The 57,671-nt window shown below is 56.1% G+C and carries 49 protein-coding genes (2 of these 49 only partly in view); 28 read left to right on the top strand and 21 right to left on the bottom strand.

Translation table 11 applies throughout. From position 1 onward, the window contains the following. From MED193_RS01690 to MED193_RS01635, 12 genes are all read left to right on the top strand, one after another. On the top strand, window positions 1-77 hold the end of the coding sequence (locus MED193_RS01690; RefSeq protein ID WP_009807895.1) for a glutamine synthetase family protein. 1,294 nt of this gene lie to the left of the window's left edge; 77 of the gene's 1,371 nt are visible here — the last part of the coding sequence; the start codon falls outside the window, past its left edge; the stop codon is at window positions 75-77. Between the two features lie 47 nt (window positions 78-124). After that, window positions 125-1,519 (top strand): aldehyde dehydrogenase family protein, encoded by a 1,395-nt coding sequence (locus tag MED193_RS01685; protein WP_009807894.1) that lies wholly within the window; start codon window positions 125-127, stop codon window positions 1,517-1,519. A gap of 227 nt (window positions 1,520-1,746) precedes the next feature. Then, window positions 1,747-2,721, top strand: a complete 975-nt coding sequence (locus tag MED193_RS01680; RefSeq protein WP_009807893.1) for a helix-turn-helix domain-containing protein — start codon at window positions 1,747-1,749, stop codon at window positions 2,719-2,721. Window positions 2,722-2,831: 110 nt separating this feature from the next. Continuing rightward, window positions 2,832-3,932: a class II histone deacetylase gene (locus MED193_RS01675; protein WP_009807892.1), complete on the top strand. Its 1,101-nt coding sequence runs from the start codon at window positions 2,832-2,834 to the stop codon at window positions 3,930-3,932. 26 nt (window positions 3,933-3,958) lie between these two features. Next, complete coding sequence (locus MED193_RS01670; protein WP_009807891.1) at window positions 3,959-5,563, top strand: ABC transporter substrate-binding protein; 1,605 nt, start codon at window positions 3,959-3,961, stop codon at window positions 5,561-5,563. Between the two features lie 3 nt (window positions 5,564-5,566). Then, window positions 5,567-6,520 carry an ABC transporter permease gene (locus tag MED193_RS01665; protein WP_009807890.1) on the top strand — a complete coding sequence of 318 codons (954 nt, stop codon included), beginning with the start codon at window positions 5,567-5,569 and terminating at the stop codon, window positions 6,518-6,520. 4 nt (window positions 6,521-6,524) lie between these two features. Then, window positions 6,525-7,385 carry an ABC transporter permease gene (locus tag MED193_RS01660; protein WP_009807889.1) on the top strand — a complete coding sequence of 287 codons (861 nt, stop codon included), beginning with the start codon at window positions 6,525-6,527 and terminating at the stop codon, window positions 7,383-7,385. A gap of 4 nt (window positions 7,386-7,389) precedes the next feature. Further along, the gene (locus tag MED193_RS01655; protein ID WP_009807888.1) at window positions 7,390-8,355 is read left to right on the top strand and encodes an ABC transporter ATP-binding protein; all 966 of its coding nucleotides are present in this window, start codon (window positions 7,390-7,392) and stop codon (window positions 8,353-8,355) included. Then, complete coding sequence (locus tag MED193_RS01650; RefSeq protein ID WP_009807887.1) at window positions 8,352-9,293, top strand: ABC transporter ATP-binding protein; 942 nt, start codon at window positions 8,352-8,354, stop codon at window positions 9,291-9,293. Before MED193_RS01655 ends, MED193_RS01650 begins: the two co-directional genes overlap by 4 nt. A 116-nt stretch (window positions 9,294-9,409) precedes the next feature. After that, complete coding sequence (locus MED193_RS01645; RefSeq protein ID WP_009807886.1) at window positions 9,410-9,736, top strand: hypothetical protein; 327 nt, start codon at window positions 9,410-9,412, stop codon at window positions 9,734-9,736. An 11-nt stretch (window positions 9,737-9,747) separates the two neighbouring features. Then, on the top strand, window positions 9,748-11,976 hold the full coding sequence (locus MED193_RS01640) for a N,N-dimethylformamidase beta subunit family domain-containing protein (protein WP_009807885.1): 2,229 nt from the start codon (window positions 9,748-9,750) through the stop codon (window positions 11,974-11,976). 59 nt (window positions 11,977-12,035) lie between these two features. Next, a complete protein-coding gene (locus MED193_RS01635; RefSeq protein WP_009807884.1) occupies window positions 12,036-12,926 on the top strand; it encodes a GntR family transcriptional regulator in 891 nt (296 codons plus the stop codon). Between the two features lie 508 nt (window positions 12,927-13,434). Here the strand turns inward: MED193_RS01635 and MED193_RS01630 are convergent. From MED193_RS01630 to MED193_RS22825, 8 genes are all read right to left on the bottom strand, one after another. Further along, window positions 13,435-15,348 (bottom strand): type IV secretory system conjugative DNA transfer family protein, encoded by a 1,914-nt coding sequence (locus tag MED193_RS01630; RefSeq protein ID WP_009807883.1) that lies wholly within the window; start codon window positions 15,346-15,348, stop codon window positions 13,435-13,437. Window positions 15,349-15,363: 15 nt separating this feature from the next. Beyond that, on the bottom strand, window positions 15,364-17,292 hold the full coding sequence (locus MED193_RS01625) for a relaxase/mobilization nuclease domain-containing protein (protein WP_009807882.1): 1,929 nt from the start codon (window positions 17,290-17,292) through the stop codon (window positions 15,364-15,366). Then, window positions 17,285-18,007: a helix-turn-helix domain-containing protein gene (locus tag MED193_RS01620; RefSeq protein ID WP_009807881.1), complete on the bottom strand. Its 723-nt coding sequence runs from the start codon at window positions 18,005-18,007 to the stop codon at window positions 17,285-17,287. The genes MED193_RS01625 and MED193_RS01620 overlap by 8 nt, the downstream gene beginning before the upstream one ends. 511 nt (window positions 18,008-18,518) lie before the next feature. After that, window positions 18,519-18,695 carry a hypothetical protein gene (locus MED193_RS23030; RefSeq protein WP_198133842.1) on the bottom strand — a complete coding sequence of 59 codons (177 nt, stop codon included), beginning with the start codon at window positions 18,693-18,695 and terminating at the stop codon, window positions 18,519-18,521. 375 nt (window positions 18,696-19,070) lie between these two features. After that, entirely contained in the window at window positions 19,071-20,111 is a 1,041-nt protein-coding gene (locus MED193_RS01610; protein WP_009807878.1) for a nucleotidyl transferase AbiEii/AbiGii toxin family protein, read from the bottom strand. Further along, window positions 20,111-20,773, bottom strand: a complete 663-nt coding sequence (locus MED193_RS01605; RefSeq protein WP_009807877.1) for a DUF6088 family protein — start codon at window positions 20,771-20,773, stop codon at window positions 20,111-20,113. Before MED193_RS01605 ends, MED193_RS01610 begins: the two co-directional genes overlap by 1 nt. 139 nt (window positions 20,774-20,912) lie before the next feature. Further along, window positions 20,913-21,251 carry a DUF736 family protein gene (locus MED193_RS01600; RefSeq protein WP_009807876.1) on the bottom strand — a complete coding sequence of 113 codons (339 nt, stop codon included), beginning with the start codon at window positions 21,249-21,251 and terminating at the stop codon, window positions 20,913-20,915. 472 nt (window positions 21,252-21,723) lie between these two features. Next, window positions 21,724-21,870: a hypothetical protein gene (locus tag MED193_RS22825; protein ID WP_009807875.1), complete on the bottom strand. Its 147-nt coding sequence runs from the start codon at window positions 21,868-21,870 to the stop codon at window positions 21,724-21,726. Between the two features lie 46 nt (window positions 21,871-21,916). On the opposite strand from MED193_RS22825, the gene MED193_RS01595 reads away from it, so the two are divergent. Continuing rightward, entirely contained in the window at window positions 21,917-22,897 is a 981-nt protein-coding gene (locus MED193_RS01595) for an HNH endonuclease (RefSeq protein WP_009807874.1), read from the top strand. Window positions 22,898-23,064: 167 nt separating this feature from the next. Beyond that, a complete protein-coding gene (locus tag MED193_RS22465) occupies window positions 23,065-23,913 on the top strand; it encodes a uracil-DNA glycosylase family protein (protein ID WP_083790416.1) in 849 nt (282 codons plus the stop codon). Between the two features lie 201 nt (window positions 23,914-24,114). Here MED193_RS22465 and MED193_RS01585 read toward each other — a convergent pair whose 3' ends face one another. Beyond that, entirely contained in the window at window positions 24,115-24,795 is a 681-nt protein-coding gene (locus MED193_RS01585) for a nucleotidyltransferase domain-containing protein (RefSeq protein WP_009807872.1), read from the bottom strand. Beyond that, a complete protein-coding gene (locus MED193_RS01580) occupies window positions 24,792-25,724 on the bottom strand; it encodes a YafY family protein (protein ID WP_009807871.1) in 933 nt (310 codons plus the stop codon). The genes MED193_RS01585 and MED193_RS01580 overlap by 4 nt, the downstream gene beginning before the upstream one ends. A 145-nt stretch (window positions 25,725-25,869) precedes the next feature. Between MED193_RS01580 and MED193_RS01575 the strand changes: the two genes are divergently transcribed. The 11 genes from MED193_RS01575 (at window position 25,870) to MED193_RS01525 (ending at window position 43,654) form a co-directional block, all read left to right on the top strand. Then, window positions 25,870-26,835, top strand: coding sequence for a CBASS oligonucleotide cyclase (locus tag MED193_RS01575; protein WP_009807870.1), 966 nt, complete (start codon window positions 25,870-25,872; stop codon window positions 26,833-26,835). 9 nt (window positions 26,836-26,844) lie between these two features. Continuing rightward, complete coding sequence (locus tag MED193_RS01570) at window positions 26,845-27,363, top strand: hypothetical protein (RefSeq protein ID WP_009807869.1); 519 nt, start codon at window positions 26,845-26,847, stop codon at window positions 27,361-27,363. Further along, a complete protein-coding gene (locus tag MED193_RS01565; protein WP_009807868.1) occupies window positions 27,360-28,298 on the top strand; it encodes an AAA family ATPase in 939 nt (312 codons plus the stop codon). The genes MED193_RS01570 and MED193_RS01565 overlap by 4 nt, the downstream gene beginning before the upstream one ends. Window positions 28,299-28,369: 71 nt before the next feature. After that, a complete protein-coding gene (locus MED193_RS01560) occupies window positions 28,370-29,095 on the top strand; it encodes a DUF6602 domain-containing protein (RefSeq protein ID WP_009807867.1) in 726 nt (241 codons plus the stop codon). Window positions 29,096-29,587: 492 nt separating this feature from the next. Then, complete coding sequence (locus MED193_RS01555; protein WP_198133841.1) at window positions 29,588-31,720, top strand: PD-(D/E)XK nuclease family protein; 2,133 nt, start codon at window positions 29,588-29,590, stop codon at window positions 31,718-31,720. Next, window positions 31,720-34,872 (top strand): exodeoxyribonuclease V subunit beta, encoded by a 3,153-nt coding sequence (locus MED193_RS01550; protein WP_009807865.1) that lies wholly within the window; start codon window positions 31,720-31,722, stop codon window positions 34,870-34,872. The genes MED193_RS01555 and MED193_RS01550 overlap by 1 nt, the downstream gene beginning before the upstream one ends. Beyond that, entirely contained in the window at window positions 34,872-36,038 is a 1,167-nt protein-coding gene (locus MED193_RS01545) for a DUF6361 family protein (RefSeq protein ID WP_009807864.1), read from the top strand. Before MED193_RS01550 ends, MED193_RS01545 begins: the two co-directional genes overlap by 1 nt. Continuing rightward, window positions 36,028-37,875 carry a phospholipase D family protein gene (locus MED193_RS01540; protein ID WP_009807863.1) on the top strand — a complete coding sequence of 616 codons (1,848 nt, stop codon included), beginning with the start codon at window positions 36,028-36,030 and terminating at the stop codon, window positions 37,873-37,875. Before MED193_RS01545 ends, MED193_RS01540 begins: the two co-directional genes overlap by 11 nt. After that, the gene (locus MED193_RS01535) at window positions 37,868-41,053 is read left to right on the top strand and encodes a helicase-related protein (protein WP_009807862.1); all 3,186 of its coding nucleotides are present in this window, start codon (window positions 37,868-37,870) and stop codon (window positions 41,051-41,053) included. The genes MED193_RS01540 and MED193_RS01535 overlap by 8 nt, the downstream gene beginning before the upstream one ends. Before the next feature lie 348 nt (window positions 41,054-41,401). Next, window positions 41,402-42,040, top strand: coding sequence for a hypothetical protein (locus tag MED193_RS01530; RefSeq protein ID WP_009807861.1), 639 nt, complete (start codon window positions 41,402-41,404; stop codon window positions 42,038-42,040). Window positions 42,041-42,358: 318 nt separating this feature from the next. Further along, on the top strand, window positions 42,359-43,654 hold the full coding sequence (locus tag MED193_RS01525; RefSeq protein ID WP_254655412.1) for a hypothetical protein: 1,296 nt from the start codon (window positions 42,359-42,361) through the stop codon (window positions 43,652-43,654). Here the strand turns inward: MED193_RS01525 and MED193_RS01520 are convergent. From MED193_RS01520 to MED193_RS01500, 5 genes are all read right to left on the bottom strand, one after another. After that, on the bottom strand, window positions 43,651-44,247 hold the full coding sequence (locus tag MED193_RS01520) for an SMC-Scp complex subunit ScpB (RefSeq protein ID WP_009807859.1): 597 nt from the start codon (window positions 44,245-44,247) through the stop codon (window positions 43,651-43,653). The genes MED193_RS01525 and MED193_RS01520 overlap by 4 nt on opposite strands. 2 nt (window positions 44,248-44,249) lie before the next feature. Then, complete coding sequence (locus MED193_RS01515) at window positions 44,250-45,134, bottom strand: DUF1403 family protein (RefSeq protein ID WP_009807858.1); 885 nt, start codon at window positions 45,132-45,134, stop codon at window positions 44,250-44,252. A gap of 74 nt (window positions 45,135-45,208) precedes the next feature. Beyond that, the gene (locus MED193_RS01510) at window positions 45,209-46,336 is read right to left on the bottom strand and encodes a TniQ family protein (protein WP_009807857.1); all 1,128 of its coding nucleotides are present in this window, start codon (window positions 46,334-46,336) and stop codon (window positions 45,209-45,211) included. Then, the gene (locus MED193_RS01505) at window positions 46,333-47,271 is read right to left on the bottom strand and encodes a TniB family NTP-binding protein (protein WP_009807856.1); all 939 of its coding nucleotides are present in this window, start codon (window positions 47,269-47,271) and stop codon (window positions 46,333-46,335) included. The genes MED193_RS01510 and MED193_RS01505 overlap by 4 nt, the downstream gene beginning before the upstream one ends. Further along, complete coding sequence (locus tag MED193_RS01500) at window positions 47,262-48,908, bottom strand: Mu transposase C-terminal domain-containing protein (RefSeq protein WP_009807855.1); 1,647 nt, start codon at window positions 48,906-48,908, stop codon at window positions 47,262-47,264. Before MED193_RS01500 ends, MED193_RS01505 begins: the two co-directional genes overlap by 10 nt. 104 nt (window positions 48,909-49,012) lie before the next feature. Here MED193_RS01500 and MED193_RS01495 point away from each other — a divergent pair, with 104 nt between their 5' ends. Next, entirely contained in the window at window positions 49,013-50,143 is a 1,131-nt protein-coding gene (locus MED193_RS01495; protein ID WP_009807854.1) for a tyrosine-type recombinase/integrase, read from the top strand. A gap of 114 nt (window positions 50,144-50,257) precedes the next feature. On the opposite strand, the gene repC is transcribed toward MED193_RS01495, so the two are convergent. The 4 genes from repC to MED193_RS01475 form a co-directional block, all read right to left on the bottom strand. After that, the gene (gene repC, locus MED193_RS01490) at window positions 50,258-51,538 is read right to left on the bottom strand and encodes a plasmid replication protein RepC (protein WP_009807853.1); all 1,281 of its coding nucleotides are present in this window, start codon (window positions 51,536-51,538) and stop codon (window positions 50,258-50,260) included. Between the two features lie 226 nt (window positions 51,539-51,764). Then, a complete protein-coding gene (locus MED193_RS01485; RefSeq protein WP_009807852.1) occupies window positions 51,765-52,787 on the bottom strand; it encodes a ParB N-terminal domain-containing protein in 1,023 nt (340 codons plus the stop codon). Then, window positions 52,784-54,139, bottom strand: a complete 1,356-nt coding sequence (locus MED193_RS01480) for a ParA family protein (RefSeq protein ID WP_009807851.1) — start codon at window positions 54,137-54,139, stop codon at window positions 52,784-52,786. The genes MED193_RS01485 and MED193_RS01480 overlap by 4 nt, the downstream gene beginning before the upstream one ends. 208 nt (window positions 54,140-54,347) lie before the next feature. Next, complete coding sequence (locus MED193_RS01475) at window positions 54,348-54,686, bottom strand: DUF736 family protein (protein WP_009807850.1); 339 nt, start codon at window positions 54,684-54,686, stop codon at window positions 54,348-54,350. Window positions 54,687-55,323: 637 nt separating this feature from the next. Here MED193_RS01475 and MED193_RS01470 point away from each other — a divergent pair. Together MED193_RS01470 and MED193_RS01465 are read left to right on the top strand one after the other, a co-directional pair. Further along, window positions 55,324-55,665, top strand: a complete 342-nt coding sequence (locus tag MED193_RS01470) for a type II toxin-antitoxin system RelE/ParE family toxin (RefSeq protein ID WP_039965720.1) — start codon at window positions 55,324-55,326, stop codon at window positions 55,663-55,665. After that, entirely contained in the window at window positions 55,662-55,955 is a 294-nt protein-coding gene (locus MED193_RS01465) for a DNA-binding transcriptional regulator (protein ID WP_009807848.1), read from the top strand. Before MED193_RS01470 ends, MED193_RS01465 begins: the two co-directional genes overlap by 4 nt. Window positions 55,956-55,963: 8 nt before the next feature. On the opposite strand, the gene MED193_RS01460 is transcribed toward MED193_RS01465, so the two are convergent. Beyond that, on the bottom strand, window positions 55,964-56,875 hold the full coding sequence (locus tag MED193_RS01460) for a DUF2493 domain-containing protein (protein WP_009807847.1): 912 nt from the start codon (window positions 56,873-56,875) through the stop codon (window positions 55,964-55,966). A 311-nt stretch (window positions 56,876-57,186) separates the two neighbouring features. Beyond that, window positions 57,187-57,671, bottom strand: partial view of a toprim domain-containing protein gene (locus MED193_RS01455; protein WP_009807846.1) — the final stretch only. 562 nt of this gene lie beyond the right edge of the window; 485 of the gene's 1,047 nt are visible here — the last part of the coding sequence; the start codon falls outside the window, past its right edge; the stop codon is at window positions 57,187-57,189.

Genomic DNA, 57,671 nt, shown 5'->3' with positions numbered 1-57,671 from the left:
CGCGGATCTTTGAGGCCCGTGAGTTTGGCCGCGCCGTCACCGATTGGGAACTCAGACGCTATTTCGAAGTGCTCTGACCCAGACAGAGTACCGAAAACCACTCAGGCACCTTCAGGAGATTGTCATGTCCAATGCGATCAAATGCATTTCACCGGTTGATGGCAGCGTCTACGCAGAGCGTCCGGCGACTTCGGTTACGCAGGCGCGCAGCGTATTTGCCGCCGCCAAACAGGCGCAAGCAAAATGGTCTGCCTTGTCCCTGGAGGACCGCTGCGCCTTGCTGCATCGGGCGGTTGATCATTTCGTCTCGCATGCCTCCGACATCGCCATTGAAATCTCTTGGCAAATGGGGCGTCCGGTGTCGCAAGCGGCGGGTGAAATCGGCGGGCTCGAAGAGCGGGCGCGATACATGATCGACATCGCGCCAGAAGCGCTCCACCAAGACGCATTGCCGCAAAGCGGGCTGGCCTTGCGCACCATCCGGCGTGAAGCTTTGGGCACGGTTTTTGTGATCGCGCCTTGGAATTTTCCTTTTCTGACTGCAACAAACGCGGTTTTTCCGGCCCTTGCGGCGGGCAATTCCGTTGTACTGAAACACTCGGCGCAGACGCTGGTGTGTGGCGAACGATTTGCCCAGGCTTTCGCGGCGGCGGGACTGCCCGAGGGGGTGTTTCAGCAGATCATGCCGACTAACGCCGACACCACAACCCTCATTGAAGAAGGCCATCACGATCATATCGTCTTTACTGGCTCTGTCGGGGTCGGACGGTATCTGCAACAGGTCAACGCAGTGAATTTTTCCGGCATTGACCTGGAATTGGGCGGCAAGGATCCGGCCTATGTGCGCTCGGATGCCAATATCGGCTTTGCCGCCGAATCCCTTGTCGACGGCGCGTTTTTCAATTCAGGCCAGTCCTGTTGCGGCATCGAACGTATTTACGTTCACAAGGATGTTTTTCAGTCGTTTGTCGACAAGGTCGTTGAACATGTGAACGCCTACCGTCTGGGCAACCCGACGCTGCCCGAGACCACGCTTGGGCCCGTGGTCAACACCACCGCTGCCGACTTTGTACGTGGGCAGGTGGCAGAGGCAGTGGCCTCTGGTGCGCGCATGTTGATTGACCCGACACACTTTCCGACTGACCAGCCCGGCAGCCCCTATTTGGCACCCCAGGTTTTGGTCGATGTGACCCACGATATGCGGGTGATGACCGAAGAGAGCTTTGGTCCGGTGGTTGGCATCATAGCGGTCGAGGATGACGCGCAGGCGATCGCGTTGATGAACGACAGCGATTTTGGACTGACAACATCCATCTGGACATCGGATTTGGACGCGGCCGAGGCGCTGTCTGCGCAATTGGCAACCGGCACATGTTTTGCCAACCGGTGCGATTATCTCGATCCCGGCCTGGCATGGACAGGGGTGAAAGACACCGGGCGCGGCTGTTCGCTTTCGTCGCATGCGTACGGCCACCTTACACGGCTGAAATCCTATCACTTTCGCGCACAGCCCCAATGAGCGCTGGTTTGGATGCCTTGAGCGCATTTAGTTTTGAATTCGGCAACGCAAGCGCAAAATCCAGAAAACGCTTGGCGAAATACCAAAGATGATGTATTTAAGCGTATAAGAAAAACAATAATGGACGATTGCACACTTGAACCATCGTCACAGTATCGAGCTGTTTCGCAAACCATGAGGCGGAACCGCTCAACCGGAGTGACGAATTCGACCATAGGGGGCTGCTTATGGGAGCGATGCCAATTCATGCAGATCTGATCTATTGCACGTCCGAGTTCTCGAAGGCGTCGCGCCTTGAAGAATGGCGCGCCTCGATGTCAGATGCTTACTATGCGCTGGATATTGTTGAGGACGACCGACACGCGCTGGATGCAAAGATCGAGATCGTAACGCTGTCAAACGTCTGCATCTCGAAATTTCGCAGCACTACAGCGAAGGGGTTTCGCACCCGCAAAAGCATTGCGCACGACACCACGGAACACTTTGTGTTTGTCTTCGTTACGGAAGGCGAGATGTTTTTCAATCAGTTGGCGCGCTGGGGAACCTTGTCAGCGGGGCAATACGTCATGCTGCGCTCGGGCGAACCTTACGAGCTTTCCTGTCTCAGTCCGAGCAACGCGATCACCCTGCACCTGCCGGTTTCGGATGTCGAAGATCGTTACAAGCTGGCCCATTTGCATTGTGCCAAAGCCATTGAATCCGACGCGGTCCTATTTCCTATGGCGGCCTCGGTCATGCAGTCTGTGGGATCGGTTCCGGTTTCCGCCAGAAAAGCGATGAGCCATGATCTGCGCAGGCAGGTGATTGATACCATCCTGTTGTTGTTGCGCGCCGAGCGGATACAGGCCAATGTTGATGGCAATGACGGCCATTTGGGGCGGCTGATCGACTATATCGAACAGAATTATGCCAACACAGACTTGTCTGCGCGGACGGCGGCACAAGACATGGGAATGTCGGTCTCGCACGTGCACCGCGCCTTTGGCAGTTTCAATCTGACATTCGGAAGCACCTTGCGCGACACGCGCCTCGCGCAATCTTACGAACTGCTAAGGTCCTCAGAGGGGCAAAACTCGAATATTGGCGAGATTGCTTTCAAGGTCGGATTTCTGGATCATTCGCATTTCTCAAAATCCTTTAGAACCGCGTTCGGGATTAGCCCGACAGAGGTTCAGCAAGGGGCCAGTCGCCCCGGGAAGTAGCGAGCGGACCGCGATGAGACTCCAGAACCAGACTTAAGAGATTCTGATCATAACGCCTGTGTTTCGCGGCCCCTAAGCTTTTTAGATATCCGGCGAAATGGGAGGGCCAGATGGCAACGGGTTTGGTTTATCACGAGATTTGTATGTGGCACGATGCAGGGAATGTCAGTTCCTTCGTGCCGGCCGGGCTTGACGTACAGCCAGACCGGCATGCCGAAGAGCCTGAAACCAAACGGCGTATCCGCAACCTGTTGGATGTCAGCGGTCTCTTGGACCAACTAATTCTGATCAAGCCTGAGCCTGCCGAGATTTCGCAGATCGCGCGCGTCCATCCTGACAGCTACATTTCAGGCATCGAAGAGGCCAGCAAATCGGGCGGCGCGGAAGTCGGTCTGAATACCTTCATAGGAAATGAGGGATTTGACATCGCCCGAGTCTCGACCGGTGGCAGCATCGCGATCATGGATGGCGTTCTGAATGGCCAGATGAAAAACGGCTATGCCCTGGTGCGTCCTCCAGGGCACCATGCGCGCCCGACCGAGGCCATGGGGTTTTGTATCTTTGCCAATGCATCAATCGCCATTCGCGAAATGCAGGAGAAATACCAACTGGATCGTGTCGCCATCGTGGATTGGGACGCGCACCACGGCAATGGTGCGGAAGAGATTTTCTATGAAGACCCTTCGGTCCTGACCATTTCGTTGCATCAGGACAATCTCTTTCCTCTCGATAGCGGTGCAATGTCGTCGATCGGCGAAGGTCGCGGCGAAGGCAATAACATAAATGTCCCGCTGCCTCCGGGATCCGGGCGGGGTGCCTATCAGGCCGCGTTCGACCGTGTCGTCATTCCGGCGCTGCAGGCCTACAAACCGCAGCTGATTGTCGTGTGCTCCGGATTTGATGCCTGCGGGCTTGATCCGCTGGCGCGGCTGATGTTGCACAGCAGCGTTTACGCCAACCTGACCAAACAGTTGATGGAGTGTGCCGACGATCTTTGCCAGGGGCGCATCGCGATGCTGCACGAGGGTGGTTATTCCCGCGCATTGGCACCCTATTGCGGTCTGGCTGTGATGGAAACGCTGTCCGGTATCAAAACGAACATCACCGATCCCTTCGATGAATATGTGTCGGCGTTTGGTGGGCAGGATCTGCAACCGCATCAAGAGGCCGTGGTGAACGAAGCGCGCGGCCTCGTGGACAATCTGAGATAACATTAAAATGCCAAAGGGAGGCACCTATGACCAATGAACACCATTCCGCTGATCTGAGCGCTGAAGACCTCAGGTCTGCCCTGACCAGACGCAGCTTTCTGCGCACTGCAGCCATGACCGGTCTTGCGGCGGCCTCGGCGACGGGCGTTCCTGGCGCTCTTTATGCGCAAGGCGCCTCGACCATGACATGGGCCAAGCCGCTGGAAACCACGATGCTTGATCCGCACACGGCGATCCTTGGTTCTTCCTGGCAGATGCTGCATCTGGTCTATGACAGCCTGATCGATGTTGATGAAGAGCTCAATCCGATCCCGGCCATCGCCGAAAGCTGGGAACAGGAAAGCCCGACCAGCTATCTCTTTACCATCCGGTCCGGGGTGAAGTTCTCCAACGGTGCCGATCTGACGATTGCCGACGTTGTTGGCAGCCTCAAGCGGGTTCAGGATCCGGCGACCGGGTCGTGGTGGGTGCGCCCGATGGGCATGATCGATGATGTTGTTGCGGTTGGCGACAACCAAGTGCGCGTTACCCTTCAGGAACCGCACACGCCACTGATTGCGGCGCTGGCGGCGACCATGTGTTCGATCCTGCCGATGTCGTTGGTGGAAAGCGGCGAGCTTGATGTGTCCAAGGATATGCTAGGCAGCGGGCCGTACAAAATTGTGTCGCATGAACAGGACGACAACTGGGTTCTGGAACGCAACCCACATTACTATCAGCAGGGGCTTCCGAAAATCGACCGGATCGTTGTCAAGATCGTGCCCAGTGATAACACCCGGATTGCGCAATTGCGCGACGGCTCGATTGATATTGCCAGCTTCGAGGCCAGCCCCGACGCAGGGCTTTTGTTGCGCGGCGTCGCCAATGTCGAGGTGAATGTCGAAGACGTTACAAACTACTACATCCTTGGCCTGAACGCGGTCGCGGAGGATTCGCCTTTCAAAGATATCAAACTGCGTCAGGCCGTTGCTCTGACGCTGGACCGCGAACTAATCGCCAATATCGCGCTTGGTGGTGGCGGACAGCCAACCGCCGTCATGGCCCCGGCGCACAAGGCCTGTGATACGTCAAAGCTGCCTCTCTTTGGGCAGGATCTGGACCGCGCGCGCCAGCTGCTTGCCGAAAGCGGCAATGAAGACCTGAGCTTTGAGCTGTTGGTGCGCAACATCCCGGCAGATATCCAGATGGCACAGGTCATCGCGCAAGGCGTCGCCAAAATCGGCCTGACCGCCAATATCGCGGTGGTTGATGAAGGCATCTGGGTGCAGCGCGCCTGGATCGACAATCCTAGTAAATTCGAGGCCATGATCACCTGGTATGCCGGTTACGCTGACCCCGCCATTTCAACCCTTTGGTGGAATCCGGGTGTGGCAGGTTTCACCGCCGGTCACGTTGAAAACAACGATGACATCAACGCGGCGATTGACGCGGCATATCAAACAGGCGGCGAGGCCCGTGGCGCAGTGTTGCAGAATCTTTGTGCCAAAATTGATGAATCGGCCAACGTGATACCTCTGGTCACGCGGCAGGACACCATTGCCTATCGCAGTGACAAGCTGAAAGCCAAGCTCGCGCATCTTGAGGGCTATGTGCACACGCTGCGCAACGTCGAAACCTTCGAGTTGATGTAAGCGATGACGCAGCTTCTCAAATTCATCGCTTTCAGGGTCGGCAGTGCGCTGCTGACCCTGATCGGCGTGTCGATCTTCATTTTTCTGGCAATCCACATGCTGCCAGGCAGTTTCGAAGACGTTCTTGCGCCGCGCGGACCAGAGGAGCTGCGCCAGCAAATCGCCGAGAAATTTGGTCTAAATCAACCGCTTCCGATCCAATACGCCAAATGGCTTGGGTCGGTTGCCACCGGCGATCTGGGGATTTCTCTGATCACGCAGGATCCAATTGTGGACAGTTTTGCAAGCCGTGTTCCGGTGACAATCGAGCTGGCTTTGCTGGCCACCTTTACCTCTGCGGTGATCGGAATTCCGTTGGGGTTGTGGTCCGGTCTGGCCCATCGCCGCGCGGGCGTATCCGGCATCGCCCGGGTGCTGGGAAGCTTTATCATGAGCGTCCCGGATTTTGTAATCGCCAGCGTGTTCCTGTTTGTTTTTTCGCGCTACTCGCTTGGCCTGACGGTGGGGCAATGGGTGCCGTTTCAGGAAGATTTCGGAGGGCATATCCGGTCGATCATCCTGCCAGCGGTGACCTTGTCGGCGGTCGGGATCGGGCTATTCATTACAACGACACGCAACGCGGTGATCGGGATTCTATCCAAAGACTACATCATGGCCGCTCTGGCGCGCGGAGAAGAACCCAGAGAAATCGTTCAAGGCCACGTTTTGCGCAACATCTCAAACCCACTGGTGACCACCCTGTCGATCTACCTTGGCTATCTGATCGGCGGCGCCATCATTGTCGAATACGTGTATTCGGTGCCGGGGATGGGCCGGTTTTTGGTCCAGGGGTTACTCAATCGCGACTACCCAATCGTTCAGGCGACCGTTCTTGTGATTGCCTGCGCCGTTGTCTTTATCAACATGACCGCCGACATCGCCTATGGGCTGATCGATCCGCGGCTTCGCAAAGGGTAACAATATGAATTTGCGCCCTTTGATCCATCACTGGCTGGAGTTCCACCGCGCCGACAGGCTGGCTGGGTTTGCCTCGCTGACCATGGCCACCCTGATCCTCGCCGCCCTGTTGGCGCCGTTGTTGCCCATAGATCCACCCGATCAGGTGGCCGCCTATCCACGGCTCTCGCCACCATCCGCCGACATTGTTTTCGGATCCGACAATCTGGGCCGCAATATGTTGTCGCGCGTCCTGCAGGGCATTCAGGTGACGATCTTGTTGGCTACAACGGCGGTGTTGTGTTCCGCACTGGCCGGGATCGTGATCGGCCTGATCGCCGCCTATTCCGGAAAGGTGCTGGACGAGATCATCAGCCGCCTGTCGGACATCGTGTTCTCGTTTCCAGCCGTGCTGATGGGCCTGTTGATCACCGCCATCATCGGCCCTGGCGAATTTGCCGCAATCTGCGCGATCATCTTGGTTACTCTTCCGCCCATGGTCCGGGTGGTGCGTGCGGCTGCGATGGATGTCACGGGCGCCGATTTCGTGACAATTTCAAAACTGTCCGGGGCGTCGCCTGCGCGGCAATTGCTAGTACATATTCTGCCCAATATCGCGGTGCCAGTCGTCACCCAGGTCGCCTATTCAATCTCGGTCGGGATGCTGGTTGAAAGCGCGCTGAGCTTTCTTGGTCTTGGTTCCCAACCACCTGCTGCATCACTGGGATCGCTGCTGCGCGAGGGCAGTCTCTATATCACATTTGCCCCTTGGCTGGTTTTTGCGCCCGCGCTGTTTCTGGTGCTGGCAATCTGGAGCGTCAATCTGATCGGTGAAGGCATGCGGGTGTTTTTCGACCCGGTGCGCGCCCGTAGCCTGGAGGATTGAGACAATGAGCGACCTTCTGACCGTTGAAAACCTGACCGTGTCCTATCACACCAAGACGCGTGAGGTGACCGCTCTGCTTGATGTCTCGCTGTCTTTGGCTCCGGGCGAAGTGTTTGGCATTGTCGGTGAAAGCGGCTGCGGCAAATCCACCTTCTCATCGGTGATTGGCCACCTGCTAGGGCCCGCCGGGCAGGTTGAATCCGGCTTGGTTGAGGTTGCCGGGCACAACGTGCTCGCGCTGTCTGGCAAAACACTGCGCGCCTATCGCTCCAACGATATCGCCTATGTCTTTCAGGACCCGATGAGCGTGCTTGATCCGACCAAGACATTGGGCAAACAGTATCGTCGGCTCTTAGGCTCATCCGACTGGAAGCAAAAGGCCATCGACGCCTTGAATCATGTCGGGCTAGGCGATCATCAGCGCGTGTTGTCGAGCTTTCCCCATCAACTTTCGGGCGGCATGGCGCAACGGGTTGTGATTGCGATGGCCCTGATGCGCATGCCAAAGCTTTTGATCGCGGATGAGCCAACCGCGGCACTGGATGCGTCCATCCGCAGCGGTGTTATGGAACTCTTGACCAAATGGTGCAGCGAAATCGGCGCGGCGATGCTAATCATCAGCCATGATATCCCGATCATCTCGCGGTTTTGCGACCGCATTGGTGTCATGTATGCCGGGCGTTTCGTAGAAATAGGGCCAGCGGCAGAGTTCATCACCTCACCATTGCATCCTTACCCGATTGCACTGCTGGCTTCCGAGCCGGGGCATGAAGGAGAAGATGGCGTGTTACAAAGCCTGGAAGGCGCGCCGCCGCTTTCGATTTCAAGGGACCGCGCCTGCGCTTTTGCAGACCGGTGTGCCCATCGTGACGATGTTTGCACCAGTGATTTTCCTGCCCCAGTCAAGGTTGGATCGTCCACCGTTTCCTGTTGTCGCATCGATGCCATTCACGCGGAGGCCACCCGATGAGCAGCGTCATATCAGTTCGCAATGCCGATGTTCAGTTTTCGTCGGGCCCGCCCTGGGCAAAGTCGGTTGTGCATGCCCTGCAGGATGTCAGTATCGATATTGAGCCCGGCCAGATCTTTGGTCTTGTCGGTGAATCCGGGTCCGGCAAGACAACGCTGGGCCGGGCCTGTCTGGGCCTTCAGGGCCTGACAAATGGGGAAATTGAATTTGCTGGCACGCCGTTCAACCAACTCGGCCGAAAGCAGCTCAAAGGGCAGCTTGCCGCCGTGCTGCAAAACCCGCGCAGTTCGCTGAACCCCGCGCTGAAAGTGGCAACTTCGGTTGAAGAGCCGCTCAAGATTAACCAGCACGCGCACGGCCCCGAGGCACGCAAGCAAGTCGATCGCATGTTAGAACGGGTCGGATTGGCCAGCGGCGTTGGTGATCGGTTTCCTAATGAGCTGTCCGGTGGGCAGAGACAGCGGGTGTCCATCGCAAGGGCACTGATTACTAAGCCCAGGTTCATCCTGTTTGACGAGGCCGTCAGCGCGCTTGATGTGTCGGTACAGGCGCAGATCCTGAACCTGATCAAGGAATTGCAGGCAAGCGTCGGTTTCGCGGCCCTGTTCATATCGCACGACCTAGCCGCGACTCGCTATGTCTGCGACCGGGTGGTCGTGCTCTATCATGGCCGGATCATGGAAGACTGTGGGCGGCGGCTGCTCTATGGACGGGCGCGTCATCCCTATACGCGCGGGCTTCAGGCCGCCAGTGGCCTGATTGATGATGATACCGTCCACCTTGAAGTGGACGACAAAGGCGCATCCCCGACAGGTTGCCCATTGGCCGGACGCTGCCCCGAGCGCATGGCAATGTGTGGCGAAACGCTGCCACAAGCCTATAGCGCCGGTGGCGGCAAGGTCTTTTGCCATCTTTATGATGAGGTATCGGAACGATGACCTGCCGCGAAGATTGCCAATGCCAGCCGTCACCCTCGTGGCTGCGAAATCAACAGAACCTCCCTGCAACTTGCCGGGGCAAAGCCATTGCCCCGGTCTTTTCCTAGGAGAACCGCATGGCGCGCTATCAGATTTCAGACAGTGACCATCCTTTTGCCCGCGAATTTCTGGCACAGCCGATCGGCTATCACAGCCCCGGGCTGCAGCGCGTGCTGAACCGGATGCGTGGGGCGGACTGGGCTTTCAAATACATTTTGGTGATCGAGGAGCGCCATTCAAAATGGCGACTGGGCAAGCTGCCCAAAGCTCGCGGATCCAAGGTCGAGATGGTCGAGGGCGTGGTCTATTTTGACTTGCTGGAGGCTGAGCGCGATATTTTCAAACGCCGCTGGATGGATCTGACGGGTCAGGACGTCGACGCCCTGTTGTCGCAGACCGGATAAGGGGAACTAGAATGCTGCCAATAGTTGGATATACAAACAAACTGACTGTAGAGCCAGGTGAGACCATTGACGTGATGGTCAGTTCGTTCGGGGCTAAATCCTACCGCCCCGATTTCCGCCAGATCATCCAAGGTGATACCAATCCCGACGGTCCAGGCTACAAAGACAAGCTGATCGACCTCGATCTCGGCGGCGCGCGTGATGCCATCGCCAAGCCCTTTCTGCCTGGCTCGTGCGTGCTGATTCCCGATTTGGACGCCCTTGGTCAGATCGACGAATTTACCCTCGCGGCGGTTGTGAAACCCTCTCTGCTTGATGGGCGCAGGCGTAGTATCATCGCCCTTCCGGGCCTTGCCGAGATTGGCATCGATGAAAAGGGCCGACTGACCGGCGTGGCGGGTGGGGCGTGTCTGACCAGCGCTACGCCACTTTCGACCGAACATTGGCATATCGTCTCTTTGAGCTATTCAAAAAGCGATGGTTTACTGTCGCTGGCCATGTCACAGGATCACGACGCGGCAAGCGAGCCGCCGCGCGCGGAAGTCATTTCAGCCCCGTTGGATCGAACAGGTGAAACCGCAAAGGAATGCATCATCGCAGCAACCCGTGGGCCAGACGGCGCCTTGACAGGCTTTCTGGACGGCCGCGTAGACCGCCCGGCCTTGTTCAACACCGTTGTTGCCCCCGAAACACTGCGAAACCTGCTTGGCGATTTCGCATTGCTGCGGCGGCAACGCTCTTTGCTCGGGGCATGGGATTTCTCACACAAGATGACAACGCAGACCATTTGCGACATCTCGCCCTATCAACTGCATGGCCAAATCCACAACGCCCCCACCCGCGCGATGACGGGTTGGCTCTGGAAGGGGCAAGAGCTGGATTGGAAACTGCGCCCGGATCTTTATTCGGCGATCCATTTCCATTCGACGGACATGTATGACGCCGGCTGGGACGTGGATTTCTCACTCACAATCCCCAAGGATTTGAAAAGTGGTGTCTATTCGGTACGGCTGGTGCCAGATGGCGATGAAGATAACGCCTATTATTGCGTCTTTGCCGTCCGTCCCCCACGCAACAAGCCATCGGGCAACAAGGTCGCCTTCCTTTTCCCCACCTGCAGCTATCTGGCCTATGCCAACCACCGGCTGGGCATGGATGTGCCGGGTACTGAAATCGGCATGGGCCGCGCGGTCGAGCTTGATCACCACCACATGTTCCTGCAGGACAACCCCGGCATCGGATTTTCAGTCTATGAGACCCATGATGACGAAATGGGGGTTTTCCACAGCTCACGTCTACGCCCCATTGTTGACCTGCAACCAAAGGTGAAATCATTCCTTGGTGGGTTTGGCTCCAATATCTGGCAGTTCAATGCCGACACGCATATTCTTGGCTGGCTGGATGCCATTGAACAGGACTATGACGTCATCACCGACGAAGACATGCACGAAGACGGCCTGAGGTTGTTGCAGCGCTATAACGTCATCCTGACCGGCACCCATCCCGAGTATTACACCCGCAACATGGTCGAGGCCCTGCAAGGTTTCACCGATCGCGGCGGTCGGTTGATGTATCTGGGTGGCAATGGCTTTTACTGGGTGGTCAGCTTCAACGAAGACATGCCCGGTATCATGGAATGCCGTCGCTCTGAGGCCGGGATCCGACCCTGGGAGCCCGGGCACGGCCAATTCTATCACGGCTTTACCGGTGAATACGGAGGATTGTGGCGGCGCAATGACCATCCGCCGAACCATTTGTGCGGCGTTGGCATGACCTCTCAGGGTTTCGATGTGTCGGAACCTTATGTGCTCAGCCCCGAGGCCACCAATCCGCGCGTGGCGTTCATTTTCGATGGGATCGAGGGACCAAAAATCGGCGATTTCGGACTTGCGGGTGGCGGGGCTGCAGGTCTTGAAGTCGACCGGGCAGATGCGGTGCAAGGCACACCCGGACACGCGCTGGTTCTGGCATCGTCCACCCGGCATACCGACATCTACCTGATGACCCCCGAAGACCTGTTGGATCCAACCCCGGACTGGAGTGGGACACAGGCGGACATCATCCGTGCCGATCTGACCTTTTTCGAAACCATCGGCGGCGGCGCTGTCTTTTCCACAGGCTCGATTGCCTGGGCAGGCGCCATGGCCTGGAACAGCTACGACAATGAAATCGCCAGAATGACGGCCAACGTGTTGCGGCGTTTCAATGATGAAACACCTTTCGATATGCTGCCGCAATAGGCCTTTTTCAATGGCGGGACATTGTGTTATCCCGCATGAGAAATGCAATTGGAAGCACCATGAACGCCAAGGCCTCAAAAAGCGATTTACAGGTCCGCCTTGCCCGGCAGTTATTGCAACTTGTGGCGGACGGCGAGATCAAACCGGGCCATCACCTGCGTGAGGTCGAACTTTCCGAACAGTTTGGAGTGTCCAGAACCCCAATACGTGCAACCCTGAACTTTCTTGTAGGTCTCGGCGCGGTCGAGAAGCTGGCAAACAGAGGTTTCTTTGTGGTTGCCCCTGCCTCAGTCGCTTTGAAGACGATCAAGCAGTTGCCAAAAGAGGACGATGAGAAGCTGAAAGAGCAGATTGCCAAGGACTGGTTCAATGGGAAAGTTCCCAAGGAAGTGTCCGAGGGTGAAATCAGAACCCGCTACGACCTTGGCAAGATGACTGCCTCGCGGGTGTTGGGCACGCTCGCTGAAGAGGGATTAGTTTCGCGCATGCCGGGTTACGGCTGGCAGTTCGAACCCACTTTGAATTCAGCATCCGCCCATGATGAAAGTTTTGATTTCCGGGCTATGGTCGAGCCCGCCGCGCTTCTGAGCCCGGAGTTCAGATATGACGCGGACCGGGCGGAAAGCCTGCGCACCCGCCATGAGAGAGTGCTGGGTGGGCGACGCCAACACAACTTGGCTGAAATCATCCGGCTGGATGAGGACTTCCACGAATTCCTTGCAAAATGCTCCAACAATCGTTTTGTCGTTCAGGCCGTCGCGCATCAGAACCGTTTGCGTCGCTTGATGGAGTACCAGTCGTTGATAGATGCCGGACGTCTGACAGACTCCTGTCTGGAGCATATCGGGATACTGGATAATCTTGATCGCAAGGATCTCGTCGGCGCGTCTGCGGCCTTGCGGGACCACCTAACCAGAGCGAAACAAGCGGGTCCGGAGTTTAACGACTAGGCTAACTTCGACCTGGTGATGCGGGCGTGATTTGTCTCGGGCCGCGCAATTGAATCGGCCGCATTCCCATTGCTGTAAATGCAGATTTGTCTTTGACAATTCTGATTTCGCATCCTGTTCAGTGTCAACTGGTTGAAAAACTCTGCGTCCCGGCCTTCGAAATCGGCCCCAGCAAATGGGCAAATTGAAATCTGTTGAGATCAGAACTGATTGATGATCAGCCTTGTGGATCTGCTGCGCGGCCGCAAACGCTCCGATTGAAAAGCGGCGGATTTCGGTGTGAGACATCGCAGTAGCTGCACAAGTCTGCTTTACCCATATGGATCTCGCTGCAAAACGTTCGAACGACCGATCTTCTGGCTGCGCTGCAGCGCCAAGTTCTTCCGCTGTGCTACAATTCTTTTCCTGCGAGCGCATGCAGCAGGTTTCTTACACTTCCGCATTGGGCTCAATTTGTGAATTCGCTATGGCTTGCTCCAACGTCCGCTGTTGGTCGCGACGGTAGGTTCTATTCCCCTAACATCTCCTCAATCATCTCTTCCCGCATATCTAGCGTTCGCTCCCAAGCCTTCGGTACATCCGCCTCGCGCTCCAACGTCTCCGGCGTAGGCTGCTGCTCCATCTCAACCCCTTCGGCCATGACCCGCATCCCCCGCGCCTCGCGCCGTTCCGCACGTTCTCGCGCCGGCGGATGGCCCGCGGTATCATTCGCCCCCTGCGCTCTGTCTTCGTCACTTCCGACACCCCATGGCCCAACACCTTCCACACTTGGCGGATAAGGAAACGGCATGTCCTTCTGTTTGGCGTCCATCGCCTTAAACACCGGATCATCGAAATACTTCACCCTTTGCGCTTTGATCGGATGCTGCGGTGAAGCGAGAATGATCACCTCATCAGGATCCATCAGACGCGCCTCAGTTTCTGACAACAACGGCCGCTCTTCCAATCGCGCCGATGTCGAGGTCGCACCCAATATCCCCTTGTTCCGCCCATACATCCGCGTCACAGCTTCCCGCGTTGTGCTCCCCACGGCAGCCGACACCTCCTTCACCGTCCGCTGATCCCGCGGCGTGATGTAAAGCTTCAGCCCTGCCCCGTTCTCCAAGCTCTCGCGACCTTCAGATCCATAAATCCGATCCAGCGACGCCAGGGACTGCGCGATCATCGCCACCCTGCCACCGTAGCTCGCCAACGAATGGATCGCGCGCTCCAGATATGGCATCGCGCCCATCTGCTGGAATTCATCAATCATCATCATAACGGGCCATGGCTCGTCTGGTCCCGGCTCTTTCAACCGGATTGACGCGATCAAGTCCGCGAACATTAGCCGCAACAGTGGTGCCAGCGTCGCGATATGATCCTCAGACACCGCAATATAGAGCGACTGCGGCGTCTTGCGGAACGTCGCAAAGTCAAAATCGCTGTCCTGCGTGGCTGAGCGTACCGCCGGATTGTCCCATTGCTTTAGACCCGCAGTCATCAGCGCCTGAATATTCGACGTCAGCAATCGCGATGACGCACTCGCCGCGTTGGTCCAAAGCTCCCGTAGAATGGCTTCCTCGGCCTCATCGGCATAGGTTTTGTATTGCGCATTCTTGTACTCACCGCCCGCAACGATCTTGTTCACTTCGCCAAGGTTTGCCGTCCCCCGCTGGATCGCCAGCAGACAGGCGGCCACAAAGATCGACTTGCCCGCTTCAGAGAACGTATCCAGCGTCTTGTTATCCTTATCGAGGAACAGATCGGCCAAGATGCTGACTTCGGTGAACCGCTGCGCAAAGGTTGGTGCTTTGGCGATGCGCGACAGCGGATTGTAGCGATGCGTGGCATTGGACCAATCAAAGGGGCTGAAGCGATAGACCTCATCTCCATTGAGCGCGCGCAAACGAGAGGTTTTCTCAAAGTTCTCGCCTTTGACATCGAGCACCACAACCGAGCCTGCGAAGGCCATCAAGTTCGGTATCACGAAGCCAACACCCTTACCGGCCCGCGTTGGGGCCACCATCATCACATGCGGAATGGCCGCGGAGGAAATGAACCCGCCCTTTGACCTTGGCAGTCCGAGCTTGCCGCAGACAAACCCCTCCCCTGGTTCGTGGAGCATGTCGTTTTTCATAAGCTCGGCTTTGGTTTGCCAATGGGCTGAACCATAGTCATCGCGTTCTTTCTTCCAGGTCCATGCAAGCGCAAGACCACCGAGCCCGAGGGATCCAAAGCCAACGGCACCGTAAGCCACCTTGAACGCTTCGGGGTGTGCCGCGCGCAATCCCGTGCTGGCATTCCAAACCGCCAACATGTCGAAATTCCCAAACCCCGTGCGCAGCGCCAAGGTTAGATAGAAGCTGGCAACGATTGTCCCGAGGATCGCGCCGCAGATTGCGCCAAAGGGCAGGGCAGCCCAAAGAGGAAATGCTTTGTTCATCTGTTCATCCTCGCTCTAGAATTCCATATCGTCGTCGAGACCACGATCGCGCCCGAGATCTTTGCCCAAGGCCTGAGCCTCTTGCTGCCCTTTGAGCTGCGCCACTTCGGTTGCCTTGTCCTGCTGCAGACTGGATGCGCGATCGGTGAACACTTGGTCGCCGGTTTCTTCGAAGGTCATTTCCAAGAATTCTTGCGTGACGGTGATCTGATCGATCTTGCTGGGCAACACGTCATCAAGGACTTCATAGTTCCCACGCCGCAGCTCGCCGAGGCCTTCCTCACCCAGCTCTTTGAACAACTCGGCCTGCAAGGTGCGCTCAACGGTTTCTTCTTGGGCTTCCGACAACTGCCCGTCGCGCAGCATATCCGCCAAATCCTGCAGATAGGTATTGGGGCTGCGATCATCCTCATCAATCAAAGGCAGGTCTGCCGCTTCTTCCTCTGCAAGGCCGAGTCCAATTGCGACGCCCAGTTCTTTGGCCCGCTCGGTCAGGGCTTCCATAACCCCGTCCACACGTTCCAAGGCCCTATCGAGTTGCTCATCACTGGCACTCTCGACCGTCAGCCCGTCTTTGCTCAGGACGGCATTCATATCACGCTCAACCCAGTCCTGCGCCATGCCATAATTCTTGGTGCCGCCAGCTGTGATGCGTGCGACCAACTCGTCACCATCCATGCCCGCCTCATCAGCCTGCGCGAGAACATCTTTCAAGCCATCGCCATTGCCCGATTGCAGTGCTGCGATCAGCACCTCGCTTCCTGCACCAGGCGGATAGGGCTCTTCAAGCTGCTTACCAAACCGGGTCCGCAATTCTGGGTCGGGCACCATCTGCGACAGATCTGCGATGACAGGAGCGGCCTTTGCCTCAAACGCTGCGCGTTCGGTTACATCCAATTCTTCGGCCTTCAGCCGCAACGCTTCAATCGTGCGCTCAGAATAGTCGATGGCATCACCGACGGTTTTGATGTCTTTCATATCGATCTCTCCTTCGGTGAACTTCCACGGGGTGACTGTGCCAAGGTTGTTGGCCATGCCACGCACGGCGCGGGCCAGATGGCGCTGATCCATGCGGTCCAGCAGGTCTGCAAACTCGGTGTAGTCTTTGGCAAAGCCCACGACTTGGGCTTGTGCGACGGCAGACTGCTCAGCCGTCATGATGATCTCGCGCGGCAGTCGTGCTTCTTCTTTGGCGCGGTAGATTTCAGCGAGGCCTGCGGGCTTCTCAAAGATGCCGCGCTCAAGCCGCGTGGTGGCATCGAGCATGACGCCGTAGCCTTCGGCGATCTCGGCCTGCTTTTCGCGCATCAGCTGCGGCGACATCACGCCTTCGGCCCAGCAAGAAAACCACGTGCCCTGATCGAGGCCGCGATTGTTCAGAATGATGTGAGCATGTTTGTGGGCGCGGTCGTCATGTACGGCGAGAACGTAATCCCACTGATCGCCATACTCACCGCTCTCAAAGAAATGCTCTGTCCAATCCACCGCAATATCGCGCACCTGATCGACGGTGACGTCCGTTGGAAACGACAGCAGCATATGCGAGGTGAAACCGAGCTTGGTCGATCCGCGCCATGTCTCGGACCAAGCCTCGATGATGTCGGCCTTCTGATCCTCAGACAGCACCGCGTCTTCGGTCAGGGCATTGGTCATGGTTGAATAGGTATAGACTGCCTTGTCATTGATATAGGCAAGCTGATTGCCAAGAGAGGCCTGCGTCTTGCAGCCCCCTGCCCTGATCCGCTTGAACACGGCCGCGCGGCTTTGACCACTGGCGGCCTTGGCGACGTTGCGCGCTGACATCGATCCCACGCGCCCAAAGCTGCGCCCCTGCCGCCGACCCGCGATGCGCGCATCAATCCGCGCCGCTGCTTTGCCCCGGATCCGCTCATCCTCCCAGAGCTTCCCCATGACAGAGCTGTAGAGGGCAAGCGGATCAGCCATTGGAGATGTTCCGATCAACAACGGCATCGCTTGCCTTCGACGCAACCCCTCCAGCTGGAGCCAAAGCTACCGACACCCGCGCCCCTTCGCGGCCGCCCTCTCCGGCCACCAAGCGCAGCCCGGATGCTGCCCGCGCAGGCTCTTCTGGATGCGCCCGCAGGGCAGCATCCCCTTCTTCCTTTAACGGCCAATCCTGCTTGCGCCTGACCTGCGCTGCATCCTTTATCTGGCCGAGCTCACGGCTCATGCTCTGCGCAAGATCAAGCAGGTCTACAAGCAATGCGCGGTCCTCAAGCGACACGGAAATCTTGCCGCGATGCACAGCCTTTGCGAGCGCCAAACCGGCATCACTGACATCCTTGGCTTGTCGCCAACTGGCACAGAATTCAGCAACCAAATCGCGCGGCACATCAAGGAGCCCACACCGCCCACGCAACACTGCATTGAGGGCTTGCGAGCGGTTGGCAAAACCACGTGTCTGCCACTCCGCATCAAAGGCTGCGAGCTCTGACGCTGAGGCGCGGAAACTGACCCGCTCAGAGGGATCACGCACAGCGAGACCTTCACCCTGCTCTTCCTTGGCAAGCCGCGTCACATGCCTGCGCGAGACGCCGTAGGCTTCGGCCAAGACCTTTGGGGTTTCACCTGCATGGTAGCGCCGCGCCAGTTCAATGCGCTGCTCCAGCTTGAGGCGTTTTGGTCTTCCTGTCTTCATCACAAGCGTACCTCGCTACATCCAAAATCAAACATCCGACGGCGCGTGCGAGGCAGCGTTTGCAAGCAAACGCGTTCGCGCGTGTTGGTGGATTCTTTCTTGCGTGGCACGCTCTCAGACCCCTCGGACAAATGTCGCAGACAAGTGGCATATCCTGCCAACGTCCTTCTCTTCTCCTTCCTTCATATATCAATAATACATATTGCGCAATTTATCTTTTTGCATGAATTCGATTTCTATGCGCTTCACGCCGCTTCCCAGAGGCCACACCAACTATCAGAAACATTCTGACTGACCCTGTTGGCAGCTCGCACAAAGCGAGCGCGGGCCTTCACCTACAAAACACCACTCATGGGTCTGCACCCTCAAGGCGCATCAAGTGATAAGCATGAAAACACCAAGAAAGCTGACGTCCGACCACGTCGGCATCAGCTTCTGCAATTGCCTATCAGGGCTTCCTACAGGAGGTCTCTGACCCCTGCGGATCACTCAATCCGCAGGGGTCTCTGGCTCAATGAGCCAGATCATGAGAGCGCAGATCTGCACAGCGATCTTGTGCGATCAGAGCCTCGGTTGCGAGGCTGTCGATGACTTCGGGATGGTCGCCTTCTTCAAAGGCTGAGAGGTAGGTTTCAAAGGCCATGTCAGCTTGCAGTTCTGCGAGGTCGAGGGATTGTTCGTATGTCATGTTGTGATCCTTTCCATTGATCGTCGTTGGACGGATCGTGGAAAAGACCGGAGGCATCAGAGTGGGCTGCACCCAACTAGGGGCGCAATGAAATGGAGCACGCGACGGGCGATGTTTGTTGTGCGCAAAGCGCAAGGCGTCAGCCGTCCAGAAACCTCGCCCAAGCGTTGCAGACCGCTCGCCTCCGGGCTAGCGATCTGATGGGCCAACAGGTCAATGGGAAGGGGCACAACGGGATGATAGATCGAACGTCGTCCACCAGTTTCCCTGCACTCGACAGAGGACCGTTTTACGCGCTCAAGCGCGAAGTCGCGGCAAACCACACACAAGCCAAACCGCCGCGCAACATTTGATCACAGCCTCAAAGCCGCCGGATCATGGTTGGTTCAACTGGTCCTCGAGAGACCCTATCGACGCCAAGATTGCATCGAAGGGTGGGGCTTCACCAAAGATCATAGCTTCGGTATTTTTGTAATCACCGATCAACCGCGTGGCCATGTCGTCAGACGGTAAGAGAGAAAATGTGCCAGGTTCGGCCGTGGCGAGGTTGAAATCAGGACGGTTAAAAAATGTCTTCGCGTGGGCCACACAGTCCGCGCCCAACTCAATGTCTGCAACAGCAGCTTTGCCCGTCTCGGTTTCCAACATGCAATGCAGATCGTAGTAGTGGCGCGAGATGCGCTGCCCGTCCTGCTTCAACTCCCCGCGCGTATCAAACCAATTCCGCAGCCCGTGCAAGATGACGACTTTATCCCAAAAGGTGCGCTCCGCATCGATGGTTCGCACGTCTGGGACGTCAAGATCGATGCCGTCCAAATCATCCGAGATGTAAGGACGGATCAGTTGCGGGCTGTTCGGGTCGAGGGCTGATTTCGCACCGGACTCGATTTTGACTGTCGCTTGAACATAACCCGTGTCGGAGCCGTCGACCCGTGGGTACCAGACAAGCAGCGTCTGTCCCGTTCCGTCGTCAGGATCGATTTCGATCCGCCCTTCACCAACCGTGTCCTCGGCGATCAGTTGGGATAACGCCTCAAGAAGCGGTCCCGTAATATAAGCTTGGCAATCGTTCTGGATCGCCTCAATGGCAGCTTTGCGTTTCTTCCCAGAGAGCGCGGCCAGCTCCTCGGGCGATGCCCCATGGCCAAGATCATCGCGAAAGACGGTCACATCGATGTCTTCGGAAAACCGATCAATCAAACCGTAGGCCTTTGAGACGGATGTCCCCCCTTTGAACAGGAGCCGTGGGCCACCAGCAGGAAGCCGATGGTAGAGCGCATTCAGCGTCCAGCAGACCCAGAAGTCTTTCTCGATATTGATCAGCGGCGCGCCAAGCCTATTGGCAGTAGTGAGAAACAGATCAGCACGATCTGCAGCACTGGCAGCAATGATCTTCTGAAAACCTGCGGTGCTCATCACTGATCTCCCTCTGCCGCATCAAACAGAGGCGCACGCAAAATATCCTGCATCCAGATCGGCATGGCCGACAGGCCTGCCTTCAGATCATCAGCAAGACCCGAACCCGATTTTTTATCGGCAAGCAGACGCCGGACAGTCTTGCGGACAACCGCCCCTTCGACATCATTCGACATAACGTCATGAAGCCAGTGCAAGGCCTGAACCAGATACATGCCCGGCCGCCCCGCCCAGTATAGCCGACTTGGGGCCGCATGTTTGAAGACGATCTTTTGATTGCCCAACGTGACCGGCTTGAGCCGTGCATCGACCAGCACCTCGATTTTGGCTGGCACAGCATTGGTAAGACCAAGCGTGTTCGCAGCCGTCATGCCATCGATCAGCCAGCGGACTTGATCACGGCGCGCGATCGCATCGATGACAGCGCGGTAGTCTGGTACAGTTGATTTTCCTGTCAGTGCATTCTGGGCTGGCTTGTCGTAGAGCCCACGCTCAATGCGACGCAGTTGGCCAGACGCCACCATGCGTTGCAGCGCTTTGTCGACGGCAGCGCGAGCGCCAATGTCAGCAAAATCGGCCGGCGTCCACACTTGGCGCGGCGCATCATTTATGCGCGCGCGCAAGAGATCTGGCAGTGTTTTGGGTTGCGCATCATCTGTCATGTCCGAAATATGCCACAAGTTTCGGACAAATGCGAGTCCGAAGATTACTACATATTTCGGACATACATACTTCACGCGAGGTCGAAATCTCACATCTGCACGCATTAAGCCAGACCGCCGAAGCGGTCTGGCTTGTTTGTTAAGCGGCCTCTTTGGGACCCCAGGGGATGATGGCCTGCAGGGACATGTCATCTTGGCTCGCGGCTTTGCCAAGGTTGGCGTTGAAGGCGTGATCGCGGACCGTCAGGGTGAAGTAGTCAGAGCCGGTGTCCTTGTTCTGCTTCTTCCAGATGCCACCGCATTCGACCAGTTTGCCGCGAGGGGAGCGGCCAAGGACGCGGTGCGTCGGTGCCATGGGGTTGCTGCTGGCGATGGGTTCGACTGTGATGTCGATGTCGAAGTTTAGGGTTGAAATGGACCCTACGCCTTTTGCTGTTTCGATATCGTCGCTTGTGAATTTGATGCAGTTCGTGGTCATTGCTTTTCTCCTTGTTTGCGTTGCAATGATGGTCACTTTGCAGCTGGCTAAGGCCCTTACACACCGAAGGCGAAGCGCAGCGGAGAGGGGCAGGCACCGCTCTTTTTGTCCCGCGAGGAATGGCCCACCTCTTGTCTTTGGTGGGACAGGGGAAAAAGATCGGTGACAACCTTTGTGGATGGGACGACAGCTGCGACCAGCATTATCGAGCAACTCAACACATATGGAGAAAGCCGGTGACTACGTCGCTGCAATCGCTCAAGCGATATTAACACCGCAATAAGGTTGGCGAAGTCTCGCACCCCAAGTCGATAAAAGCAAAGCATCCGAGCCATGCTACGGCCCAACCCAAGCACCGCAATCACTTTCCCAATTTCGGCCTCGTTGCAACTGTGCTGGCGGTTCGACCTGCTCAAGGACAAGAGGAACCCCCGCAGCAATAGCCAGCAAGTCACGGTCCATCTGCCGATGGCTATAACAAGCTTTTGAAGCCTTGCAGGTTATGAGGATCGGCAGCAGCTTCAGCAAATGACGTATACAAAAAGATCTGAGACATGCCCTTGAATTGCAGGGCTGGCAAAAACAGATAAAAACAATCCAATCCTACCAGTGCGATCACATTCGCTCCTGACAATCAATTTACCTAAAGAAAATCGAAACCAATTATGCAGAATGATATTGACCTCCATGCCTTCGAAATAGAAGCCTCATGTACCTATCGTGGCGAGGACTACTGCGTTCGAGACAATGGCGCTGTTCTGCGTCGCGCTCGGGCGGCCAAACGCAAGCGTCCCCTAGATGAAACCTGGACGTTCGGCACGCCGAGCCCAAGCGATGGCTATATGGCCGTCTCTGCGCACAAGGTCCACCGGATCGTCGCAACGGCGTTCAACGGTGAGCCACCAAGCAAGGGCCATGTTGTCGACCACATCGACACGAACCGGCGCAACAACCGCCCCAATAACCTCCGATGGGTCACTCGGCTCGAGAACATTCTCCTCAATCCGATCTCGGCAAAGCGTGTAGAATTTCTCTACGGCAGCATTGAGGAGTTCCTTGCTGATCCACGTAATCCAAAAAATGGCACGCTGACTAAGGATTTCGAATGGATGCGGGCTGTCTCACCCTCCGAAGCGGCGACCAGCCGCAAGCGTATGCTTGACTGGGCGCAATCTGACCGCCCGTCAGGCAGCGGCACGCTCGGCGACTGGATATTTGGGCGTGACGCCACTCCAGAAGAAGAACCCACTGAGCAACTCGTCACCTCAAAGACCCCTGGAGCCGTCCAGCGCAACTGGCGAGTGCCCGCAGAGTTTCCGCTATGTCCTGACACGACGGAGGAAATGCCGCTGGACACCTACTACCGCCGCTTGAAGGAAGGGTCGGTAGCTGTCGTTACCCCCTTCGATCAGACCATAGTTGGCAAAGCAGCCAAATCCGCCGATTGCACCGCGCTATTCATTCTTGGTGCGCATGGCGAGGGTGCTATCAAGCCTTGGTCTCTTGCGCAGGTGACATTCGAGGACAACACGTTCGTCCATGAGAGTCTTGGCACCTTTTTCACAAAGGAAGGGGCGGAGAAAGAATTCACCCTGGCGCAGGGCTTACCTTGGGAAGGCGGAGAAACATTTGATGACTTCTGTTAAACTGCAGTTCGATCAACCTTGGGCCACAAACAACATGAGCGGTTTAAGCACCAAGGCCAAAAACGCGGCTCAGAATCCATACTAAAAAATGATGCTTCTTAGGCCAGCAAAACTACCTGCTCTTAAGAAATTTTGGATCAAAAATCATTGGGCATCAGAAGTTGTGAATGAAAGCAAAGGGATATGGTAACTTGGCATTACTGAGGGTATTTTTAGCGGACCGCTTCACAGGTTGGCGCGACGATCTGCAACAGCAGTCTGACTGGCCTAGATTTCTAGAGGGCTGCCCTCCTCCAGGTGTCGCCCAGGTATCAGAAGCTTTAGAAATAGCGGAAGAAGCTTCTGTTTGGCCCGGTCGATTGGCTGCCCGCCACGCCAATGCACCTGAAGGTTCCCATGTTTGTCTGCCGTTTGAGCATATAGAACCTTCGGATGTCCGGGTCGTAGTGTTGGGTCAAGACCCCTATCCAACGATCGAAGCTGCAACCGGGCGTGCTTTTGAGGATGGAACGCCGGACGCAGCGGCTAGAGCACTCAGACCAGCCCTCCGCGTCCTTGGGCAGTCTGCGCTCGACGTCCAAGGTCAGGCCTTGCCTGAAGGCTTTTGTCACGGTTTAGCAGAGCGTGCCGAAACGATAAGAAGGTGCTTTGATCGGCTGGCAGAACAGGGCGTTCTTTGTTTGAATGCGTCTTGGACTTATACAGAGTCAGCTCACCTTAGCGCGCACCGTAGCTTTTGGAATCCCGTATCGTCATATCTCGTCCGGCAGCTAACCCGGAGGCCAGAGGGTTGCCCCGTGTTTCTATTGCTGGGGGGCGAAGCACAGCAATTTTTTGACCGTCTGCACCTTGAGGATGTCCCGCCGGAAGCTATCGTCAGAAACCGCCATCCGACAGAGCGCGACAACCTTTATTTCGCGGAGCCGAACCCGCTCAAAAGCGTGAATGAGGCCATTAGACGGGTAAACAACACAGAGCCGATTGAGTGGTGGTCCAGACCAGTTGATCGCTTCTGATTGAAGAAAGGCGGGTCTTTCAAAAGCTGCACTTCTAGCGATAGCGTCTGGAACGACCCGTAATTCTGATCCTTTAATTTCACATCAGAAAGATCGAATATTTGGCCGAGCTTCGAGGCGATATATTCTATATCCTTCAGCTCACCATCATTGAATTTGCTGAATACGAATGCGTCCCAAACAGCAAGGATAGAAGTACATTTAACTGTGGTAGGGTGGTCCGAGCAACCGCCCATTCAATATAGTCAACCCGACCTCATTTTCAGTGGCTTCAAAATGCGAGCGAAACCGGTCGATGGAATGTGGTGGGTGAATTGGTTCCCCTGAACCCAATGCCCCAAGAAACTTCTTGAGAAGCCTTCGAGCAGCGTCGTCAAAGGTTTTCCTGTCCTTTTGACGTACAAGAACTTCAATATCAGAGTATCCGAGTACCTCCGCAAGCGCAGACCCGGAGAAGGCGGGCTTCTGTATGGTAGCAGCATGAGCTATCGAAATTGTCCTGACGGCCCAAGCAAGCCATCGGTTTGCCTCCTTCGCCGACATCTCATCCCCTAAAAGTGAAATCAGCCAACCCACATCAGAGGCATGTGTGATTTGCTTTCGATAGTCGTCCTTGAACCTAAATTCCTGCCCTAGGGCACTCAAATTATCAGCAGGATCATAAATGGCGATGGCTTCAGTAACCAAGTGCCAAACGAAAAGATCCCCAGCTGAAGCCTTATCCCGAAGCCAGTCAAAGCTGTAATGAAACAGTGATGCGTCGGCACTACCTGAGACCGTTGGCTTCTTGTTGTCTGTGACAGCAAGAAGGTCAATGTCTGAGGAGGCAGAGTGATCACCCCTAGCTCTGCTCCCAAACAACAAAAGTGCATCAAGAATCATAAGTGACCTGATCCGCCGATGCGTTTGAGGGCATCCTTGGATAGTTTTCTTGCTACCTTACGTGTCTGTAAGACTTCATCTTTATTTTCCAACACGAGCTGCTGTTTAAGCGGGTCTAGGACCCCAGGCTCAACATCAAGATTATGTTCACTCATCAGATAAAAGCTCACTGAAAGACGACAATTCACCTCAATCCTGCCATTGCTCATTTCATACTCATACTCGACAGCGGCCTGCCGTTCTTTTGGGAGCTTCGGGTTGGGAACAATGATAAGATCAATCGTGTGGTGCCACTGAAAATCTAAGGCCCGATCAATCGATGCCGGGACACCAGCTTTTGCCCGCTCGATCCTGTTCAGATTGTAGTCCCTGAAGTCATTATGCTCGGCGGACCAAGCTCGCACATACCATCGGCCGGAATTATAGCTCAACGCGTGTGGCTCGATCAGCCGGTCGGACGCCGTAGATCCAGTCATTGAGCGATAGAACATCTCGAGACTCTTGTGCCCCCGTATAGCATCTAAAACGCTCATCAGCACTTGAGAGTCGACACGCTTTCTTGTCAGCGTTTTGATCTCCACAGGCTGTTCTTCTTCAAACCAAGTATCTTCAGCGTCCATCCATCCATTCTCGATAGCAACCAGTTGAAGCAGATACCGATGAGTCCAGGCACCTATCAGCTTTGGAGAGAACCTGTCCGTTCGAAGGTAGGTTTTTTGGGCCGAATCGTAGGCTAGATTTTGGGGCCCCATTTCTTCGTAGGTTGCGATGTCGGCGGATGCCTGCTGCGCCGAAATCCCAAAAGTATCGACCAAATCCTTTCGATTTAACTTTGCGTCCCAAAACAGGCGGAACTCTATGAATTCCAACCGCTTTTTGACGTTCCACTTCGCCTTCTTTAATGCCTTTGCACCGTCAATTTCGCCCACTTATCTTCCCCTTTAGTGAATAACCAGTCTAGTTTCTTGACTCATTATATCAAAATGACTAAATAACTTATGAAGAAGTTACGGACACCGGTCAAGCAAGAGCCGCCAGAGCACCCTGTTTTGGGCAGATATTAGGACAAAAGTGATGAGTAGAGACCATATTGGACACGCTGAGATTGCAAAGTTCGGAACAGACAAGATCAACCTGCCCAAAGACAAAGCGGATAAATTCCGAATGCAAGCGCGCAACTTACGCGATAAGCTGGAAGGCTATCTTAAAGATCACCCAGATTTTGCACTTCGCAAGATGCTGCTGTCGGGAAGTTTGGCCAAAGGCACTGGCCTCAGGACACTCAACGACATCGATGTTGGTTGCTACATCAGCGGGTCGGATGTTCCATCGGACATCGACGCATTAATGGAATATCTTGCGGAGCGGTTGCGCAAAGCGTTTCCAAATTTCAAACCCGAGCAGGTCCAGCCAAAGACTTACTGTGTTACTGTCTCGTTTCTTGGGAGCGGGCTAGATGTAGACATCGTGCCAATTTTGTATGACGGGGATCCAGATTGGTATGGCAACCTTGTAAACCAAGAAGATGGCTCCTTTTTGCGGACCTGCGTGCCAAGACACCTCGAGTTCATCCGGAAGCGGAAGACGCTGGCGGACAAGGATTTCGCTCAAGTCATTCGGTTGGTAAAATACTGGGTACGCAAGGAAAAGCGTGAAAAGGACGGCTTCCGCTTCAAATCGTTCATGGCAGAAATGGTCTTGTCCAAGATGCTGGATGAGGGCCAGGACTTTTCTGATTACCCTGAGGCCTTACAGGCATTCTTCAGTTACATTGCAAATTCCGGACTAAATGAGCGCATCATTTTCGACGACTATTATCCAAAGTCGACGGCAAAAGTCTTTGGAACCCCTGTAGAGATCATTGACCCTGTCAACGCAGAGAACAATGTCTCGCAGCTTTATACGCAAGCGCAAGCTGACGACATTGTTGATGCGGCGTTGGACGCCGGTGATGCAATTGAGACGGCTCTGCGATGCCCAACAAAACAAGACACGATCCGACATTGGCAGCGTGTCTTCGGCTCGGCTTTTCAGGGATAGGTATCAGATATGACCATGAGTTTTACACACACTGAGAGCCAAACGTTTACGATAACGCACGCTCGGCACATGGCGTCAAAAATGGCGACCGATCTTAAACGCATCCAGCGCTTCTATAACGACCCGAGTGATCGTGAGATTGATGACTACGAGGGCGAGCTGACGGCTTTGTTGAAAGCAGGCTATTTGCGGGAAGTAACATATGGGTTCCAGCGAAATGGTAATTGGATTGAGCCGACAGTGACATACACCGCACTGGATTTGAATGGTTGGAACGGTGTTGATGACGACCCCGGCAAGATTCGTCCTCGTGCGAATGTATCGGGCGCATCTTTTACAAGCTTTCTCACATATTCGTCTGCTTGGTCTCAATTGACAGAAAACCAAAAAACAGACTTCAAACGAGGGCTTCCGATCACAAGAGGCTACGGCGACGTCCCTGGCGTAAGCGGATACTTGGAGCAAGATCGCTCTTACAGCGCAGGTGGACGTGCCCTTAACAGATCATCAGTGAGGAGCTGGACATGAACGCTCAAGGTCAGAACATAGCGCTTTTCGAGCGCACCATGCTGCTCCCAGATCCGGAAGCGCAAGAGCGATTGTCCCGTCTTGTCGGGCTTGACGATCAAAAGCTACGGCTTTCAAAAATGTTGGGAACGTTAATCAATTCTGCGGGACTGGTGGCATGGGCGTCTCGCTTTCATCCCGGTGCAGAAGATTTTGTTTCTGACATCCTTCGGCGTCCACCGCTGGTCGTCCTGTCAGGGGATGTCGGGTCTGGCAAAACGGAGTTGGCAGAGACCATTGGGGACATGGTAGCGCGCCAGGAAGACATCGAGATTACTTTGTTACCTATGAGTCTTTCGACACGTGGGCAGGGTCGCGTTGGAGAGATGACCCAGATGGTCACAGCGGCATTTGATCACGCGGTACAAGAAGCTTCGAAATTGGTGAGTAGCCAAGGAAAAGCTCGAGGGGGCGTCATACTTCTGATTGATGAGGCAGATGCCTTGGCTCAGTCCCGTGAGTCATCTCAGATGCATCACGAAGATAAGGCAGGCGTGAACGCATTTATTAGAGGCATTGATCGATTGGCAAATGGATCACTTCCAGCGGCTGTAATTATGTGCACCAACAGGCTCTCAGCGCTTGACCCAGCTGTCAAACGGAGAGCTGCTGAAATCTTGGTTTTTGGACGGCCTGAATTAGAACAACGTAACCTTGTTTTGTCGAGCGCTTTAACGCCATTTGGCTTAACTGCTGTCGAAATCGAGGCATTGGTTGATGCGACTGGCGAAACCAATGAACGGAACCATGGGTTCGCGTTTTCTGATCTCACACAGCGCTTGATCCCGTCCATTATTTTGGATGCATATCCGTCGTCCAAAGTAACTGCTTCTCGCGCGCTAAAAATAGCGCGTCAAACAATCCCGACGCCACCGTTTCAAGATGGAGTGTCCTGACATGGCAATCGCTGGTTTGATTATGTTGGTTGGGTGCATATCGGCACCCATTTGCCGCGAAGGGTCAAGTCATGGCTGAGTGGAATTTGCCGGAGATGATGTCTTCGCTTCATAACGGTATTCAGAATGAGCTTCATACCGCACGAAAAGCATTGGCGCATCCCGGCACAAAAGGTGACGCGAGCGAACAAGTATGGTTGGAACTGCTGCAAACGTATCTACCAAAACGATATCAAGTTGAATCCGCGCATGTGGTCGACAGCGAGGGTAATTTCAGCGATCAGATGGATGTTGTCGTGTTTGACCGACAGTACTCACCATTTATCTTCAATTTTAAAGCCGCAAAGATAGTGCCCGCCGAAAGTGTTTACGCAGTTTTTGAAGCCAAGCAAACAATGGATGCTGGCCTGCTAAAGTATGCGAAAGACAAAATTAGCACCGTGCGTCAGCTGAAACGTACGAGTCTACCGATACCTCATGCAGGCGGGGAGTATTCTGCAAAGCCGCCGATACACATTCTCGGAGGAATGTTATCGCTCGAGTCTGAATGGAGCCCTCCATTAGGCGGTTCAATGGTCAAGAACCTAGGCGATCCGACAGCAATTGGGCATCTTGATCTCGGTTGCATAGCCAGCCACGGTTACTTTGGATTAGACCGCAAGAGCCAAGACTATGAAATTCACCCAGGAGCAAAACCTGCAACTGGTTTCCTTTTTCACCTGATTTCAGAACTACAGTTTTCAGGGACTGTCCCTATGATCGACATAAAAGCGTACGCTAGATGGTTGAACGTTTGATAATTAAAACATCGTAATTAGTAGAGGCCCATTATGCGTATTGATCCATTGCTTACCGCCTCTCCAGTTACAGATGCTGTCCGCCACTTAACAGATGATCTTCTAAAGGAGATATATCTTGCACCATTGGGTAAGCCCTTGGCACTGCAAGATCTTCTTACAGGGAACAATGCCCCTTGGTCAGAAAGCTTCAGTGCTGCCCCGGCGGAAACGATAGCCGCAGTCGAGGATGGGCTTCTCACCGTCATGCGAGCTACACGCACTCTGGATCCAAACGAGATTAATTTAAGCACCCTGCCCGAGGGTCGCGCCCGCACCCACCTAACTGCGCTTATTGATCTTTGGCATAAGCTTGATGGCCTTCCTGCACCATTTTCCACTTGGGCCCATGTATTGCGCAGCAATGCCAGTGATGCGCTCGAGGCTCTGCCAATACTTGATTATGTGCAATGTCCCTTTGCAGATCCTGCCGAAACTGCTCTGGCAGAAGCTTTGCAGGCGCATCACGGTACCGCCCCTTTGGAGGCCGCGTTGGCGTGGCGTAATTTGGCGGCCGCACATGACGCCTTTGCAAATGGTGCCTTAGGAGCCATTCAAGCAGGTCTTGGCAAAACGGCGTCCGAGGTTAGCCCAGACGAAACGATTGAGATTTTCGGCTTACGCGATCCTCGCGAGGAGGCAGAATTTGCTGCTGCTAGAGTTCAAAGCCTTCTGGATGCGGGAATTGTGGAGTCACCCGCTCAGGTAGGTCTCCTCGTTCCTGATGATGCCAGCTATCAGCGCGCTTTAGAAGAGGCGTTCGACCGTGTCGGATTGCCTCTTTCGGGGAAGCCTATAGAGCCCGCGTTGCGCGACACCGTCGGCGAGCTGATGATACTTCTACTCGCATTACTTGAGCGTCCGGCCCCTCGCACAGCGATTGCCTCCCTATACATCTCCCCCACTATGCCTTGGGCAAAAGAAACCGGGTTGCGCATGGCGCGTGAGCAGATGGATTACGGTTGGTCGAGAACCGCAGCGGGGCTCGATGGGCCTGCGCGCGAATTGCTCGACGCCTTGCGTCCCTGCTCGACGCCCGAACAGCTTTTTGGCCGCCTCACGGCTATCGCTAAAGCCGCACCAGAAGCCGGTCTTTGGCCAAAGCTGCAAGCAATAAGAACCGCAGTAGTGGATCAGATCGATTGGCCACTCTTGCGCAGTATCGCATTACCTAGACCTAGCGAGCCTTCGGGTCACAATCGGTTCGTCGAAGGCGTTTCGCTGTTTGCTGAGACTGCCTTGCCTTGGCGACCTGTCCGACAGTTAATCGTTCTTGGACTTGCAGGCAGGACATGGCCACGTCCACCAGCCAGTAACCCGTTCTTTACTGAGAGCGAAATTGTCTTGATCCGAGAGAAAACGGGACTCTACCTTGCCGGACGCCAGCAAAAAATGGCGCGCGGTGTTGAGCTTTTCAGGCGTCAACTTTGCGCAGCTTCAGAAGCCGCAACTTTTCTCGTGCCTTCCTGCACCCTCGGCGGCGAAAAGCTGGCATCTTCCACTGGGTTGTCTCTTATCACGCATATGATGGGCTTTGAGTCTTCTGAAAAGGCCATCCGGGACATTCACGCTGAAGATCAAAGTCTGTGGCCCGTCGCAGCGGAGGCTCCTTTGCCTATTGCGTCTGGTGGAAAGCCAAGCGTACCTGCGATCGGGCTGTTGCATCTTGGCTCGGATCTGCTGCGCTTACGTGAGGACGATGAAACAGGCCATGCTCCACAATCACCGTCGCGGCTTGAGACGCTCATCGTAAGCCCATTGGCATGGCTGCTGGACGAACTTGGCGCAAAGGATCGCACTTGGGCCCCAGAGACACTGGATGTGATGGCACTTGGCACATTGCTTCACCACGTGATGGAAGTTGTCTTTCCTGAAGGCACTAAAATGCCAGACCAAACGATAATCGCGAATGCGGTTCCAGCCGCGGTGGACGATGCAATCCGGCGCTATGCCGCTTGGCTGTCTAATGACGCGTGGGATACAGAGCGCCAAAGCCTTCTGCGCGAGGCATATAATGTCACCTCAAACTGGGTCGTGTTTCTTCATGAAACTCAAGCTGAAGTGCTGCACAATGAGATCCGTCTTGCAGGCGACCATGGCGGGCTTTTGCTGCGTGGTAATGCAGATTGCCTGCTTAAGCTCCCTGATGGGCGTATCTTGATTATAGATCACAAACGCTCCAGCTCAGGCGGCCGCCGGGATCGAATGGCTAAGGGGTGGGATCTGCAAGTTGCGCTTTATCAGGCTATGCTTGAACGGCCATCAATTCAGACCGCCTTGACCGACCTCGTCGCACAAGGAGCCGATATTGTGACGGCCTATCACACGATGCTGGATGGCACTGTGCTGTCCGATGCGGCCGGCGCAGGTCTGCCCCGCGTAGAACACGCCTCCATCGACGCTTCCAAACAAGCGATGGACCATCTGGCGCAAGTTGTGGCTGAAGTCGGTGGCGGCACAATCCGCCTCAACCACGAAGACGATGCTGCAGCACTGAAAAAAGATCGCGGAATTACGGCCTACGCCCTCGAAGACAATGCGTTTGTGTCTGCTTTCCTTACGTCCAATGACGAGGGGGACCAGTAATGACCCAACTTTCAATTGTTCCCGCAGGTGCCGGAGCTGGCAAGACCTATCACATCCAGAAGACCCTCGCCGATTGGGTTCAAGACGGCAGCGTAGCACCAGGGCGCATTCTCGCGGTGACTTTCACAGAGGCCGCGGCTTCTGAGTTGCGGGGTCGTGTGCAGGCAGAGTTAATGAAGCGCGACCGTATTTCCGACGCATTGGAAATTGACCACGCCTATGTTGGCACCATTCATGCTCTTGGCCAGCGGTTGCTCACGGAACACGCATTTGCTGCAGGTAGGTCTCCAAGGAACCGGTTGCTGAGCGAACCCGAGCGCGACCTGCTGATCCGAATGGAATTGGCAAAATGCGTAGGCCTGCGCCCGCTAATGGAGAACCTCGCGCGCTTTGGCTACCGCTGGAACTTTTTAACAGGGGCAAGCGCAGAAGACGCATTTCGAAGTGATGTTCTGAGAACAGTCGACCTCATCCGAGGTTTGGGTGATCGAGGATCTGACCCAGAAATTCTGGCTCCCGCAATAGCGGCTTTGAAGAAAGGTTACGGGCCCTGCGCCCCAGATGGCGCGGCCTTAAGCGCAGCGCTACGTAGAACCGTTGTTGCCTTGTTAGATATGTTTCCGGAGTCTCTCGGAACAATACTTGAATGCAACGCGACGGCCAAAAAAGCTTTCATTAGCGACCATCAAAATCTGCGTAAAGCTGCCCAAAATGAAACGCTTGAGACAGACTGGGCACTTTGGCAGAAACTCCGTGGATTGCGCAAATCTATGCGGGGGTCTCCCACACCCGAAGGATATGATGAACTAGCCGAGGCGGTCACGGTCAGTGCCGATGAGTTATTGCGCCACCCTAGGCCTTTGGCAGACGCTTGCGCCAAAGTGAACGCACTCGTTATCGGAGCACAGGAAGTTTTAGAGGCCTATCAAGCCGCAAAACGCAAAGCTGGCCTGATCGACTACGCCGACATGATCGTCGAAACCGAAACGTTGCTCCGCACCCAACCAGACATCCTTGCGGCTGTGTTGGGGGAGATTGACTGCGTTGTCATTGACGAATTCCAGGACACAAACCCCGTGCAATTCGCGCTACTTTGGCAGTTGGCGCAGGGTGCCAAACGTGCATTGATCGTTGGTGACACGAAGCAATCGATCATGGGATTTCAGGGTGCTGACGCGCGGTTGAGCCAAGCCCTACAAGATTTCCATGCTTCAGCTGTCACGCCACTTGACCGTAACTGGCGGTCCGATCCTCGCATAATGGGGTTTGTGAATGCCCTAGGTCCCGTCTTGTTTCCACAAGGATACAATGCACTGACCCCTGTTCGTGAAGAAACGGGGGAGCCAGCACTCGAAGTCATCAACCTACCCGGAGGTAGAAGCGATTCTACGGCTGGCTGCGTCGCCGATCGTATCGCGCGAATATTAGCAGGCAATACTCACGTATTCGACAAGGTCACCAAGGCCATGCGTCCCGCAAAAGCCTCGGATATTGCGGTACTTTGCTACACTGGATCAAAATGCGAAGCAGTCGCGGCAGCTATTGAGGCCCATGGTCACCCCGTGCGCTTACAGCAGTCAGGCTGGCTTGGGTCGCTCGCAATGCGGGTCGCGCGGGCTGCTTTGGCTTACATTGCGGATCCAAGCGACCGATTGGCTGCTCTGACTTGGTTGACGCTAGGTCCGCCGCGCATGCCCATTGAGGACGCCCTGCGCAACGCAGTCGACCGCGTTCTGGACACCCATACAGCGCTCGTACCACTCGCAGCACTGCATGAAGCTGAGCAACAACGCCCTGTGGTCGACACGGTTGCTGAGATGCTTCGGTCCACGAACTTGCGTGAATGGGCGGCGGGCATCGACGGCCCCGCTCAAGCGCTTGCCGACTTGGCACGGCTGGAAGCCGAAGCGCAAACCTTTGACAGCCTTGCCACAGACCTGCGCAGCGCTGCGGGTTTTCATGGTTATGGAATGCAAATCTTCCTTGGCTGGATTAACGCGCAGACAGATAAGGCATGGGACAAGCATCCCGACCCCGATGGTTGGTCCTCTTCCGGTATTGAGATTTCAACTTGGCACTCCGCGAAAGGGCGGGAATGGCCAATTACAATTATCGCTGGTCTGGATCGAGCATTTGCCGAGCGGCCAGGAACACTCAGCGCCGAATTTGACGGCTTTAAAGACTTGGGCAATGTATTGAGCCATGCCAACCTTGGATATCTGCCAAAATTTGATGCGCCCGAAACACAGGCTGTTTTTGCGGAGGCACATCAAGAACAAGACGAACAAGAGGCTGCGCGAGAACTCTATGTCGCTCTAACGCGCGCACGCGACCGGTTGATTTTGGCACTGCCACGAGAGAAAACTAAAGCGAGAGACAGCGCTGAGCGAATGGTTGATCTGCTTAGGGATCGCGGTGGCCTTCAATCCGGCGCCGGCTTCTTGGAGGTTTGCGGAGAACAATTTGTGGCAAATGTCACTGATGGCGCATCGGACGTGCCCGAAGTTGAGCCGACAAGTGCCTCACTAGGCTATCCTCGATTCGGCACATCGCGCCAGAATGTCGACGCGCCGCACACGCCTTGGCGACAAAGCCCCTCGACGCAGGAGCCCATCGCCTCTCAAGCGCCAGCAGTAATTGACACCGTGAAACTTGGAGCAGCGATTGATACGTCAGATGCGGTATTTGCATCGGCGGCGGATCGCGGCACCATCCTGCACTTGGCATTCCGCGTCTTGACCAATCAGCCCAACCTTTCGGAGCGACTCATTGCAGCGACAGGTCTTGCGCCAAAAGTCATAGATGAGATCGCCACGCAGGCCAAAATATTGCGAAATAGACTTGCCGCAGAAGGTTATGATCAGCTCCACTTTGAACTGCCCGTACAAGATATCAGGCCGGACGGCTCACAAACCAACGCGATCATCGATTGCCTTGCAGAGGGCCCCGATGGCTTCCTCATTCTAGACCATAAATCAGGCCCCTGCCCTGATCCTGAGGCAAGGTTTCACGCCTACCTTCCGCAGCTTAAGAGCTATGCGCAACTCATGGCGCTCACGCGACGAGATAAGCCTGTTCGGGGCCTAGCAATAAACTGGATCGACGAAGGCAGATTGTCATTGTGTTCGGTTGATACAATGGAATTTATCTGATGTCTTTTTTCGCATGGGTCGACTTCGATCAGGCAGACCGCGACCGCACGCGGCGTATTATGGATCTGTTTGATCAAAAAGACAGCCGAGATGAGCTTGGGCTCGGATCAGTCAGGGACGCACTGTCAGACCTCCTATTTCCAGGAACAAGTACAATTCAAACACGGTTACGCTACATGCTATTCGTTCCTTGGATCTACCGTATGGCAGGCGCAACGGTAGGAACAAGTAGCGCGCGGCAGGACAAAGCACGCGCCTATGAAATACGGTTGATTGACGCATTGGTACGCGGGGGCGAAACCATCAACGTTATCGGCAGCGAAGCGAGAGATACCCTTAAACGACTGCCCAGCGACGTCTATTGGGCAGGTATGCTGACATTTGGTATTCGCCGCTTTCAGGGCAGCCGAACGGCTTGCCTTGAACTAGCCCCGGGTGAGGCAGATGCACTTTGGGCCGCAGGCATTCCAGACGCGCCAATTGGATTTTTAGAGAACGGCAGCAAAATTGATTTCACCCTGCGTCCAGAAGAGGCTGATTTCATCCGGGATCGGTTGGCACAACAAGCGCCTGATAGCCTGCTGACGTGGCTATCACGGCAGAACGATGCGGCTGAATGTAACATGATCTGGGAGCACCCACAAAGTAGCGAGTGGCCTAACGACATCAAAGTGCTCGTTGACCATGCCGAACGTTTTTCCAGCCTCATGCATGGCGCGTCGCTGCTTTATAATCTTATGTTGTCCGAACGGGCAGCACAAATGCAAGCAACCGAAGAGTCTGTCTGGCATGAACGGATCGAAGACTACACATCTCGTCTGAGTAAATGGGCATCAGACACACCGCTTGAGACATTTGAAGCCTGGGATATGAATGACCTTTGGGACCAATCCCAACGCACCATCCATTCCGTCAAACCAAAAACTAAACGATTTGTTGAAGACTGGCGCCTCGCGGTCGCAAACTCAAAAGGCGATGTGGCCAAGGATTTTTCTGCGCGAAGCCTTGTTCGCGACCGAGAGAAGCGGTTGAAAGGCCTAAAGTCCCGTTTTCGCAACGACGGTGCACTTACCCGTTGGGGTGGAGCCTCGGGCTTAACGCCGCTTAGTTATCGCTGGCAACCCGTTGTCATGAATCATGTACGGGACCTGACTCGTGACAAATAAAACCGCGCTTGATCCCGAAAACCGCGCACTTTATGGAGAAATCTTAAGGGCACCTGCGGGCTATGAACTTGATCAAGCTCTGGCGACAACCTACACGCTGGATTTCGAAACCGCTTTGGTGATCCCGGCGACGCTTGCCTTTCACGCCGCCGAAAGCAGGCAGCAGACGTTGGACACGCCGCTGGCCCTTTTGGAAGGCCTGGAACGATTGGCGAAACGCATCGCCATCTTCTGCGAGGCAGGACGCATCAAGGCGATGCCAAGCGGGGCAAATCGCCTGACGGCTTTACTGGAAGATACCGTCACAGAGGTCATCGCCCCGCGCGGAGGTGCTTTTCACCCAAAACTCTGGGCATTGCGCTTCAAACCGGTTACGCGCAAAGGTCCAGCAAGACTTCGCATCGCGTTATTGTCGCGAAACCTTACCACGGACACCTCATGGGATCTTTCGCTTTGTCTTGATGGGCAGTTAGGTCAGTTCACCAACGCCGCCAATGATCCGCTCGTAGCGCTTCTATTGGCGTTGCCAAACCTTACTCCAGGTCGAAACACGCCACGGCGAGCCAGCCAAATTGCCCAGAGCATTGCGGCCGACCTTGCCACCGCAATTTGGGAGCACCCCGAACACATTCGAAAGATATCTTTTGCGGTCAATGGATTGTCGCAACGTGTTTGGCATCCGCGCATAGGCAGTACACTGGGTGTTATTTCACCTTTTGTGACTGACGCCGCTCTCCTGAAATTGGGCCACAAGGTATCAAATGAAAATGCTTATCTTTTAGGACGTGGCGAAGAACTGGCTAAACTGAAATCGGATACTTTGCAGACCTTCGGCAACGTCATGATCCTCGATGAGCTCGCCGAGACCGAAGACGGAGACGAGACCGAAGATCAGGGCCGTAACGTGGTTCCGGCCCGTGGCCTTCACGCAAAGGCGTTCCTAACGGAACGATATTCAAGCACTGAGATTACTTTGGGATCTGGAAATGCCACAACTGCAGCGCTCATCAACGGCTCGAACGTAGAGGTTTTCGCAACCCTTTCAGGCTACACGCGCGATCTTGGCACAGTGCAGCAGCAACTATCAGAAGGTAGTTTGGGCCGATATCTGTGCGAGTTCAGTCCGTACGAATTGCCAGACAGCGATAAAGAAGACGCGGCAGAAAAACGGCTCGATGGGGTCCGTCGTCAGTTGGCCGAGGCAGGGCTTAAGTTATCGTGTTATGTAGATAATGAGGGGCGTATAGAACTGAGCCTGTCGGCAAAGGTGCCGGTCGAACTCTCCGATGGCATAAAATTGCATGTATGGCCGCTGGTGACGGGTCAGAAAAACGGTACGTTGTTAAGCACCATTACGAAGAAGCCTAAATTAATAGGCCGCGCGGCACTAAAAGACGTGACCCGTTGGCTCGGAGTTGAACTTCAAGACGCAGCGACCGGTTTCAAAAGAGTCTTTACACTTGGTACTGATTTGATCGATCTCCCTGAGACGCGCACTGCTGAAATTCTGCGTTCTATCATCGAAAATCAGGACGCCTTTCTGAACTATCTTCGGTTGCTGTTGGGGGATGTATCAGACGCGGCAAAGGCGCTCTTTGTTGCGGGAAGTGGGGGTACCTATTCTGGTTTATTCGGCAGCATGCAAGACGCGCCCCTTCTAGAAGATATGGTCAAAGCTCTGTCGGGAGATGGCCGACAACTCCATGACATCGAACGACTTATAGAGCGCCTAACCAACCCCAAAACTGGCAAAAGCGACGTCATTCCTGAAGACTTTCTGACATTATGGGAAACGTTCCGCACTGTCTTGCCGAAGGAAAGGTCGCGACGTGATTGAAAGGTTTGAAGCCGCCCCCGCGCTGCGCTCGCTTAAGGCCTTCCAGCGTGCAACTGTTGACTACGTGTCCCGACGACTGTTGATTGATGAGGATGCAGTCCGCCATTTCCTAGTTGCTGATGAGGTAGGGCTAGGGAAAACAATGGTCGCCCGAGGTGTCATTGCCCGTACGATCGAGGCGCTTCAAGACACGGTCAAGCGCATTGATATCGTTTATATTTGTTCGAACGCCGCAATCGCCAGACAAAACGTGGCTCGTCTGAATGTTATGGGGGAAGCCCATGCTAAAGTTCTGCCAACGCGGTTGACCATGTTGGCGCTAGAACTTGCCCGCGCTGGTGGCATCAAAGAAGAGGGCGTGAATTTCTTTAGCTTAACGCCTGGAACGTCATTGGACCTCAAGCAAGGTGGCGGGATGAAGCAGGAACGGGCACTGATACTACGTCTAATCTGGGATCAACTTAAAGACCGCAAAGCTGTCGCAAAAATGCTGCAGGGCTATGCCGGAGCCCAAGGTTGGCGCGAAACACGCCGATGGATTGATGCACAGCCAATCGAACCACAGATTGCGATGCAGTTTCAAAGTGCCATTGCGGCCCGCCCGGCCTTGCTAGAAGATTTGGAAAATTGTGCTCATGCCTATAAGGGCCAGCGCCTGAACAACACCGAATTGAACCGACGCCGCGACTCCCTTGTCGGTGAGTTGCGTACTATCCTCGCCCGCGAAAGCGCCGAGGCTCTTGAGCCTGACCTTATCGTCCTTGACGAATTTCAACGGTTCACTGAGTTATTACATGGTGACAGCGAAGCGGCTGAACTTGCGCGACGGCTTTTTGATGCCACAGACCCTGATGGCAATCAGGCCAAGGTCTTGCTGCTCTCGGCCACCCCTTATCGCATTCTATCGCTGCGGGATGACGCAGCGGATGCGGGCGACCATTACAAAGAGTTTCTTGATGTTTTAGGCTTTTTGTTCGGTGAAGAACATGGCGCAAAGGCGCGGCAAGAACTGGAAATGGAGATGCGACGGATGCGGAATGCGCTCCAGATGTTACCTAGCAGTTTCGAACAAGCTAAAGACATTAAAATGGGCATAGAACGGCAGCTGAAGCAGGTTATTGCGCGCACAGAACGTGTGTCGGAAACGGCAGAGCGTGACGCAATGGTACGTGACATGTCTGCGCCCATCACGCTCAAATCTCAGGATTTGCTGGAAGCTCGCGCGATAGCCCGAGTTGCCGAAGCCGCTGAGGCACCAGGGACGGTCGAATACTGGAAGTCCGCCCCCTACCTTTTGAGTTTCCTACGAGACTACAAACTTGGCCAAAAACTAGAGGCGCAAAAGGATTCTCCGTCCGAGACCTTACTTGCAGCTATTCGAGGAGCGGGTACTGCACAGGTCGATGTGGCGGCGGTTAAGGCCTATCGTCCGATACACCTTAGCAATGGGCGGATGCGCGCGCTGCAAGATATTGCCTCTCTAAACGGATTGGATCGTAGGCTTTGGATGCCACCAAGCCTACCTTATTTTGGTGCACGGATTGCGGCAAGCAAGGTGCTGGTATTCTCACAGTGGGCTATGGTTCCAGATTCGATCGCCGCCCTTTTGTCTTATGAAAGCGAGCGACGCATGGGCATGGGGGATCAGTGGGGGAGTTACACTGCGACACATTCTCAGCGACTTAACTTTAGGCGCGCCAAAGGCCGTTTGACAGGTTTGCGCGTGCTGTCACTTGTCATTCCTTCACCAACTTTGGCCACTGCAGTTGATCCTCTTGAGATTTTCCAATCTGTTAGAGCGATGCCTGACGCTAACGCTATGCGTTCTGTGGTGAAGGAACGTTTGAAGAATTTCGCAGACGACCTAGCGCTGCGTTTTACCGCCGCAAAACCTAGCGGCTTTCTTGAACGGTTCCGCAATAATGCTGATGATGGGGCGGATGAGCGTGTTGCAAATTGGGATTGGGCCTGCGCAGCTTCAATGGACATAAGCCATAAACGGTTTGGAACATGGCTAGCTGAGGGACGAGGTTTAGACACTATAGTTCGAGAAGACGGCTTGGAGGCCTGGAACGAGCACCTGGCAGCATTGCATGAGGCCGCGTCAGAAAAACACTTGTTCGGCAGCCCAGATAGATCGCAGGTGCTGGACCACTTAACAGACTTGGCGCTAGGGAGCCCAGCCAATTGCGCTTTACGCGCCCTAGCTCGCGTCGCGCCCGATTTGGGGTTTGACCATCCAAACATGCTGTCGGCAGCGACGCGGATAGGCATGGCTTTTCGTGGCCTTTTCAACCAACCCGAAAGCATAGCCCTCTTAAGGGGAAGCTCCGACGAGTTCTATTGGCAGGCAGTCCTTCAATATTGTGCCGAGCATGACCTGCAATCTGTCATGGACGAATATGTACATATGTTGCTGGAATCTGAAGGCCTCTCGGATGCAGATCCATGCAACGCTGTGACCCGCATTGCTGAGGCCATTGATGAGGCCTTGTCGCTTAAGCCAGCCCAAATCGATATCAAGTCTTACAAGGCGAAACGGGGTAGAATTGAAATTCAATCAAACCTGAGAATGCGCGGTCGTTTTGCGACCAGACTTCTTCAAAAAAGTCAGGAAGACGGCCAGATGCAACGCACAGATAATGTGCGTGGAGCTTTCAACTCCCCATTTCGTCCGTTTGTGCTCGCGACAACATCCGTTGGACAAGAAGGCCTCGATTTTCATTATTACTGCCACCGTTTGGTGCACTGGAATCTGCCCACGAACCCGGTGGACTTGGAACAGCGCGAAGGTCGTGTTCATAGATTTAAGAACCATGCGGTCCGATTGAATGTGTCGGAAAAATACGCAAACGATATGAGGCTGTCTGAAAGTGAATCGGACCCTTGGAAACAGATGTTTTCAGCTGCACTTTCCCAGGCCAAGCGGGGTGGAGAGCTTGAACCATTTTGGCTGTTCGACGGCGAAATTAGTATAGAACGCTATGCGCTATCGTTACCTTTCAGCCGCGAAATTTCATTAATGGCATGGCTCAAACGATCGGTAGCTATATATCGTCTAGCGTTCGGCCAACCACGCCAAGATGACCTGATGTCGTTCTTAGAAAAAGCCGGCTCCGAACTTTCCAACGATGATTTGGCCGAACTGCAAATCAATCTTCGGCCACCGGAAATCTAATAATGGATTGATCGAAACCGCTGATGACCCTGCCACGAAACGAGGGCGGAAATCCGACTATAAGGCCAGATGACGCCTTCGGGCCCAGATTGCCATTCGGCCAAACCACAAAGATCTCCTTCGCCGATGGATCAAGGGCAACACAGGAGACACCTGCAGGAACGGCCTTCTGTCCTGAATATTAACGATCAAGAACTGGATATTTCAATGAGCTGTATTCCTTCGCATGGGCGAGTTAATTGTGTGCGCTGCTTTGCACCCTTGCAGGCCACCGAATTCGACACAACGAGACGCGCGGCACCGGACGGATCTTGGCGCATTACGTCCAATCCCCTCGCTTGGGGCAGCATGGAGCCTGAAATTGTTGTGCTGGGATTTTCAAAAGGGCCAACGCAAACTGGAGCGATGGCCAGCTCACCGCATGACGAGATCGCCTACAAAGGCTCGCGTATGGCTGTGGGCAAAATCTTAGTGCACATAGGCGTCGTTCCACAGCCAGAAAACAGCGATTATCGAGGAATGGTCGACAGGCTGATTTCAGACCGGAACGGCCGTTTCCACTTCGGGTCGCTTGTACGGTGCACTGTCGAACGCTTCGACGAGAAAACTCGCAACTGGAAAGGATCAGGAGGTGGAATGCTTGACAAATTCATGGGGACGCAATTCGGAAATGAGGTCGCGACGAACTGTGCATCGCAGTTCCTCGGTGCGCTACCGACGAAGACGAGGCTCGTCATCATGTTTGGGCTGGGGAGCAAGCTCAATTATATCAGTGCTGCGCGAAAGCTGGTTGAAGCGGCACGCCCAGGAAATTGGCGGATGCTGAACGAGGTCACCTATTCAGATGGAAATCTGACATTTGTTCACGTCGAACATTTTGCATCACAGGGTGCTCTGATTCCAAATTGGCTTGGAATAAATGACCATCCACGCTCAGAGTATGGTCGAAAGTCTCGAGAGGCTGTGCAGGCAGCACTCGCCGACTGAGCTTCTTTGTGTTCGTGGACCGTTTTCGGAGACTTGGGCCCAGCCTCATATATTGAGATTCGATCCGCCTTCGATATTACATTATTGTGCCATGCGTTAGGTTCCGTAGAAGGGCAAAATTGTATCAGTTTTTTGAAAGTTGCTAGTGATCGAATGGTACAAGAACCGCGCAAGCACCGGCAAGCCCATCAGTTTACAAGTTGATCTCAAACCAGCGATCATCGACCCAAATTTCGCCAAGGAACAAGCACAACGATGATAATGACGCAGTTGGACCGACGCAGGTTCGAGGCACTTGCAGGCTATACACGGCACCCGATGATAACACTCATTACCAAGGAACTGGATTGGTTTAGCGACCCGCTCGAGCGAGTGTTGGGCACGTTGGTTTGGGACCGAGTTGACGGCGACTATAGTTGGGCCGTTTTTGCTCGGGACGCGGTTAAGAAATTCCGCGCCATCCAAGCGAACACCTCTTACTCGACATCCCAAGAGGCATACAACGCGCTCATGGCAGCCATGGTAGAAAACTCTCGAAAACCCGATGAGGCATTCCACCAAAACGATGAAGACGGACCAGCCGTGGACTTCTTCACCCCCGCCGTCGACGAAGCTCGCTTTCACCCGTCATTCCAAATACTTCTTGAGGATCAAAGATATTCCCCCGCACGCGAAATAATAGAAGCCATGATGCGCTACCACGAAGACGTGGATGGCAACTTCGTGCAAAAGTTTCAAACGGCAGGCTGGGATGCCCTCCTATGGGAGCTATACCTTTACGCGACATTCAACGAGCTTAGATTTATTCGCGTTGGGACCGGACCCACGCCTGATTTCGTTCTGAGAGGAAACGAGGGTGGCCTCGCCGTTGAAGCCACTAGCGTAAACCCTTCCAATGTTGGACCGAACGATGTGCCGGAGGATTCCGAAGCCTTCAAGGCGTACCTCGAGAACTACGTTCCAATTCGGCTATCCAACGCCCTCAGATCAAAACTCAATCACAAGCCCCCTTACTGGAAACAAGAGGGAGCGGAAGACGTACCCTTTTGCATCGCGGTCCAAGACTATCACCTACAAGGCTCCATGAGGTATTTGACTTCGGCTGCCACCGAGTATGTCTTCGGAGTACGCCACTGGATGGACAGCGGCGAACACAAAATTGCGCGGATTGGGACCCATCGCTACGGGAAAAAGCGCGCACAATCCGGTTTCTTCGACTTGAAAGGCGCTGAGAACGTCAGTGCTGTGATAATCAATCCTCAGGGTACCCTTACAAAGTTCAACCGCCTTGGTATCGCTGCGGGTTTTGGAGACCCGCGCGTCAAAATGGTGCGCATGGGCATGAAACGTAACGACACGAATTCACAAGCACCCTTCCCTACACCATTCGAGGAAGAAGTTGGGCCACAATCTTCCGAGACATGGGTGGAAGGCATGGTGGTCCTTCACAACCCGAATGCCCGTATACCTCTTGATCCAGATATCATTCCGGGTGCGGCCCATGAGTTTCTCCAGAGAGACGGAAGCATTATGTCTTTGCTGCCGGATTTTCACCCATTCGTCTCGCAGAGCATCGTGACAATCGAGGATGATGAGAAAAATGGAACTGACTAACTCGCGAAACGCGTCATTCCCGCATCATCCAACTGCTCCCTGTCGGGTAGGTCACGTAGCGATTCCAAGCCGAAAGCGACAAGGAACTTCTCGGTCGTCACAAAGGTGTAGGGCGCGCCGCGGCGAGGCGCGCGCGGTCCAGTGGTGATCAAGTCGCTGACAAACAACCGCCCAATCAAGTCGCGGCTAATTTCCTTGCCAAAAATGTCCTTGAGCCCGTCCCTTGTGACCGGTTGGTTATAAGCAACAGCAGCCAGCACCGCGACATCAAATTCGTTCAGGTCCAGTAGTTGCTCGCCAACATCCGCCGCTGCCCGGATCGCCGGGGCATAGCTCGACCGCGTACGCAGCATCCAACTGCCGGATACCGCAGCCAACTCATAGGGGCGGTCCGCCAAATCTGCACCAAGATCTTCGATCAACAGCTCGACTGAGGCCTGCTGCCCCACGACGCGGGCCAAATCTTCGCGCGGCACGGGCGTCGCTGAAGCAAACAACACAGCCTCAATCCGGCGCATCCACTCACGCCAACGCAACTCAGCTGGCAAGTCGTCAAGGTCGCGGTCAAAGTCAGGTTCGGGGCGCGTTGCCATTGTCAGACTGCATACAGACGAAACATGTCCCGCCCAGTCAGTTCACGAACGACACCCAGTTCCACTAATCGGTCGCAAAGCCTGCGCGCACCCCTGTCTGACAGTGGCAGAGCCGCAGGCATAACGGCATCACGCATCAAAAACATCTGTACCGCCTCCCCTGCCCCCTTGGCGCGCAGCTTAGGCACTACTGCCTCCAATCGAGCCGTTCTGCGGGCGAGATCATGTGCCAATTGAACTGCCGCTGTTGCTGAGACCACTAAGGATCGGTGACACGACCGTCGAAGCGCGTCCCCAGTCATTCTCAGATCACGCGCCGTTAGATTGGCGGCAAGAAGTGGGACGAGGTGTTCCCAGCCCATTGCCTGCGCAAGCGCTGCGTCCGCAAGGATCAAGGCCACTTCCTCTGCACGCGGAACATCTGACAGCACTGCCTCAATAACCAACGCCGCACGATTGACAGAGCTACCCTGCCCCACATCCAGCCACGCGGCAATCTGACTGGGGTCTTGTGCGGGTATAGCGCGGTGCAACGCCTTGAGTGACACTGGTCTTTCAACAGCACGGCGCCAGCATTGATAGACTTTCCCTGCAGGCCCCGGCACATCGTCGTGCCGCAACAGATGCACCTCGTCGCGCAGTTCCCTTGCGCGCTCTGGACGGCCGCTTAACAGCACGCAGGCCTCGGCTGAAGACAGCGCCAAACGCTCCCTCAGCAAGGTTTGGGGCACATCCTTCCTTCTCACTACAAGATGCAGTGTAGCTAGCGCCGCACCTGACAAAAACGCCACATCTTCAAGGGTTTCCGCACGGATAGAGGTGACCCACGACGGCATCCGGGGTAAGGTGTCACTCGTCGCTTTATGAATTTCAAGTTCGGGCTTCATATCTTAAGTCTAGTTCAAGGCGGCGCTTTTCGCCAGTAAATAGCGCATAAACCGCCGCCTCGTACCGCTCGTAATTATGTCCAATAAGTTTGCATTATCGGACATAGAGCGATAGGCTCCCAAAAAAACTCTTGTCGTTTTAGTTTCATGGGTGGATTCGGCCGAAATCGCCTCTCGCCCTCGAAATTTCCATTTAACCGGTGGACACGCCTCTTGCTCAATCTGTGGACTCGCTCTGCTCCCGCATCAATCGTGCGCTTTCCTTTGCCGGTCCGTAGATCAGGCCCATCCGTGAGCCACGGCAATGGGGCGGCACGCTGGAACAGGACGAGGGCGGCCTCCGGCAGGACAGCGCCGGGCACCAGATCTGCTCCAAAGAGATCATGCAAGATCACCAGCGTCAGAGCCCGCCAGCTCACTGATAGGTGCTGAAGAGGCGCAGACCGACCGACGGCCGCGCGGGCCTCGTAGGGACAATTCCACCCCGATTCATCGTACCAAAGCGCGAGGACGGGCCGGGCCGCACCGTCACGATCAAGTGGCGCCCAAAGAGTGCGAATTGCATGCTCGAGACGATCAAAACGGCCTGGATTACCTCTGACGATCCGGCTGATCTGGCTTTGGAGATCGAGGACGCCTGCGGCGAAATCTGCCTTCAAAGGGTCCTCTGTCTCCCCTCCCCCGCCGGTCAGAATGGCATCGCACTTGCGACAGAAGGGGCGCAGCAGGCCATTCAGCATGCGAAAGGAAAGCCTTAGGCGGCCGAGACAGGCGGGGCAGCGGTCCAGGAGCATGGTCCGGTGCGGCGGGCAAACCACCTGCTCTGCTAATCGCCAATGCCCCCGCAAATAGGCATCTCGACGGGCAGCGACATCCGCATCGAAACAGGCAAGACAGACCGGCACTGTCTCGGTCAGAAACCAATCCTGCGGCCGATCAGGATATCGGGAAGCCAGTGACCTGCGACAAAGCCGTTCCGGATCGACCCTGCAGGCCTTAGCCCAAAGCCTGAGCAACTCCATATCCGGCGCCACATCGTCAACCTGCCGCGCGCCTGCGTTCCTACCCCCCTGCCCCGCCAGGTACACCACCAGCTCAAGAGCCTCCGACCCGTAGCGCGCGGCAACCCGCGCCATCCAGGACGAGAGCAGTTCGTCCATGAACGGACGCGGCGCGACGGGCAGTCGGGCCGACACCATCATGCCCCGACCCGTTGTTGCACGGGCTTGCCCCGCCGCCGAGCGGTCTGGGTCATCGAAACCAGCGGCAGCACCAGATTGTCCCCAAAACTATCCGCGTCGAGGCGCTCCTTGCCCGACCGAACTGCATCTTCCGCCGCCGTCTCGATCAGGCGGAAGATGCGCGCCGTCACACCGGAGGTCAGCTTGTGAATCCGTTCTCTGGCCTCCCCGCTGATCAGATCGGATGCCTCGCGCAAGGGCAGAATGCGTTCGAAACTTTTCAGGAGCCCGGCGAAGGCGGCATCGTTCTGCCAGGGCTTGAGATAGAACGCCTCGAAGCGCTCGGCCAGTTGTGCATCGGTCAGCAGGGCCTGCCGAGCCAGGTCCGTTCCGGCACAAACCAGTGGAATCCGCAGGTCATTGGCCAGAAACCGGATCGCATTGAGAAAAATCCGCTGCTGACGGAAGGTGCCGGCCAGCATGCCGTTCACCTCGTCGAGAATGATCATTTTCGCCCCTACGGTCCGCAGCAGCGACCGGCAGATATCCTTCTCGCGGGCGAGAGTACCGCCTGTCATCGCCGGCGCGCCCATGCTGGCCAGAAGTTCTCGGTAAAGATCGCGCTCGATGGGTTCGGATGGTACCTGCGCGACAACCACCGGGCGGTGGTCAACGCCGGTGATTTGGCTGAACTTCGGCGGGTGGTCGCGTTCAAACTTGCGCACGATCTTGGTCTTGCCCATACCGGTGTCGCCGTAGATCAATAGGCATGGCATCCGGTCACGCGGTGGATAGGTCAACAGGTTCTCCAGACGTGCCAGAGCGGCCCCGGACTGATCGAAACCGATCCAGCGGTCGGCCCGGATCCAGGCAATGCGCTCATCATCCGGCAGCGCCGCAAACCGGCGGTAGGTCGGATCGAGATGTGCAAATGCGGTGCCTTCGTTCACGACCATTCCTCAACTTCGAACCCCGGGTGATCCCTGAGCACGCTCTCGCTTTCCCTGGGCTCCGGACCGGCGTCCAGAGCCTCGTAGGCCCCTACCCCATCAAGCGCTCGGTCCCGTCTTTCAGAAAATCGCCTGGCCTCCCGTGTCCTGCTGCTGGCAGCATCAACCAGGGCGCGTTGTTCCTCGATCACCGCGAATATAAGGTCTTCGTCCTCGAGCGCGCGCCCGCGTTCGCGCAAAATCGCCTGCGCACGGCGATGTTCCGCAAGGGTGATGGACGGATGGCGCAGGTCCGAAAACCGCACAGGATAGCGTTGGCCTTCCGGGCCAAGCACAAAGATCGTCGAGAGATCGCGCGGATCATAAGACACGCGCAATTGGCGGTCTTGCCGACCCGCCCAGAGGCTCAAGACATCGTCCCAATACCGCAGGCCAAAGAGATGGATGCCATCACGGCGCACCATGCGTTCCGTGCTCGGCAGGAAGTCGACCCGGAACCCCTCCGGATCGTAAGGCCGACGCAAAGGTGCCTCGCGTCGCTCATAGGCTTCGTTCCAAGCCGCAACCGGCGGAATCCCGAGCGCACGGTGCCGTTCAGCATGATAACGGGTGATTTCCAGCGCCAGCCAGTGCTCCAGCTCGTCGAGAGTCATCGCCGACTTGCTCACGGAATCGTAGTCGCCACGGTCCTTGATGCTGCTGAAGGTCGAGCCCGGCAGCAGATGGACCGCCCCCATCATCGTGCCGATCAGCCGCTCGATGTGACCGCCGTAATGCGGCGCCCCTATCGGCCGGTACTGCAGCGAAATCCCGTGCTCCTCGGCGCCCCGCTTCATCGCCTTTGAGCGGAACTCCTTGGCATTGTCGACGTGAATGGTCTCCGGCAATCCCTCTGCGGGCCAGTCCGCATCAATACCCAAGCCCTCCAGCCAGTCGAGTTTGGGCTGCACCAGATGCTGAATGGCCAGTGCCACCGACAACACCGACGGAGGCTCCAGCGTCAGATAGAACCCTGCCACCATACGGCTGGCGACGTCGATGGCGAGCGTCAGCCAGGGCCGTTGCAAAGGCTTCCGATGAACCCGATCCACGACAATGACATCCACCAGCGTGTGGTCGATCTGAACCACCTCATAGGCCCGTTCGACCTGATAGCTGCCTGGCACTGGGTGATGGCGCTGGCGAGAAGCCTTAGCGCCCTCACGCGCCGCCGTGAGTTCGGCCGGATCTATCGCCGCCACACGGTCCCGCAGCGTGGTCCAGCACGGGGGACGTAGACCCCTCTGACTGCACCGCCTGCGTACCTCCTTTTGCAGGGCGTTGATGCTTGGCTTCTGGAGGGACTTGTAGAACTCCTCGATCGCCCCCGAAATCACCGCTTCGATCTCGTCAGGCAGCCGACGGCTGCCCGTCGGTGTCCCAACCTGAGCCGCCAGTAATGAGCTGGCGACCGGGCGCGCCTTGTACGCTGAGATCAACTCGTAGAGGCGAGAACGCTTGAGACCAAGATCACGGCATGCCTTAAGGAATTCTGCTCGGTTCGGCGGTGTCTTGCTTGCAAGCCGACGGATCACAGCTTCTCGCGCGACCGCCTGTTCCCACGCAGCATCGTCGACGGCGTTGATGTCTGATCGATCCACCATGGCCAAACCCGGATAATAGGTGTCTTATGTCCGATAAAGAAACTATGATCCGGGAATGAAACAAGAACATGAACACAATAAAATCAATACGTTAGTGTCCACTCATGGAACAAGAACGACAGTCAGAAAACAACGAGAAATCGATCTCAAAGCCGCCAAATGGGCCTTCGGTCAGCGAGAACAACGAGAGAGATCATCCCAGCAGCGAGGCTTTGAGCCTTCCTTCCTTTGTGGCTGGTTCAGGCACGCTCGATCGGCTGGTGGATACCGCGCGCGACTATGCCCGCGCCGCGGCGTCGGAAAACACACTGAAAGCCTATGCAAAGGACTGGGCAAATTTCGCGCGCTGGTGCCGGATGAAGGGCGCGGAGCCTCTGCCCCCCTCCCCCGAAATGATCGGGCTCTACCTTGCGGACCTCGCGTCCGGATCGGGCCCCTTCCCTACGCAGTCGGCGTCCCGACCCCTGTCGGTCAGCACCATTGAGCGTCGCCTGTCCGGCCTTGCGTGGAATTATGCGCAGCGCGGCTTTGCCCTCGATCGCAAGAACCGCCACATCGCAACCGTGCTGGCCGGGATCAAGCGCAGGCACGCGCGCCCCCCGGTGCAGAAGGAAGCGATCCTGGCCGAGGATATTCTCGCGATGGTGGCCACCCTGCCCTACGATCTGCGCGGGCTGCGGGATCGGGCCATCCTGCTCCTCGGCTATGCCGGGGGCCTCCGACGCTCGGAAATTGTCAGTCTCGACGTACATAAAGACGACACCCCGGATTCCGGCGGCTGGATCGAGATCTTCGACAAGGGCGCCCTGCTCACCCTCAATGCCAAGACCGGCTGGCGCGAGGTGGAGATCGGCCGCGGCTCGAAAGATCAAACCTGCCCCGTACATGCCCTCGAGCAATGGTTGCACTTTGCGAAGATAGACTTCGGGCCGATCTTCGTCGGCACCTCACGCGATGGCAAACGCGCCTCAGAAACCAGGTTGAACGACAAGCATGTCGCGCGCCTGATCAAGCGCACGGTTCTGGACGCTGGGATCCGATCCGACCTGCCTGAGAAAGACCGCCTGGCTCTGTTTTCCGGTCACTCGCTGCGCGCCGGTCTCGCCAGCTCAGCCGAGGTTGACGAACGCTACGTCCAGAAGCAGCTCGGCCACGCGTCCGCGGAGATGACCCGCCGCTACCAGCGCCGCCGCGACCGGTTCCGGGTGAACCTGACCAAAGCCGCCGGTCTCTGAGCCCCTGCCCAAGAGCATTTCCAGTTGCGGAAGCATCGGTTTTCACTGCCTCTCGCCTGCGGCTCGAACGCGAAGAACCGATCCTCATTGGCAATGAAAACTGGAAATGCTGCATCACGCTGCCTGCTCGCTGAGCCTACCATAGAAGCTCCGCTCCAGATGCAGCTCCCCTGCCCCAGCTTTCTCGACCATGCCGCGCAGATATCCGCCCGGCGAAGCAACTTCACCAGCGCTGTGTTTCTCGAAGACGAGCGCAAACGCGGCCGTGGCCACCTGTGTGCCCAATCGGTCCTGCGCCACGTTCCAGGCATGCTCCGAGATCCCGATCATTGGCCTAAGTTGCCCCGCAACCCGGTGTAGATCGCCCCAATCCTTCAGGAATCCACCCATATTGCGCGCCCAGGACGCGAATTCCGGACAGGCCTGCATGATTGTCGGCAGATCGAGCGCTGTTCGCTTCTTGCGTACCTCGGCAACCCAGTCTTCCAGCTCTCTATCAACCCGCTCTTCGGGTTGGGCATTGGGCACCACACCCGCCGCTTCCTCTCTTTCAGAGGAATTACTAATTACAGGATTAAGTTGTTTTGTAATTAGTATATGAGGTTCAGAATTGACCTCCCTGGGGTTCATTTTTTGAGTCTTCTCCATGACTTGGATATCGTTATTACCGGTGTTTTCCACAGGTTTCACCGCGCCAGTCGCTTTGAGATAGGCCGCCTCAACCCGTTCCTGGAGTTCCTTGAACCATGTGAGCAAGCGCACCAGCTGTTCGGACGCTTCGTGTCGGCGCGGTAGCCGGTCGAGAAGCTCCTCGAAAAGCCCCGTGAATTGGCTCCAGGGCCCACGCAGCGCGCTGCTGAGAGCTGCCTCGATCCGGGCTCGGATCATCCGGCGCGCCACAGTGATCTGGCGCTTCAGGCGCTGGCAGAGTTCGCGCTCGGCCTGCAAATCGGCATGGAGCTCCTCGAACTCCTCAACACGGGCTGAAAGCGGCGACAGATCGAAGCCATAGGCCTCGACGATCCGCCCCTCTGCGTCCCTGCGGCCCCACCGCTTGCCATTGGGGCTATCCTGGAAGGAGATCACGCCGATCTCAGCAAGGCGTCGCGCGTGGCGCTTGAGGGCAGACCGCGAAAAACCCGTTTGCTCCATCAGATAGGCGTTCGACGCCCAGACGATCGGACGCTGCCCCTCATCCCAGTCCTGGGCCTGGGTGAACGCCCCGAGCGTGTCGAGGAGCATCATGTCCCCGGCCTTCAAGCCGATATGTGCCCCCACGCGCTTGAGTGCCACGAAGGCCCGTGTTTTGGGTACTGCTACCCGTTCACCGGCTTGGGCAAGTTGCTCAGCAACCCCAAGACCCGGCGTCGGCTTGCGCCAACCTGTATGTTTCATGCCTGTATCTCACCTCCGGTTATGTGGAGGCAAAAGAAAGCCGTTCGCTCAGGAGCGTTCGTCGTTGACAGTGAATCCTGCGAGACTTATCTTGAAGGCGACCAAACCATTAAGATCAGCTCTCAGGCCACACCGCTTGGGGGCTTTTCTTTTGCCTTTGCTTCGATTGTCGTTCCTTTTTGCTCCTTACCTCGTCGTTCCGGAAAGTATGCCGCTGGCATTGTCGTCAGTCGGAATCCTTCCCCGAACCTTCGGCGCTCAAGTAGTCGGCGACTAAGTCTCCGAGCTTCTCGAGACGCTCTTGGTCAATCGGCACACCTGCAACCTTGATGGATAAGTTCCCATCGACTGAAGTCGCCGAAAGATTTCGTTTGCCCACCTTGCGTTTGACCGTGAGCTTACTGGGCTTTGCCTTCGGTTTTGGCTTGGAGGTGTTCACCCTCTCCAAGCTCGCCAAGGCTCCTTGCAAGTCGCGAAAGCTCATGTCGTAGACATTCTTGAACGCGTTCAAGATTTGATCTTGCGCAGCGAAGACAGACCTTGCTCGCGAGACTAGGCTCTCATGCACGCCAATTTTCTTTGCGAAAGCCACAGCTGTCAGCTTGTCTTCGCCAGAAGCCAGCGTTTCATACATTTCACCAATCGAAACCAACCGCTCAAATGGGCTAAGATTCTCGCGCTCCTCATTCTCGCGGAACCGCAGAAACAACATCTCAAACTTGCTGTTCTCGGCGTTTCGCGCGTCCGGCGAAGCTAGGATTGCACGAAGGGGTAAACCCAGCTCCGACGCAGCAGCCAGTCGGCGGCGTCCTGTAAGCATCACAAATGGAACGCCAGTGACGTTCGACGGCTCCAACGGATCCGGCTGCCAGTCCGGATCCTCGGGCCACACCAGAATGGGTGTGTCCTGCCCGTTCGAGGCAATGCTGCTTACCAGGGACCTGAATGCTTCCTGAGACATCCAGTCTTGACGGCGGTCGGTCCCCATCGGATCTGAGATCTGGTCTGGCGACAGGCTTATCTCGTGGCGGCCGTTAAGGATATCCGAACAAAGCTCGGCTCTGCTTCGCTCCACGGCGGCTTGCGACTGCGCAAGCGCCCCTGATTTCCAAGCGCTGCCGGCCCCCTTGAAAGGAGTGGAAACAGCATCACCCGGTTCTGCCCGGCCTTCGGAACCGGGCGTGCGCTCCTTGGATGCGTCAGGGTTGGTAGCCTTGCTGACCAACGACCTAGGAATACTGCGTTTCATGCTTCGCCCTCGCCGTCATCTTCGTAGAATTCGTCCATCCATGCATCAGCGTAGCCGCGTTCGAGTCCTGGCCAGAGCCGCGATACTATGGCGTCATTCACGGCATCGGCATTCATGATGAACCGGTTGATCCCCTTGCGCTTTCCCGGCGTGTCCGGCTCATACTCGTATACGGACTGATAGACGTCTGACGCATTTGAGATCGCGTCGGAACGCAGATAAAACACCGGCAGAATTTCCGTGGGGCAATGTTCTAGCAGGTTTCCGATGTGGTTAAGGTCCTGCGCATTGGACCGTTGGACGATTGTCGGCAACAGCATGTTCGCACCGGTTCCGATCTCGATCCTTTCATGGGCCAGAATGTGCTGAAGCATCCCCAGCAGGCCGGTCACAAAGGTCGACAGCGTTGCGATGTCGAACCCCTTCATGGTTTGCGGGATGACCAGAGAAGTCGACGCAATCACGTTATTCAGCTGGAAAAGTGTCAACGCGGGTTGATAGTCGATTATGATGACATCGAGGGTCTCGGTCAGCGCAGCATCCAGCCGCTGCTGATCGACCTTGCCCTCGACTACCAATTCGTTGGGCAGCGTCTTTGGTGGGTGCCCCGCCTTCCACCGATCAATGGCATCGCGCAGGTAGCGATAGAAGCTCTTTCCGGAGGGGGCCTCGCGCACAAGGCGCGCAATCTGAATCTCACCCTCAGACGTTTCGCCATGTGCCGGCAGCAGACGCAGCCCCGGCCACGAGGTCTTGAGAAAGAAACTGTCGAGCGTCTGCGCATCGTGATCGGTGTATGGCGCATCTTCAGACTGGAAGAGGCCGGCAAAGTCCACCATGGAGGCGGTGTTCTCGTCGGGCATCTGGGGAAGACCCTCTCCCCCGACGAAGTAGAGCGTTATTGTACTTTGCGGGTCGGCATCCATGACACCAACACGCATGCCGTAGTGCAAACTGAGATACTGGGCGAAATGCGCGGCGCTCAGGCTTTTGGCAGTGCCGCCTTTCTGGCTTGCAAATGAGATGACGGGCAAAGGTGCATCAGGCTTCCGCCAGGCCAGGTAATCGTACGGCCGCTTTGCCGAGGCCGCCAGAAGGGCCCGCATGTGCATCAACTCGGAAAGCGTGAAAACGCGCTCTCTTCCAACATATTCGCCCGCAGGAAAGTCGTCGCTCGAATTGGCGAACTTGGTGAGATACTGAATACTCACGTTCAGAAACCTTGCGCACTGGCGCATGGACCACGTGCGCTTTATGCGCTGACGCAAGGTGAGTTCCTTGTTCACTGCCACCATCGTGCGCTCAAGCCCACGTGACAGGTCCGTCAAAAACTGTTCTAGACTACCGCTCATTCCTAAGTCCTGACTTCGGTTGGGTCCGAGTTCGACTCGATTCTGCTTCGATGGTAGCACGGTTTTGGAAGAAAGATAAAGATACCACGCGCCTATGGGTTTCAGGCGCTTATTTTGAAGCTCCACGACCCCAAAACTCCAATCTTGAACGCGTTCAAGATTGGAGTTTTGATGGGCCGATCGGCAGGGAGCCGACCGGCCCTAGCCGTCACGCGACGTCTTTCGGACCCCAGGGGATGACGGCCTGTAGGGACGGATCGTCCTGGTTCGCGGCCTTGCCGAGGTTGGCGTTGAAGCCGTGATCGCGGATGGTCAGCGTGTAGTAGTCGGCGCCGGTCTCCTTGTTCTGCTTCTTCCAGATGCCGCCGCACTCGACCAGCTTGCCGCGCGGAGAGCGGCCGAGGACGCGGTGCGTGGGGGCCATCGGGTTCGTGCTCGCGACGGGTTCGACCGTGATGTCGAGATCAAAAGTCAGGGTCGAGATGGAGCCTGTGCCCTTGGCGGTTTCGATGTCGGTGCTGGTGAATTTGATGCAGTTCGTGGTCATTGCTCTTCTCCCTGTTTGCGTTGCAATGATGGTCACTTTGCAGCTGGCCAAGGCCCGGCCACACCGAAGGCGAAGCGTAGCGGAGAGGGGCAGGCGCCGGTCTTTTTGCCTCGCGAGGAATGACCCACAGGGTCAGGGGAAAAAGATCGGTGACAACCCTTGTGGGCGGGACGACAGCTGCGACCAGCATGTCATGCAACTCAGACATCGGGAGAAGTGCGGTGGCCTCGAAGGAAGGTGAGTGAACAGACGAGGGAGATGCCAGGGATCTTGGCTCCCTTCTAAACTGATCGCTGATAAAGACAAAACCCAGACGTCAAAGTCGCATCCACAGGATCACTACCGCGCCCATTGTCTTCGCTGAAGCGCCCAGGATGCAGATGAGTACTCGAGGCGGTCAGAGCGTGGAACGAAAGGCCGGGTCGTCACGTGACACCGCAACCATCCAATCGCCCGATATGACTGCCCGGCTGGTCGGTTCGGTCAATACATACGACAGGACACTTGGCCATTGGTCGCCGCAACCAACTGAAAGGGCATACTGCCCGACTCTTGCAACCGTCGCTGACTTGCCCTTCCAGTGTGCATGCTATACGTCATTGACACATACGCCGCCGAAACCTATATGGAACTTCACATGACGCGATTGCAAACAGTGGTCGAACTGCCCGAATTCCAAAGGCGCGCCAAGGCAATCATGTCGGACCAGGAACGTGAGGCGGCGATCAACTTCATTGCCGCCAATCCGGAAGCGGGCATTTCTCTTGGTGGCGGGTTACGCAAAGTCCGCATCCCGAGAGAGAGGAGCGGCAAGAGTGGCGGCTTCAGGACGGTGTATGTCTTTGGCGGGACCCATATGCCGATCTTTCTGATCACGGTCTTCGCCAAGAATGAGAAAGCCAACCTGTCGAAGACCGAACAGGCTGCTGCGGTAGAGATGAGCAAGGCGCTTGTCGCGAAATATGGAGACGCAACATGAGTGCATTTGAATCCGTATCCAAGGGCCTGGAAGAGGCGCTTGCCTTCGCGAATGGCGACTTAGCAAACGCGAAGGTGCATGAAGTTTCCGTTGCTGAAGTCGATGTCGCCCAAGTTCGGCAACGGACTGGCCTGTCCCAGGCTGAGTTCGCCAAGAGCATTGGCGTCGCGAAAGGTACGCTGCTGAACTGGGAACACGGGCGTCGGCAACCGACAGGCCCGGCCCAGGTTCTGTTGGCCCTGATCGCAAAGAAGCCTTCTGTTGTGCAGGACCTTTTGCGCGGGGCGTGAACCGGGGCCTAAGCCCCGATCCTCTTGATGCGGATCCCGAGCTTGCGGGCCTTGTCGACAATGTTCTCGGTGATGCCCGAACCGGGGGTGGCGATCAGACCCTGAGGCATGGTTTCGAGCATCTTGTCGTTGCGCTTGAAAGGGGCGGCCTTGCCGTGGCTCTTCCAGTCGGGCTTGAAGACCACCTGAGTGACACCACGGGTATCTGCCCAGCGAGCCGCGATCATCTCTGCGCCTTTGGGCGTGCCGCCGTGCAAGAGCACCATGTCGGGGTATTTCGCATGGGTGGCATCGAGGACGGACCAGATCAGATCGTAAGCCTGATAGTCTCCACCCGAGAAAGCGATCCGCGTGCCTTCGGGGCAGTGTACCTCGGTCTCCTTGCGGCGCTTGGCCGAGAGATAGGCCCGGCTGTCCACCACGGCGGAGGTGAGACCGCGATGGGAGACCTTTGATCCGGTGCGGGGCAGCCAGGGTGAGCCGGTGGCGGCCGAGAAGTGGTCCACGGCCAAATCGCGCATCTGCTCGAAGGCGTCGCGATGGTCCCAGAGTTTAAGCCCGATCATCTGGAGGCGCTCCAGCTCGACCGAGGCGACCTCGGAGCCGTCCTGGACCGCCAGACTTTCCCGGACCTCGAATTCGTTATCGTCGAGAAGCTTCTGGATATGGGTCAGTCGGCGATGGAAGATCGAGGTCAGGGACCAGAGCATCTCTTCGAGATTGTCTTCCAGCTGGCTACCGTTGAGAAGGCCGATGGTGGTCTCGAAGAGGGTCGCCATGGCGAGGTCGACTTCGTCAGGCTGGGGCAGGGGGCGATGATCGGTCTCGCCGGGCCCGGGCGTTGCGCCGTGAAGCGCCAGGTGGTCGAGGATGGCGGAGGTTGCGCCGGTTTCCTCTTGGATGTCTGTCTGATGGGGCATTGTCTGGTTCCTCTGTTTGATCTGACCCGATTTGGATGGGGCGATAACAGGACCGGCGGCGACCGGGCCGCATCCGTCAGGATCGGAGCGCAGCGGAGAATGTGACCCGGGCCGGAAAATTGTCCCCGCGAGGAATGGCCCGCCACGGTCATGTGGTGGGGCAGGGGAATTTTCTGGTACGGGGCGCATTGCTGCCCGGGCGAGGAGCACTCAGCTCCGACCCGCCGGTCCATCGCTCCCCTTATCCAAACGGGATCAGATCGAACCGGCGGAACCTTTGCCCTGTCGGGCGTCACAGAGGGGGCTGGCGCTCACCTGTCCTCGATCTCCAGACTTTGTGCTTTCATGGCCCCTAACAGGGACCGGCGCAGCGCATCCTTGCCAAGAGCCCGCAGATCGTCGTTGAAATCCCCCATGGTCGGCACGAGATCACCACAGGCAATTCCTAGCGATTCCCAATGGTTACGCAATTTCTGTGATGCGTTACGTCCAGCTTCGTCATCGTCCCGCGCGATCCAGATACGCTTGATCCCCGGCGGCGGGATGAAGAGACCAAGATGTGTGGCGGTGAGACAGGAGGCGAGGTCGAACTCCGGCAGAGCCGTGCCGACCGAGAGGGTGTTCTCGAGACCTTCGCCGACGATGAGGTCGGAGCGCGCCTTGCCCGACCAGAAGCGGATGGCATGGCCGTGCAGCTGCCCGAGGATCCGTTTCGGGCTCTCGATCGCGGCCAAACCGCCGGTGGACGGGTCGAGATAGAAACGAGCGCATCCGGTGATCTGGCCCCGATTGTCGG

Source organism: Roseobacter sp. MED193 (assembly GCF_000152965.1).
In the GTDB taxonomy this organism is placed as follows: Bacteria; Pseudomonadota; Alphaproteobacteria; order Rhodobacterales; family Rhodobacteraceae; genus Pseudophaeobacter.
The sequence above is the reverse complement of the archived record's forward strand: the minus strand, read 5'-3'. Positions and strand labels throughout refer to the sequence as shown.

What these genes read in the sequence shown, in the direction of transcription:
- MED193_RS01685 (WP_009807894.1), top strand. Translation starts at nt 125, where the DNA reads ATGTCCAATGCGATCAAATGCATTTCACCGGTTGATGGCAGCGTCTAC.
- MED193_RS01680 (WP_009807893.1), top strand. Translation starts at nt 1,747, where the DNA reads ATGGGAGCGATGCCAATTCATGCAGATCTGATCTATTGCACGTCCGAG.
- MED193_RS01675 (WP_009807892.1), top strand. Translation starts at nt 2,832, where the DNA reads ATGGCAACGGGTTTGGTTTATCACGAGATTTGTATGTGGCACGATGCA.
- MED193_RS01670 (WP_009807891.1), top strand. Translation starts at nt 3,959, where the DNA reads ATGACCAATGAACACCATTCCGCTGATCTGAGCGCTGAAGACCTCAGG.
- MED193_RS01665 (WP_009807890.1), top strand. Translation starts at nt 5,567, where the DNA reads ATGACGCAGCTTCTCAAATTCATCGCTTTCAGGGTCGGCAGTGCGCTG.
- MED193_RS01660 (WP_009807889.1), top strand. Translation starts at nt 6,525, where the DNA reads ATGAATTTGCGCCCTTTGATCCATCACTGGCTGGAGTTCCACCGCGCC.
- MED193_RS01655 (WP_009807888.1), top strand. Translation starts at nt 7,390, where the DNA reads ATGAGCGACCTTCTGACCGTTGAAAACCTGACCGTGTCCTATCACACC.
- MED193_RS01650 (WP_009807887.1), top strand. Translation starts at nt 8,352, where the DNA reads ATGAGCAGCGTCATATCAGTTCGCAATGCCGATGTTCAGTTTTCGTCG.
- MED193_RS01645 (WP_009807886.1), top strand. Translation starts at nt 9,410, where the DNA reads ATGGCGCGCTATCAGATTTCAGACAGTGACCATCCTTTTGCCCGCGAA.
- MED193_RS01640 (WP_009807885.1), top strand. Translation starts at nt 9,748, where the DNA reads ATGCTGCCAATAGTTGGATATACAAACAAACTGACTGTAGAGCCAGGT.
- MED193_RS01635 (WP_009807884.1), top strand. Translation starts at nt 12,036, where the DNA reads ATGAACGCCAAGGCCTCAAAAAGCGATTTACAGGTCCGCCTTGCCCGG.
- MED193_RS01630 (WP_009807883.1), bottom strand. Translation starts at nt 15,348, where the DNA reads ATGAACAAAGCATTTCCTCTTTGGGCTGCCCTGCCCTTTGGCGCAATC.
- MED193_RS01625 (WP_009807882.1), bottom strand. Translation starts at nt 17,292, where the DNA reads ATGGCTGATCCGCTTGCCCTCTACAGCTCTGTCATGGGGAAGCTCTGG.
- MED193_RS01620 (WP_009807881.1), bottom strand. Translation starts at nt 18,007, where the DNA reads ATGAAGACAGGAAGACCAAAACGCCTCAAGCTGGAGCAGCGCATTGAA.
- MED193_RS23030 (WP_198133842.1), bottom strand. Translation starts at nt 18,695, where the DNA reads ATGACATACGAACAATCCCTCGACCTCGCAGAACTGCAAGCTGACATG.
- MED193_RS01610 (WP_009807878.1), bottom strand. Translation starts at nt 20,111, where the DNA reads ATGAGCACCGCAGGTTTTCAGAAGATCATTGCTGCCAGTGCTGCAGAT.
- MED193_RS01605 (WP_009807877.1), bottom strand. Translation starts at nt 20,773, where the DNA reads ATGACAGATGATGCGCAACCCAAAACACTGCCAGATCTCTTGCGCGCG.
- MED193_RS01600 (WP_009807876.1), bottom strand. Translation starts at nt 21,251, where the DNA reads ATGACCACGAACTGCATCAAATTCACAAGCGACGATATCGAAACAGCA.
- MED193_RS01595 (WP_009807874.1), top strand. Translation starts at nt 21,917, where the DNA reads ATGCAGAATGATATTGACCTCCATGCCTTCGAAATAGAAGCCTCATGT.
- MED193_RS22465 (WP_083790416.1), top strand. Translation starts at nt 23,065, where the DNA reads ATGAAAGCAAAGGGATATGGTAACTTGGCATTACTGAGGGTATTTTTA.
- MED193_RS01585 (WP_009807872.1), bottom strand. Translation starts at nt 24,795, where the DNA reads ATGATTCTTGATGCACTTTTGTTGTTTGGGAGCAGAGCTAGGGGTGAT.
- MED193_RS01575 (WP_009807870.1), top strand. Translation starts at nt 25,870, where the DNA reads ATGAGTAGAGACCATATTGGACACGCTGAGATTGCAAAGTTCGGAACA.
- MED193_RS01570 (WP_009807869.1), top strand. Translation starts at nt 26,845, where the DNA reads ATGACCATGAGTTTTACACACACTGAGAGCCAAACGTTTACGATAACG.
- MED193_RS01565 (WP_009807868.1), top strand. Translation starts at nt 27,360, where the DNA reads ATGAACGCTCAAGGTCAGAACATAGCGCTTTTCGAGCGCACCATGCTG.
- MED193_RS01560 (WP_009807867.1), top strand. Translation starts at nt 28,370, where the DNA reads ATGGCTGAGTGGAATTTGCCGGAGATGATGTCTTCGCTTCATAACGGT.
- MED193_RS01550 (WP_009807865.1), top strand. Translation starts at nt 31,720, where the DNA reads ATGACCCAACTTTCAATTGTTCCCGCAGGTGCCGGAGCTGGCAAGACC.
- MED193_RS01545 (WP_009807864.1), top strand. Translation starts at nt 34,872, where the DNA reads ATGTCTTTTTTCGCATGGGTCGACTTCGATCAGGCAGACCGCGACCGC.
- MED193_RS01530 (WP_009807861.1), top strand. Translation starts at nt 41,402, where the DNA reads ATGGAGCCTGAAATTGTTGTGCTGGGATTTTCAAAAGGGCCAACGCAA.
- MED193_RS01525 (WP_254655412.1), top strand. Translation starts at nt 42,359, where the DNA reads ATGATAACACTCATTACCAAGGAACTGGATTGGTTTAGCGACCCGCTC.
- MED193_RS01520 (WP_009807859.1), bottom strand. Translation starts at nt 44,247, where the DNA reads ATGGCAACGCGCCCCGAACCTGACTTTGACCGCGACCTTGACGACTTG.
- MED193_RS01515 (WP_009807858.1), bottom strand. Translation starts at nt 45,134, where the DNA reads ATGAAGCCCGAACTTGAAATTCATAAAGCGACGAGTGACACCTTACCC.
- MED193_RS01510 (WP_009807857.1), bottom strand. Translation starts at nt 46,336, where the DNA reads ATGATGGTGTCGGCCCGACTGCCCGTCGCGCCGCGTCCGTTCATGGAC.
- MED193_RS01505 (WP_009807856.1), bottom strand. Translation starts at nt 47,271, where the DNA reads ATGGTCGTGAACGAAGGCACCGCATTTGCACATCTCGATCCGACCTAC.
- MED193_RS01500 (WP_009807855.1), bottom strand. Translation starts at nt 48,908, where the DNA reads ATGGTGGATCGATCAGACATCAACGCCGTCGACGATGCTGCGTGGGAA.
- MED193_RS01495 (WP_009807854.1), top strand. Translation starts at nt 49,013, where the DNA reads ATGGAACAAGAACGACAGTCAGAAAACAACGAGAAATCGATCTCAAAG.
- repC (WP_009807853.1), bottom strand. Translation starts at nt 51,538, where the DNA reads ATGAAACATACAGGTTGGCGCAAGCCGACGCCGGGTCTTGGGGTTGCT.
- MED193_RS01485 (WP_009807852.1), bottom strand. Translation starts at nt 52,787, where the DNA reads ATGAAACGCAGTATTCCTAGGTCGTTGGTCAGCAAGGCTACCAACCCT.
- MED193_RS01480 (WP_009807851.1), bottom strand. Translation starts at nt 54,139, where the DNA reads ATGAGCGGTAGTCTAGAACAGTTTTTGACGGACCTGTCACGTGGGCTT.
- MED193_RS01475 (WP_009807850.1), bottom strand. Translation starts at nt 54,686, where the DNA reads ATGACCACGAACTGCATCAAATTCACCAGCACCGACATCGAAACCGCC.
- MED193_RS01470 (WP_039965720.1), top strand. Translation starts at nt 55,324, where the DNA reads ATGACGCGATTGCAAACAGTGGTCGAACTGCCCGAATTCCAAAGGCGC.
- MED193_RS01465 (WP_009807848.1), top strand. Translation starts at nt 55,662, where the DNA reads ATGAGTGCATTTGAATCCGTATCCAAGGGCCTGGAAGAGGCGCTTGCC.
- MED193_RS01460 (WP_009807847.1), bottom strand. Translation starts at nt 56,875, where the DNA reads ATGCCCCATCAGACAGACATCCAAGAGGAAACCGGCGCAACCTCCGCC.